Source organism: Pseudomonas sp. B21-051 (assembly GCF_024748795.1).
Taxonomy (GTDB): domain Bacteria; phylum Pseudomonadota; class Gammaproteobacteria; order Pseudomonadales; family Pseudomonadaceae; genus Aquipseudomonas; species Aquipseudomonas putida_A.
Genome location: NZ_CP087166.1, coordinates 3,529,499 through 3,585,550 on the forward strand (window position 1 = coordinate 3,529,499; position 56,052 = coordinate 3,585,550).

Genomic DNA, 56,052 nt, shown 5'->3' on the forward strand with positions numbered 1-56,052 from the left:
GGCCGGTGCCGGCAGACGCGCCGCCACGCCGACCAGTTCGCCATAACCGAGGCTGCGTTTGCTGGACAGATGAACCACCCGACCTTCTTCGGTGCTGCAACTGTCGGGGCTGACTTTCCATTGCTGCGCTGCCGCCGTGATCAACAGCGCCCGCGCCGTGGCCCCGGCCATACGCAGGCGCTCGTATTCCAGCGACACACTGGTGCTGCCGCCGGTGGAAAAGACTTTCCAGACCGGATGAATGTAGGTCTCGAAAAACGGATCTTCCGGGGTGATGACCTGCACGGTCATCGGGTTCACATCCAGCTCCTCGGCTACGCATGCGGCCAGCGCTGTTTGCGTGCCGGTGCCGGAATCATGCTTGTGCACCACCAGTTTCACCGTGCCGTCGGGGAAGATCCGCACCCAGGCGTTGGGTTCGAATTCCGTGGCCGGCGCCGAGGTTTTCGAGTCGCTGGCGGCGCTACCGGACGGCAGGTACAAGGCAATCGCCAGGCCCGAAGCGACCGTCGCCGCTTGCTTGAGAAACACCCGGCGGGAGGGTTCGAGCAAGGTGTCGTCGCGCAGCCTCATCAGGCCTCCCTCGGCGCGTTCGCCGCACGTTTGATCGCTTTGTTGATCCGCCCGTAGGTGCCGCAACGGCAGATATTGCCGCTCATCGCATTGCGGATCGAATCGTCGGTCACTGCCGCACCGGTGTTGAGCAGCGCGGCGGCGGACATGATCTGCCCGGATTGACAGTAGCCGCATTGCGGCACATCTTCGGCGACCCAGGCCAGTTGCAGCGGATGGCTTTCGTTCGGCGACAGGCCTTCGATGGTGGTGATGCTGTGGCCCGCGACGGCGGCCAGCGGCAACTGGCAGGAACGCACCGCGACACCGTCCAGATGCACGGTGCAGGCACCGCACAGGCCCATGCCGCAGCCGAATTTGGTGCCGGTGAGTTTCAGTTGATCACGCAGTACCCATAACAAGGGCATGGAGGGGGACGCTTCATCCAGCTCGCGTCGTTCGCCGTTTACCGTGAATGCGATCATTGTCAGGCTCCAAAAGAGCGGCCCGTCTTTGTGCGGGCCTGGTCATCGATTATTGGAAGCCCACGCAACACGCGGCCAGCGACGATTTCTGCCAACCGCTGTAAGCAGGACTAACAACATGTACAAGCGATACCCGTCGGTGCAGTCCATGAGCGCGTTCATCCACGCGGCGCGCAGCGGCAGTTTCTCCAGCGCGGCGCGCAAGCTCGACCTGACGCACAGCGCGATCAGCCAGCAGATCCGCGCCCTCGAAGACTTCATTGGCCAGCCGTTGTTTGTGCGTGAAGGCGGCGGCAGCAACCTGACCGATGCCGGGCAACTGTTTGCCAGCGTGCTGTCGGACGGTCTGGCGCAGATCGACCGCGCACTGTCCTCGGTGAAAAACCGCAGCGTGGCGCAACGTCTGACCCTGGACGTCGACAGTGAGCTGGCGCAGAGCTGGCTCAATCCACGCCTGCCGGAATTGCTCGACGGACTGCCGGATTACGAGGTGACGCTGCTGTCGATGCCGCGCAGTGATCGCAGCAGCTTCGAGCGGGTCGATCTGGCGTTGCGTTACGGCTATGGCGACTGGGATGACTGCGAGATGACGCAGATCTGCGGCGACCGGGTGCTGGCGGTGGCTTCACCGGCACTGCTTGAGCGCTATGGTTTGCAGTTGCCGTTGAGCCCGGCGCAGATTCTGCAGTTGCCCTTGTTGGGTTATACGCGACGCTCGTGGATTCCGTGGCTGGATGCGGCCGGGATGCCCCCGGTAGAGCCAGCGGCGCGGGTGATTTTCGATAATGCGGCGAACCTGATTGCGGCTGCCGAAGCCGGGGTTGGTGCCGGGCTGGTGCGCGGTTTGCTCGCCGCCGATGCGTTGCGCAGTGGGCGGCTGGTGGCGTTGAACGAGGCGCAGATTGCTGCGCATTACAACCTCTACGCGGTGTGGCCGCATGGGCAGGCCGAGCGGGTGGCGCCGGTGGTTGAAGCCATCAAACAGTTGGCGCTGCGTACACAGTCCTGACGCCTTCGCGAGCACCGAAGATCAAAAGATCGCAGCCTTCGGCAGCTCCTACAGAGGAATTAGGCTAGGGCACAGATCAGTCTAGGAGCTGCCGAAGGCTGCGATCTTTTGATCCTGATTTTCCCCATATCGCCCAAGTATCACCACCGCGCCCAATTAATATTGTACGAACCCCTCCCCCCTTTCCAATACTCGCCCTCAGCAACCACCCACCCGGGCCGGATGCGAACAGGCGAGGGAATGCGCGAGTACTGCGCATAGAAATGGCCGATAGCCCGGGGCGTGGATGCCGAGAGCCGCAAGGCTCCCTTCCCCGCTATCAGGAGATCGACTTCAATGATCATCGATATCAGCTGCTATCCCACGGATCTCGTGGACCTCGCCTGGAGGCATGACGGTGACCCGTTCACCGGCGAGCGTCTGCTGGAGATGATGGATGGCCCGTACATGGTCAACGGCAAACCTCGCCGGATCGACAAAGCCTTCATCCAGCCGCCGCAGGGCAACACCATTTACACCTGGACCGACGGCGAACTCTCGGGCCGCGAATCCATCGACGCCTACATGGCCTACACCCTGAAAATGGTGCAGACCTACCCCGATCGTTTCATCGGCTGCTTCGTCTACAACCCGCGCTGCGGCGTGGAAAACGGCGTCGAGGCGATCGAGCGCTACGTCAAGGAGCACGGTTTCAAGATGGTGCAGATGCAGGCCAACATGCACGCCTACCGGCCTGATCGTGCACTGGACTGGGTGCGCCCGTGCTTCGAGAAGTGCGCCGAGCTGGGCATTCCGGTCAAGCTGCACACCGGTGACGGGCCGTACAGCATTCCCTCGGAATGGGTGCCGATGATCAAGGAATTCCCCAACGTCAATTTCATCATGGCCCACTTCGGCGTGCAGACCGGCGGGGTCTACGTGTTCGAACCGATGCAATGGGCGATGGAGCTGCCCAACGTCTACTGCGAATCCGGCTGGTGCCTGCAATCGCGGATCGTCGAGTTCGCCAAAGTCTTGCCAACACACAAGATCCTCTTCGGCACCGACACCCCGCCGAACGAACCGGGCATGTGGCTGCGCCTGCTCGAAGTGCTGTGCCACGAGCCGCCGCAGGGCCTCAACCTCGACGAGGACACCCTCGAAGAGTACCTGGGCAACAACACCGGGCGGATGATCGGCCTCGAACCGACCCCGCCGCCGCGTTCCGTTTCCGAAGCAGAGGCGCAACTCAAGCGCCCCGTCACCACGCAACTGGCCAGGAGCTGAACCGATGATCATCGACACCCATCTGCACCCCACCAACCTGGTCGACGAGGCCTGGCGCCACACCGGCGAACCGTTCACCGGCGAGCGCATGCTCAAGCTGATGGACGGCCCGTACATGATCAACGGCAAACCACGCCGCATCGACATGGGTTTCATCCAGCCGCCACCGGGCAACACCGGTTATCGCGACGGCAACCGCCGGGGCCGCGAGGGCGTGCGCGACTACATGTCCTACGTCGCCGAACTCTGTGTGAAGTACCCGGACCGCTTCATCGGCAACTTCAACTTCAACCCGCGCTGGGGACCGGAAAACGGTGCGGCGGAGCTGGAATTCCACATCAAGGAATACGGCTTCAAGATGCTCAAGCTGCACGCCAACATGCACGGCTATCGCCCGGACCGGGCACTCGACTGGCTGCGCCCGGCGATGAAAGTCTGCGCCAAGTACAACATCGTCGTGCTGATCCACACCGGCGACGGCCCGTACACTATTCCGACGATGTTCTACCCGATCATCCGTGAGTTCCCGATGGTCAATTTCATCATCGGCCACTTCGGCATCCAGACCGGCGGCAACTACTCGTTCGAGGCGTTCTGGATGGCGATGGACACGCCGAACGTGTACTGCGAATCCGGCTGGTGCTTCCAGTCGCGGATCGTCGAATTCGCCAAGGAACTGCCGCGCAACAAGATCGTGTTCGGCACCGACTCGCCGCCGAACGAACCGGGCATGTGGCTGCGCGAGCTGGAGGTGTTGTGCTCACCGGCACCGCAGGGGCTGGGCATCGACGAGGATCATCTGGAGGACTACCTGGGCAATAACATCGCCCGGTTGTGCGGGATCGAACCGACGCCACCGCCGAAGGATCTGGTTGAGGCGGATATTCGCCTGACCACTACGTACCTCTGACCTGAAGAAATGCTGCACCTCTGTGGCGAGGGAGCTTGCTCCCGCTGGGTGGCGAAGCCGCCCCGCTTTTTCCCAAAGAGCTTGGGCCTGCTGCGCAGTCCAGCGGGAGCAAGCTCCCTCGCCACACGGGATCTTCAGTGTTTCAAGTGAGCAACACAGCGACTTTACAGGCACGAAGATGACCCGGCGTTCCCTCGACCGGCAGGCCAACGGCTGCTCGATCGAACGCCCTCTCACCCCTGCGTGCCTGCTTTTTACGAGGTGAAACCATGACCCGTTCGACGCTCGGCGATTCTCAGGATTTTCACGTGTTCATCGACGCCTATCGCCGTGAGTACCCGGACGATGTGCTGACCATCACCCAAACGCTTTCTGCCGATCAGGACATCACCGCCCTGGTCGATGCCCTCGCCACACAGGGCCGCGATCCGTTGCTGATCTGCGAAAACGTCGGCGGCCTCAAGGTACCGGTGGCAACTAACCTGTTCGCCTCCCGCACCCGCATTGCCCGGTTGTTCGGCGTCACCCCGGCGCAACTGCACGAAACCTTCCAGCGCCGCGCCAACCAGCCCATCGCCCCGCGCTACGTGGAAAGCGGCCCGGTGCTCGATGAAGTGTTCGAAGGCGAAGCCGTGGATCTGGCACTGCTGCCGATGCTCAAGCATTTCGACAGTGATCGCGGCCCGTACATCACCAACGCGATCATCATCGCCGAGGACCCGCTGACCGGCATCGCCAACATGAGCTACCACCGCTCGATGCGCCACGCCCGCCAGTCCCTGGCGACCAGCCTGCACTCGCGTGGACACCTGTGGCGGATGCTGCAGACTGCCCGTGAGCGCGGCGAAGAATTGCGCGTGGCAATGGTGGTCGGCGCGCATCCGTTGTTCATGCTCGCGGCGGCGGCGCGTTTACCCTACGGCAGCGATGAACGTGCCGTCGCCGGCGGCCTGTTCGGCGCGCCGCTGGAACTGGTCAAGACCCCGCGCCATGGCATCGGCGTACCGGCTTACGCGGAGTTCGTCCTCGAAGGCGCCATCGACCCGACGGCCTACGCCGAGGAAGGCCCGTTCGGCGAGTTCAGCGGTTATTCCTCGGATCGTTCGACCAACAACGTGTTGCGCGTCGACACCCTGCTGCGGCGCAAAGACGCCTGGCTGGTGGACGTGATGGGCGGCCGCTACGCCGAGCATCTGACCCTTGCGCGACTGCCGCGCGAAGCGGAAATGAGCGAGAAGCTCAAGGCACGTTTCCCTGCCGTCACCGCCGTGCATTACCCGAACTCCGGCACGCACTTTCATTGCTACGTGGCGCTGGACCAGAGCCGCGACGGCGAAGCGCGGCAGATCATGCTGGCCCTGCTCGGCTGGGACCCGTACCTGAAAAGCGTGATCGCGGTGGACAGCGATATCGACATCACCGACGACAGCCAGGTGTTGTGGGCGCTGGCCACGCACTTCCAGCCGCATCTGGATATTTTCATAATCGATGGCTTGCCCGGCAGCCCGCTGGATCCGTCGTCATCGGCCAACGGCACCACTTCGCGTATGGGCCTGGACGCCACTCGTGGCTCGGGCTTCGACGGGATCAAGGCGCAGCTTGATCAGGACGTGCTCGAACGTGCGCGGCAATTGCTCAAAGGGCTGGCATCGTGAACCGCCAGCGGATGGTGGTCGGCATCAGCGGCGCGTCCGGCTTCATCTACGGCGTGCGTCTGCTGCAATTGCTCCGCGAACTGGACATCGAAAGCCACCTGATCATCAGCCGCGCCGCGCTGCTGACCATGGCCCACGAGACCGACTACAAACTGGCCGAGGTCACTGCGCTCGCCAGCCACTACCACCGCGCCGATGACGTTGCCGCCGGGATTGCCAGCGGCTCGTTTCGCTGCCTCGGCATGGTGGTCGCGCCATGTTCGATGAGGACCCTGGCGGAGATCGCGACCGGCACTTCGTCCGGGCTGATCGGCCGCGCCGCCGACGTCACCCTCAAGGAACGCCGCACCCTGGTGCTGATGGCCCGCGAAACCCCGCTGACCCTCGCCCACCTGCGCAACATGACTGCCGTGACCGAGATGGGCGGGATCATCGCGCCCCCAGTGCCGGCGTTCTATGCCCGGCCCGAAAGCCTGGCGCAAATGGTCGATCACAGCCTCGGCAGAGTGCTCGACCTGTTCGGCCTGGATGCCGGCGTTGCCCGCCGATGGCAAGAACACCCAAATCCCTGTGGGAGCGAGCCTGCTCGCGAAAGCGCTGGACCAGTCACCATCACCGCTGAATGACACACCGCATTCGCTAGCAGGCTAGCTCCCACAGTTGATCGCACTCCGACAAAAAACACAGGTAAGGAGCTCCAGATGAACACCCCCTTCAACGCCCCAACCCCCAACACCAAAATCCCCGTGACCATCCTCACCGGCTTCCTCGGTGCCGGCAAAACCACCCTGCTCAACTACATCCTCAAGGAAAACCACGGACGCAAGATCGCCGTGATCGAAAACGAGTTCGGCGAGGTCGGCATCGACGGCGATCTGGTACTCAGTTCCGAGACCGAAGAAATCTACGAAATGGTCAACGGCTGCGTGTGCTGCACCGCCGAGGTCCGCGAGGATCTGGTGCGCATCGTCCGCGAGCTGGTGGCGCGCCCGGTGCGCCTCGATCACATCCTGATCGAGACCAGCGGGCTGGCCGATCCGTATCCGGTGGCGCAAAGCTTTTTCATCAATGACCCGATTGCCGAAGAAGTCGAACTCGATGCGATCGTGACCATGGTCGACGCCAAGCACATCGCCCAGCACCTGGAGGATCTGCAACTGGATGGCGTCGACAATCAGGCGGTGGATCAGATCGTCTGCGCTGACCGCATCGTCATCAACAAGGTCGATCTGGTCAGCAGCGACGAGGTGGACATTCTGCGCGGCAAGATCCGTGGTTTGAACGCCACCGCAGATCTGGTGACCTCGACCCACGCGCAAATCGACCTGACGAAAATCCTCGGCATCGGTGCGTTCGAGTGCACGCAGAAGCTTATGGAAATCGGCGCGGAACCTGAGCATCACGACCATGACCACCACCATGAATCAGAAGACCACGAACACGACCCGAGCGTGTCATCGGTGGGCATCGCCGTGGACGGCGCGGTCAACCTGATGGCGTTCCACCGCTGGATCAGCGAACTGCGCTCGTCCCAGGCCGACAACCTCTACCGCATGAAAGGCGTGCTCGCCGTGGCCAACGAAGACCAGCGCTACGTGCTGCAAGGCGTGCACAGTCTGGTGGAATTTCGCGCCTCGACCGCGTGGGGCACGGAGCCTCGCTCGAGCAAGATCGTGTTCATCGGCCGCGACCTGGATCGCGCGGCGCTGGACCAGGGCTTTGCCGCCTGCCTGGCAGGCTGAACAAGGCCTCGGAGCCGGTGGATGGCGGCTTCGCAGCACGAATGACTGGAACGATCACTTGGCGGTGACACGGTACCTGTGGCGAGGGAGCTTGCTCCCGCTGGGTCGCGAAGCGGCCCCTGAACAGCATGGGCCTGCTGCGCAGTCCAGCGGGAGCAAGCTCCCTCGCCACAGGTGTCTCATCACGGCGTCAATCAATTGATCGGCATCAGACGAATACCCCTCTGTACCGAATAACAACAGCTAGAGGTGATTCCCCATGTCGTCAGCCACTCCTTCCTCCACCGTGCACCCCGTCGACCGCGTCCTGCCGGTGCGACAGATGCTCACCCTCGGCCTGCAACACATGGCCGTCTCGTACATCGGCGCCATCGCCGTGCCGTTGATCGTCGCCAGTGCCCTGAAGATGTCCCACGCCGACACCGTGGTGCTGATCAGTACCACGCTGTTCTGCTCCGGCATTGCCACTCTTTTGCAAACCGTCGGCTTCTGGAAATTCGGCGTACGCCTGCCGATCCTGCAAGGCGTGGCGTTCAGCAGCGTCGGCCCGGTGATCGCCATCGGCAGCAACCCCGAAGTGGGCTTCGCCGGAGTCTGCGGCGCGGTGATCGGCGCCGGTATTTTCACCATGCTGATGGCGCCGTTCGTGGGCCGATTACGGCGGTTTTTCCCGCCGGTGGTCACCGGCTGCATCGTTACCGTGATCGGCTTGCAGCTGTTCCCGATCGCCTATGAATGGGTCGGTGGCGGGCGCAACGCGAGCAACTTCGGCGCCCCGGCATTTCTCGCGGTGGCGGTGGTGGTGCTGCTGACCATTCTGCTGGTCAATCGCTATGGCAGTCCGTTGCTGCGCAACATGGCGGTGCTGGTGGGGATGCTGGTCGGCGCCGGTCTGGCCTACGGTCTGGGCATGGGCAATTTTCACAGCGCCGAAGAGGCGCCGTGGCTGACCGTGCCCTACCCGTTCTACTTCGGCCTGCCGACGTTCAGCCTGATCCCCATCGCGACCATGGTGGTGGTGATGATCGTGCAGATGGTCGAGTCGATGGGGCTGTTCGTGGCCATCGGCGACATCGTCGACAAACCGGTGGAAGACCAGCAAGTGGTCAATGGCCTGCGCGCCAATGGCCTGGCCAGCACCATCGCCGGGATGTTCGCCGCATTCCCGTTTATCGCCTTCATGGAAAACGTCGGTCTGGTGATCCTGACCGGTGTGCGCAGCCGCTGGGTGGTCGCCGTCAGTGGCCTGCTGATGTGTTCGATTGCGCTGGTGCCCAAGGCCGGGGCGATCATCGCGTCGATGCCCACCGCGGCGCTGGGCGGTGCCGGCATTGCCATGTTCGGTGTGGTCGCGGCAGCGGGGATTCAGACCCTGGCCAAGGTCGATTACGAGCGCAATCGCTTCAACGTGCTGATCGTCGGTTTCACCATCGCCGCCGCGCTGGTGCCGGTGCTCGCGCCTTCTTTGTTCAAACAAATGCCCGAGTGGTCACAGCCGTTCCTGCACAGCAGCGTGGTCATCGCCTGCCTGGTGTCGGTGCTGCTCAACGCGGCGCTCAACGGCGTCAGCGTGCCAGACACCACACCCGGTAAATCCGCCTCGCACATTCTCTGACTGGAGCCTGCCCATGACTCAACTTCAAAACATCCTGATCAAAAACCCGCTCGCGGTGATGACCGGCCTGCGTGGCCCGCGAGTCCGGGCCGGTGCGGTGGACATTCGTGTGGTCAACGGCCGCATCGCCGAAATGGCCGCCGACCTTCAAGCGCAACCCGGCGAGCGGGTGATCGATGCACGCAACTGCGTGGTCTATCCGGGCTGGATCAACACTCACCATCACCTGTTCCAGAACCTGCTCAAAGCCGTGCCCGAAGGCTTGAATCAGGATCTGCAAGGCTGGCTGGCAAGCGTGCCCTACCCACGCCTGAACCGCTTTACCCCGCAACTGGCGCGGATCGCCGCTCGACTGGGCATGGTCGAATTGCTGTTGTCCGGGGTGACGACCTGCGCCGATCATCATTATCTCTACCACGCCCACGGCACCACCGAGACCGGGGACCTGCTATTCGACCTGGCGGACGAATTCGGCCTGCGCTTTGTTCTGTGTCGCGGTGGCGCGCTGGAATCCGCCAGCGCCCATCCGGGCTTCTCGAAAACCGCGCTGCAACCGGAAAGCCTTGAGCAAATGGTCGGCGATATCGAGCGGCTGAAATCGCTGTATCACCAGGACACCCCGGACGCCATGCGCCGGGTGGTCGTTGCCCCAACCACACCGACTTTTTCGCTGCCGCCGACTCTGCTGCGCGAACTGGCGCACACCGCGCGCGGCCTCGGTTTGCGCCTGCACACGCACCTGTCGGAAACGCAGAACTACGTGAATTTCTGCCGCGAAAAATACAACTGCCTGCCGGTGGAGTTCGTCGCCGAACACGAATGGCTCGGCCCCGACGTCTGGTTCGCCCACGCCGTGCACCTGCAACCCGGCGAAATCCGCATGCTCGCCCAGACCGGCACCGGCGTCTCGCACTGCCCGGTAAGCAACGCCCGCCTCGGCAGCGGCGTCGCGCCCGTGCCGCAAATGTACGAGGCTGGCGTGCCGATCTCCCTTGGCGTCGACGGCGTCGCGTCCAACGAATCCGGAAGCATGGTCGGCGAAGCCAACACCGCGTGGCTGATCCACCGCGCCGAACAAGGCGCGTCGGCGACCACTGCCGAAGACGTGATCCACTGGGGCACTGGGGGCGGCGCGCAGGTATTGGGACTGGGCGCGGTCGGTACGCTGGAAATCGGACAAGCGGCGGATCTGGTGATCTACAGCCTTGATCATCCACGGTTCTTTGGTTTCCACGATTGCGCGGTTGCACCGGTCGTCGCGGGGGAACCGATCACGGTGAAATACAGCCTGGTGGGCGGGCGGATCGTGGTCGATAACGGCGTGATTCCGGGGCTGGATATTGAGCGGATGCGCGCCGAGGCGTGGGAAGGTGTGCAGGCGATGATGAATATCGACGATTGACTTGCAGGCGATACGAAAACCTGTGGGAACGAGACTGCTCGCGAAAGCGGAGTGTCAGCCGCTGAACTGTTGAGCTGATCCACCGCGTTCGCGAGCAGGCTCGCTCCCACAGGGATTGCGCCACATTCGCGGATTCGGGGATTCTCGACTAAGGTTACCCCCTCATCGGATTGAGTCCCTGCCAGCTTCACCGGGCTCTTGATCAAGGAGAGACTGATGACGTCGCGTCGCAACATCGAACAGACTTATCGCACCTGGTCCAGCCCGATTCTGCTGGAGCTGAAGAAGCGCGAACACCAAATGGCGCCGGTCGAGCGTCAGGCACTGGAGAATGTTTTGGTCGAACGACGGTTGCTGGATGTTGGCAACCCCGGCGGCCCTGACAGACGCCAGGGCACTGCGGGCAAGAATGACCGGCCCGGTTGATCACACCATATCGTCCTGCAACACGAAAAGATCGCAGCCTTCGGCAGCTCCTACAGAGATGGATAAAAATCCCTGTAGGAGCTGCCGCAGGCTGCGATCTTTTGATCTTCAGGCGGCGCGCTGCCCCTCCGCCACCATCGCCGAAGCCGCCAGCATCGCCCGCAACAACACCGCACACCCGGCCGCCAGATCATCCGGCGTGGCATTCTCGATTTCGTTGTGGCTGATCCCGCCTTCGCAGGGTACGAAGATCATCCCCGCAGGACCGAGTTCGGCGAGGAAGATGGCGTCGTGTCCCGCGCCGCTGACGATGTCCATGTGCGACAGGCCCAGACCTTTTGCTGCGCCGCGTACCGCCTCGACGCAGCCCTTTTCAAAGTACAGCGGCGGAAAGTCTGCAGTCGGGGTCAGTTCATAGGTCAGGCCGTGTTCTTCGCAGGTGGCGTCGATGACTTGTTTCACCTCGGCGATCATTGAGTCCAGCCGCTCCGGTTGCAGATGGCGGAAGTCGAGGGTCATGCGCACTTCGCCGGGGATGACGTTGCGCGAGCCGGGGTAGGCTTGCAGGCAACCGACGGTGCCGCAGGCGTGGGGTTGATGGCCGAGGGCGGCGCGGTTGACCGCACCAACGATGACCGAGGCGCCGACCAGCGCGTCCTTGCGCAGGTGCATCGGCGTGGGCCCGGCGTGGGCTTCGACGCCGCGCAGTTTCAGGTCGAACCACTTCTGCCCGAGGGCGCCGAGCACCACGCCGATGGTTTTCTGCTCGTCTTCGAGGATCGGGCCTTGCTCGATGTGTGCCTCGAAATAGGCACCGACCTTATGTCCGCTGACCTTGCGCGACCCGGCGTAACCGATCGCATTCAGGGCCTCGCCAACGGTGACGCCGTCGGCATCGACCTTGGCCAGGGTTTCTTCGAGGGTGAATTTCTCGGCGAACACCCCGGAGCCCATCATGCACGGAGCAAAGCGCGAGCCTTCCTCGTTGGTCCAGACCACCACTTCCAGCGGCGCTTCGGTTTCCACGCCGAGGTCATTGAGGGTGCGCAGCACCTCGACGCCAGCGAGCACGCCGAAGCAGCCGTCGAACTTGCCGCCGGTGGGCTGGGTGTCGATGTGGCTGCCGGTCATCACCGGCGGCAAGTTCGGATTGCGCCCCGGGCGACGGGCGAAGATGTTGCCGACTTCATCCACCGTGACGCTGCACCCGGCGTCCTTGCACCACTGCACGAACAGGTCACGGGCCTGACGGTCGAGGTCGGTCAGGGCCAGGCGACAGACCCCGCCCTTGACCGTTGCACCGAGCCTGGCCAGTTCCATGAGCGAGGCCCAGAGGCGGTCGCGGTTGATGTGCTGATGGGTGGATTGCAGAACGTCTACGGCTGCGTTCATGTTGATCTCCTCAGGCAGTTTCTTATGAATTTATTCAGCTACATCTCTGGCGTTAGTCAGGCCATCTTCGCGAGCAGGCTCGCTCCCACAAGTGAACGCATTCCAATGTGGGAGCGAGCCTGCTCGCGAAGGGGCCATTCCTCACACCGAAGATTTCACAACAGACGGGCTGCTTCGCATCGAACACAACCCGTAATAAATCACCCCACCCAGCGCCGAACCGGTAAACCAGCCGTAGCTGTAAAACCAGCTGAACGCATCGCTGCCCAGCGACAGCAAGGTCAGCACCACCGGCACGCCAAACGCGGTGAACCCGGCCCAGTTCCACGCCGGATAGACGTCGTCGCGATAAAGCCCGGCCAGGTCCAGTTGCTGTTTCTTGATCAGGAAATAGTCCACCACCATGATCCCGGCAATCGGTCCGAGCAGGCTCGAATAGCCCAGCAGCCAGTTGGAATACACGGTTTCCAGGCTGACATCGGAAACGATCAGCCCGAGTTTTTTCAGCAGCTCGTGGGCCATCAACGCCAGCCCGACGAAACCAGTGAGCAACACCGCTTTGGTGCGGTTGATCACCTTGGGTGCGATGTTCTGGAAGTCGTTGGTCGGCGAGACAATGTTCGCTGCGGTATTGGTCGACAGCGTGGCGATGATGATCAACGCCATGGCCACCGCGACCCACAGCGGGCTCTGGATATGGCCGATCAGGCTCACCGGGTCGGACACCGTCACGCCGACCAGTTTCACCGACGCAGCGGTCATCACCACACCCAGCGAAGCGAACAGGAACATGGTCAGCGGCAGACCGAAAATCTGCCCGAGTATCTGGTCCTTCTGGCTCTTGGCGTAGCGGCTGAAGTCGGGAATGTTCAGCGACAGCGTGGCCCAGAAGCCGACCATCGCCGTCAGCCCGGCGGCAAAGTAACTGACCACACTGGCGCCTTCCGGGCGTTTCGGTGGAATCGCCAGCAACTCGGTCATCGACACATTGGGCATCGCCCACACCAGCAGGCCAATGCCGACCGCCACCAGCAGCGGCGCGGACAGGGTTTCCAGCCATTTGATCGACTCGGCGCCACGGATCACCACCCACAGGTTCAGCGACCAGAAGATCATGAAGCCGATCACCTCCCCCGTGCCGCCGAGGGACTTCCAGCCCTCGAAGATCGAGCCGAGAAACAGGTGAATCGCCAATCCGCCAAACATCGTTTGAATCCCGAACCAGCCGCACGCCACCAGCGCACGAATCAGGCACGGCACGTTCGAGCCAAGCACGCCGAACGACGAGCGCAGCAGCACCGGGAACGGAATGCCGTACTTGGTGCCGGGGAACGCATTGAGCGTCAGCGGGATCAGCACGATGACATTGGCCAGCAGAATCGCCATCAGCGCTTCGCCGACGGTCAGTCCGAAATACGCGGTGAGCACGCCGCCGAGAGTGTAGGTCGGCACGCACACCGACATGCCGACCCACAGCGCGGTGATGTGCCATTTGTTCCAGGTTCGCTCGCGCACCTTGGTCGGTGCCATGTCGTGGTTGTAACGGGGACTGTCGAGGACGTCGCTGCCGGCTTCGAGTTCGAACAAGCCGTCGCGCTCGGTCACTTGCGATCTGTTCTGGTGCATGGCCGCTCCACTGTTCTTCTGATTATTTTTTTGCTCATCAGGCGGCTGCACACGGGGTGCGAGCCGGACGATGGCCGGAGGAACTGACAACTTTCGTGTACCGGCCATGGTGTCAGCGGCGGCATCAATAAACGTGCCGGGTACTTCGTCTGACGCTCAGGCGGTGCTACAAACGCATTGCAACTTTCTGATATTTCTCGGTTTTAATTATTCACCGAAAGAGCCCGCGAAAACTTGTCTGCACGCTCAGGCTAAACGTTTGCCAAGTTGTTCGAACTGTCAGGACTCAATCTGGTGCACTGCACTTTTTTTCATCATGAGCAATCAGCCGCAGCTCAACTTCAAGCGGCTGATTTCACATAGGAAATCTTGCTCATATTTCCATCCTGTCAAGTGCGTCAAAATGGTGAACAGCCTCACCATTTTGGTGATTTATGTTTTTTATCGTTATTTTTCATACACTTAAAACAGACATAAGCTTATAAAAAATAATCTTGATCAATTGAAGAACTGCGACTAGCTTCTATTCCTGACAGCACTGACAGGAATAAGCCGATCAGCGTTGTACATCAATAAAACATTTAGAACCGGCACAAGTCGGTCATGCCTGCGAGGAACTCGGAATGTCTCTGTTGATCCGTGGCGCCACCGTTGTTACCCATGATGAAAGTTATCGCGCCGACGTCTATTGCGCCGACGGCGTGATCAAAGCCATTGGTCAGAATCTGGATATTCCCGCCGGTGCCGAAGTGCTCGACGGCAGCGGCCAATACCTGATGCCCGGCGGCATCGATCCACACACCCACATGCAACTCCCGTTCATGGGCACCGTGGCCAGTGAAGACTTCTACAGTGGCACCGCCGCAGGTCTGGCCGGCGGCACTACCTCAATCATCGACTTCGTGATTCCCAATCCGCAGCAGTCGTTGATGGAAGCGTTTCACCAGTGGCGCGGCTGGGCCGAGAAGTCGGCATCGGACTACGGCTTCCACGTCGCGATCACCTGGTGGAGCGAGCAAGTGCGTGAGGAAATGGCCGAGCTGGTCAGCCATCACGGGATCAACAGCTTCAAACATTTCATGGCCTACAAGAACGCGATCATGGCCGCCGACGACACGCTGGTGGCAAGTTTTGAACGCTGCCTGGAACTCGGCGCCGTGCCGACCGTGCACGCGGAAAACGGCGAACTGGTCTATCACCTGCAACGCAAGCTGATGGCCCAGGGCATTACCGGGCCGGAAGCGCATCCGCTGTCGCGGCCGTCGCAGGTGGAAGGCGAAGCGGCGAGCCGGGCGATTCGCATTGCCGAAACCATCGGCACGCCGTTGTACCTGGTGCACGTGTCAACCAAGGAAGCCCTCGACGAAATCACCTATGCCCGCAGCAAGGGCCAGCCGGTGTACGGCGAAGTGCTCGCCGGGCATCTGCTGCTCGACGACAGCGTCTACCAGCACCCGGACTGGCAGACCGCCGCCGGCTACGTGATGAGCCCGCCGTTTCGCCCGCGCGGCCATCAGGAAGCGCTGTGGCACGGTCTGCAAAGCGGCAATCTGCACACCACCGCCACTGACCACTGCTGTTTCTGCGCCGAGCAAAAAGCCGCCGGACGCGACGACTTCAGTAAGATCCCCAACGGCACCGCCGGCATTGAAGACCGCATGGCGTTGCTGTGGGATGAAGGGGTCAACAGCGGACGTTTGTCGATGCAGGATTTCGTTGCCCTCACTTCCACCAACACCGCGAAAATCTTCAACCTCTACCCGCGCAAAGGCGCGATCCGCGTCGGTGCCGATGCCGACCTGGTGCTGTGGGACCCGCACGGCACCCGCACCATTTCCGCCAAGACCCACCATCAGCAGGTGGACTTCAACATCTTCGAAGGCAAGACCGTGCGCGGCGTGCCGAGCCATACCGTCAGCCAGGGCAAAGTGGTCTGGGCCGACGGCGACCTGCGCGCCGAACGCGGGGCCGGGCGGTACATCGAACGGCCGGCGTATCCGGCGGTGTTTGATTTGCTGAGCAAGCGGGCTGAGAGGCACAAGCCGACGGCTGTGAAACGCTGAAATCCAGGCCTTCGGCCTTCGCGAGCAAGCTCGCTCCCACATTTGAAATGCATTCCCCTGTAGGAGCTGCCGAAGGCTGCGATCTTTTGATCTTGATCTTTAACACCAAGATCAAAAGATCGCAGCCTTCGGCAGCTCCTACACGGGAAATTGACCAATGCCCGATAGAGGCAGTTACCGTGAGGCACAAAACCGTGATCGAGACCCTGAACCATCTCCCGCACCCGCACGAAAGCGCGGCCGCCCTCGCCGGCCATTTCACCGATCTGGCGCCACCGCTCAACGCCCGGCAGGCGCATCTGGAAGCCTCGCGCTGCCTGTATTGCTACGACGCGCCATGCGTCAACGCGTGCCCGAGCGAGATCGACATTCCGTCGTTCATCCGCAACATCCATCAGGACAACGTGCCCGGCGCAGCGCAGAAAATTCTTTCGGCGAACATCCTCGGCGGCAGTTGCGCCCGGGTCTGCCCGACAGAAATCCTCTGCCAGCAAGCCTGCGTGCGCAACAACGCCCAGGAATGCGCACCAGTGCTGATCGGCCTGTTGCAACGCTACGCCGTGGACAACGCGCACTTCACCGAGCACCCGTTCCAGCGTGCGGCCAGCACCGGCAAGCGCATCGCCGTGGTCGGCGCAGGGCCAGCGGGTTTGTCCTGCGCCCACCGCAGTGCGATGCACGGGCATGACGTGGTGATTTTCGAAGCACGGGAGAAGGCTGGCGGCCTTAATGAATACGGGATCGCCAAGTACAAACTGGTCGACGACTACGCGCAGAAGGAGCTGGATTTCCTCCTGCAGATCGGCGGCATCGAAATCCGTCACGGGCAGAAACTTGGCGAGAATCTGACCCTCAGCGAGCTGCATCAGCAGTTCGACGCGGTGTTCCTCGGCCTCGGCCTCAACGCCAGCAAACAGCTCGGCCTGGCTCACGAGGACGCCCCCGGCCTGCTCGCCGCCACCGATTACATCCGTGAACTGCGCCAGGCCGATGATCTGACGCAACTGCCACTGGCCGAACGCTGCATCGTCCTCGGCGCCGGCAACACCGCGATCGACATGGCCGTGCAGATGGCCCGCCTCGGAGCGCGTGACGTGAATCTGGTGTATCGCCGGGGCGCGGCGGACATGGGCGCCACCGGTCACGAACAAGACATCGCCAAAGCCAATCAGGTGCGCCTGCTGACCTGGGCGCAACCGGAGGAAGTGCTGCTCGACGCGCAAGGCAAGGTGCGCGGCATGCGTTTCGCCCGCACTGATCTGGTCGACGGTCGCCTGCAAACCACTGGCGAAACTTTCGAGCTGGCCGCTGACGCGATTTTCAAAGCCATCGGCCAGGCCTTCGACAGCAGCGCCCTCGCCGACCCGCTGGCCCGTGAACTCAAGCGTCAGGGCGAACGGATTCAGGTCGACGACAACCTGCGCACCAGCATTCCCGGCGTGTATGCCGGTGGCGACTGCACCAGCCTCGATCAGGACCTCACCGTGCAAGCCGTACAGCACGGCAAACTCGCCGCCGAGGCGATCAACGCGCAACTGATGCTCAACGTGGAGGCTGCGTAAATGGCCGATCTCTCGATAGTCTTCGCCGGTATCAAAGCGCCCAATCCGTTCTGGCTGGCCTCCGCGCCACCAACCGACAAGGCCTACAACGTCGTGCGCGCCTTCGAGGCCGGCTGGGGGGGCGTGGTCTGGAAAACCCTCGGCGAGGATCCGGCAGCGGTCAACGTCTCGTCGCGCTACTCGGCACACTACGGCAACAACCGTGAAGTGCTGGGCATCAACAACATCGAACTGATCACCGACCGCTCGCTGGAGATCAACCTGCGCGAAATCACCCAGGTCAAGAAGGACTGGCCGGATCGTGCGCTGATCGTCTCGCTGATGGTGCCGTGCGTCGAGGAATCGTGGAAACACATCCTGCCGCTGGTGGAGGCCACCGGCGCCGATGGCATCGAGCTGAATTTCGGTTGCCCGCACGGCATGCCCGAGCGCGGCATGGGCGCGGCGGTCGGTCAGGTGCCGGAGTACGTCGAGCAGGTCACTCGGTGGTGCAAGACCTATTGCTCGCTGCCGGTGATCGTCAAGCTGACACCGAACATCACCGACATCCGCGTCGCCGCCCGTGCTGCCCATCGCGGTGGCGCCGATGCGGTGTCGCTGATCAACACCATCAACTCGATCACCAGCGTCGATCTGGAGCATATGGTCGCCCTGCCCACCGTCGGCAGCAAAAGCACCCACGGCGGTTACTGTGGTTCGGCCGTCAAACCGATCGCGCTGAACATGGTCGCCGAAATCGCCCGTGATCCACAGACCCAGGGCCTGCCGATCTGCGGCATTGGTGGCATTGGCAGTTGGCGTGACGCGGCGGAGTTCATGGCGCTGGGCAGCGGCGCGGTGCAGGTTTGCACCGCGGCGATGCTCCATGGCTTCCGCATTGTCGAGGAGATGAAGGACGGGCTGTCGCGCTGGATGGACAGCCAAGGCTACGCCAACATCGCCGAGTTCTCCGGGCGCGCAGTGGGAAATACCACGGACTGGAAGTACCTCGACATCAACTATCAGGTCATCGCGAAGATCGACCAGGACGCGTGCATTGGTTGCGGGCGTTGCCACATTGCTTGCGAAGACACTTCACACCAGGCGATCAGCAGCCTGAAACAGGCCGACGGCACGCATAAATATGAAGTGATCGATGATGAGTGCGTGGGCTGCAATCTGTGCCAGATCACCTGTCCGGTGGCGGACTGCATCGAGATGGTGCCGATGGAGACCGGCAAGCCGTTTCTGGACTGGAATCATGATCCGAGGAATCCGTACCATGTCTCAGCATAGGGCAGGTAGCGTCTGAACTGGCGCCTTCGCGAGCAGGCTCGCTCCCACATTTGAAATGCATTCCCTTGTGGGAGCGAGCCTGCTCGCGAATGAGCCATCGGTTTCAACCCATCAATCAGGGTTCCAACCCGATCCCGCGCAATATCACACTGGTCACCGTCTGCACCGCCCGCTCGAACTGCATGTCCGACAGCGGCTGATGCTCGTTGAGAATATTCACCTGATGATCGAAGTCGGCGTAATGCTGGGTCGAGGCCCAGATCATGTACAGCAGGCTCGATGGCTCCACCGGCAGAATCCGCTTGTCCTCGACCCACTGGCGGATCTTCGCTTCCTTCATTTTTGCCCAGTCGTACAGGCTCAGATCCAACGCCTCACCTAACGTTGGCGCGCCGTGGATGATTTCGTTGGCCCAGACTTTCGAACCATACGGCCGGCTGCGCGAGTGGTTCATCTTGGCGCGGATGTAGCTGCTGAGCACCACCCGCGGGTCATCGAACATCTCGAAGCACAGTGCGTCCTGCTTCCACACTTCCAGCAGGTCGAACAGCACCGCGCTGTACAGTTCGCTCTTGGTGGAAAAGTAGTAATGCAGGTTGGAGCGCGGCAGTTGCACTTCGGCGGCGATGTCGGCCATGGCGGTGCCGCCGAAGCCTTTTTCGGCGAAGACTTTTTCCGCCGCCAACAGGATTTTCTCGACGTTACTGCGGCGGATCTCGATCTTGTGATTGCCCATGAGGGCTCCCTGACAACGACGTTGCTGAAGACTAGCATCCGCTCTGGCCTCGGGGCGACCGCCGCAAACAAAACTTCGTATGAAGGTCGGCGCATGGCTAAACTGGCGTTTCTTTGTCCTGCCTCAGAGGTATCCGCGATGCTGTTCAAGAACGTCCTGACCACCACTGCCCTACTCGCTTCGCTGTTCGCCGCATCTTCGGTTTTCGCCCACGCCCACTTGAAAAGCGCCACCCCGGCCGCCGACAGCACCGTAGCCGCGCCGGCCGATCTGCGCCTGACCTTTTCTGAAGGCGTCGAAGCCAGTTTCACCAAAGTCAGCCTGACCCACGACGGCGCCCCGGTCGCAATCAAACCTTTGAGCACCGAAGGCGACAAGAAAACCCTGATCGTCACCCCCGCCGCACCGCTCGGCGCCGGTGAATACAAAGTCGAATGGCACGCGGTGTCAGTCGACACACACAAGAGCGAAGGCGCCTACCAGTTCAAGGTTGGCCAGTAATTCATGAGTGAAGCGCTGGTGCTGTGCCGCTTTGTGCATTTCAGCGCGGTGTTGATGCTGTTCGGCGCCTGGCTGTTCCGGCCGTTGCTGCTCAAGACGCCAGTGCCGACACTGGATCGGCATCTGGCGCAAATGGCGCGCTGGCTGACCGCGATTGCGCTGCTCAGCGGTGTCACCTGGGCACTGTTGATCACCGCGAGCATGGCCGGTTCGGCGGCGGCCGCGTTCGACCCGACGACCATTGGCGTGGTGCTCGGCAACACGTTTTTCGGCCAGGTCTGGCGTTGGCATCTGCTGATCAACGCGCTGTTGCTAGCGTTGCTGTTCACGCCGTGGCGCTCGAGCGTGCCGCTGCGCCTGGGCTTGAGCGCGCTGTTGTTGGCGACGCTGGCGCCGGTCGGTCACGGCGCGATGCTCGATGGGCTCAGCGGGCAGCTGCTGATTCTCAATCAGATCGTTCATCTGGCATGCGTGGCGGCGTGGCTCGGCGGGCTGTTGCTGCTGGTTTTGATCCTGCGTCAACCGAGTGAAGCGATGAGCCGGATCCTGCAGCGCTTCAGCGGCGTCGGTTATGCCATCGTCGGCGGGCTGCTGATCACCGGGTTGATCAACGTGCGCGTACTGACCGGGCAATGGTGGCCGACGCCGCTGTTCAGTGGGTTTGCCTTGATTCTGCTGATCAAGGCGTTGCTGGTGCTGGGCATGCTCGCGCTGGCGCTCTTCAATCGCTTGCGGATTGACGATTGCGAGCAACGAATGGGCGCGCTCAAGCGCAGTGTGGTGCTGGAGTGGTTGTTGGGGATGGGTGCCGTTGCTGCGGTCTCCCTGCTCGGTACTTTGCCGCCGATGATTGCAGCCTGAAAAGCAAAAGATCGCAGCCTTCGGCAGCTCCTGCATTGGAATGCGATTCCCTGTAGGAGCTGCCGAAGGCTGCGATCTTTTTGCTCTTAATGCGGTTGTGTGTCGCCCGCTGCGGTGTCGATGCTGACCACCACCGACATCCCCGGGCGCAAGCGTTCCTCTTCCTGCTGCCCCTCATCAATGGTGATCCGCACCGGTACGCGCTGGGCGATTTTCACAAAGTTGCCGGTGGCGTTGTCGGCCTGCAACAGGGCGAATTCCGAGCCGGTACCGGGTGAAATGTGCTGCACATGGCCGGTGAACTTGCGATGGTTCAGCGCATCGACGGTGAAGCGCACCGGCTGCCCGACGCGCACGTTGTTCATCTGGGTTTCCTTCATGTTGGCGATCACCCATTTCTGGTTCGGCACCAACGCCATCAGTTGCGCCCCGGAGTTGACGTAAGCGCCCAGGCGCACGCCAATCTGTCCGAGCTGGCCGTCGCGCGGGGCGACGATGCGCGTATTCGACAAGTCGATCCGCGCCAGTTGCACCGCTGCTTCAGCACTGGCCACCGAGGCTTCCAGCGAACCGCGATTGACGATCACCGTCTGCAGATCCTGACGAGCGATTTCGAGGTTGGCCTTGGCCTGCGCCACGGCGGCGATACCTTGTGCGTTGGCCGCGAGCGTCACGTCCATCTCGCGTTTCGAGACCGAGCCGTCACCCACCAGCTCCTTGTTACGCCGCAGATCCGCCTCGCTTTTACGCAACTGCGCCTCGCTGTCGGCCACCACGGCCTGACGCAGTTTGATCGTCGCTTCGGCGCTGTTGCGTTGCTGCACCACGTTGGCCAGCGCGGCTTTCTGCACCGCCAGTTGCGCCAGCGACTGGTCGAGGCGCTGCTGATAAATCCGGTCGTCCAGGCGCACCAGCAGATCGCCGGCCTTCACGTACTGGAAATCCTGCACCGGCACCTCGAACACGTAACCGCTGAGCTGCGGACCGATGATCGTCACCTGGCCACGCACCAGGGCGTTTTCGGTGGTTTCGACCGCACTGCTGAACGGCGGCAACTGCCAGGCGTAGAGCACGATCAGCACACCGACGATGGCAATCGCGGCAAAGCCCAGTGACGAGATGATCCGCACCCGCAACGAGCGCGGCTCGGTGTTCGGCGAGGACGGCGGCGCCACGCCTTCCGGGGTGGCGGCGATGGCATTGGTGGTTGTGGTGGTCGGTTCGGTCATGAATTGGAAGCACCGTCAGGAGGTACGGAAGGCGCGGGGTCGACGGCTTTGGTGGTGCTCATCAGCCACAGCGCACGAATGGACAGCCAGATCATGGTCAGCACCGCAATCACGGCGATCAGCATGAATACATCGTTATAGGCCAGCACGTTGGCTTCGCGAGTGGCCGCGTTGGACAGGCTGCGAATCCCGGCCAGATTGCGCAGGCTCGGGTCGGCCAGCAAGGAACCGTAAGCCGACCCACCGCTCTGCACACGGGCGGCCACCAGCGGATCGGACAGCGTCAGGTGCTCGACCAGATGACTGGAATGAAATTTCTCGCGCACGATCTGGAACGTGCCCAGCAATGCCGCGCCAAGCAGGCCGCCAAGGTTGTTGCAGATCCCGAACAACACCGAAAAACTCACCAGATTGCGCGGATTGGTCAGCACGTTGCGGGTGCCAAAAACCATGGTCGGTCCCAGAAAAAACGTGCTGCCGAAGGCCAGCAGGAACTGGCTGAAATACAGGTTTTGCGGGCGGGTCAGGTTGTTGGAAAAACTGTCCATCACCGAACCTGTGGCCATCAGCGCCAGCGAGATGATCAGCGGCATCAGCAGGTGCTTGGGGTCGATGGTCAGTGCGCTGGTCGCCAGCCCGGCGACGCTGCCGATCAGCATCACCACATACAGGCTGTGCAACTGCTCATAACCCATGTTGAGGTTCTGCATGAAACCGACGGCGCCGGTGGACTGTTCCGAAGTGACCATGCGAATCAGGGTCACCGCCAGCGCCAGGCGGATCATCGTGCCGCTGCCGAGCCAACGGGTCATCAGCATCGGGTTACTGCGATTGTGCTCGATCGCCAGGCCCGCGAGGATCAGGGCAATCGAGGCCGCCAGCGCATAGCCGATCCAGTTGGCTTCCAGCCACCAGTCGATCCGCCCCAGCGACAGCACCGCGCAAAGCAGTGCCACGCCGCTGGCGAGAATGGCGAAGGTCAGAAAGTCCAGCGGCTCGAAGGTTTTGAAGCGATCACCGGGCGGCAACTTGAGCAGCAGCACGCAGCCCAGCGACAGCAAGGCCATGCCCAATTCGAACAGGTACAAGCCGCGCCATTCGGCAATCTGCAGCAAGTCTTCGGAGAACAGGCGCGCCAGCGGCAGGGCCAGTTGCGAGGCACCGAGGCCCAGCACCAGCGCCTTCAACCGCCACTTGGCCGGAAATGCCTGGATCATGTAATACAGGCCCAACGAACTCAGCGCCGCACCGACCATGCCGTGCGCCGCCCGCACCGCGATGGCCGAGCTCAGGTCGTTGACGAACAGATGACCGAACGTCACTAGCGCATACAGCACCAGAAACACTTCGGTGAACGCGCGCAGGCCGAACTGCTGGCGAAACTTCACCAGCAGCAGGTTCATCGACACGTTGGTCATCACGTACGCAGCCGGCAGCCAGGCCATCTCCGCCGTGGTCGCGCCCAGCGCGCCTTGCAGGTAAGGCAGGTTGGCGACAACCAGCGAGTTGCCCAAACCACCGGTCACCGCCACCAGCAACCCGACCAGCGCATAGGCCAGGCGCTTGGGGTTGGAGTGCAGCGGCGTCGAGGGGGAACCGGGCAGGCTGGGCTTCTCGTGAGGCTGCCAGTCGCGCGGGGCGTATCGATCCATTGAAAGGCCTTGTGCTTGTGTTGCCGGGAGTTTGCCGCAAATCCTGCGGCAAACCCACAATCCTGTGGGAGCTGGCTTGCCGGCGATGACGGCAGTCGGCTCGGCAACAGGCTGACTGGCAGACCGTTATCGCGGGCACGCCCGCTCCCACGGGTTTGCGGTGGATTCGTAAATTCTGTTTAAAGGTCCTCTCGCCCGCAACGGATTTTTCCCGCGCCGGGCAACTGCCACCCTTGCAGCCCTTCTCAACCTGCAAGGTGCCCGTTATGACCACGCCCCACTGGCAACGCTCCCCACGCCTGCTGAAAAACCTTCTGGCTGCCGCACTGTTGCTGCCCGCCCTCGCCTTCGCCCAGGAACGACCGTGGCCGGACGGTTCGCAACTGGTGATTTCAGTGTCGATGCAGTTCGAAACCGGCGGCCAGCCCGAGGGGGCAGAAAGTCCGTTCTCCGGCAGCCCATTGCCCAAGGGCTACCCTGATCTGCCGGCGCAGACCTGGTTTGATTATGGCTACAAGGAAGGCTTGTGGCGGATGCTCGACCTGTGGGATCGCACCGGGATCAAGGTCACCTCGCATGTGGTCGGCGAAGCGGCGCTCAAGCACCCGGAACTGGCGAAAGCGATTGCCGAGCGCGGCCACGAAGTGGCAGCCCACGGCATGCGCTGGGCCGATTCCTACAACATGAGTTACGACCAGGAAAAACAGTTCATCGGCGACGGTGTCAACGCGCTGGAAAAACTCACCGGCCAGCGCTCGCTGGGCTACAACGCCAACTGGCTGCGGCGCAGCCCCAACACGCTGAAGGTCCTGCAAGACCTGAACTTCAGCTACCACATCGATGATGTCAGCCGCGACGAACCGTTCGTGACCATGGTCCGTGGGCGCAAATTTGCCGTGGTGCCGTATACCTTGCGCAACAACGACATCGTGTTGATCGAGGGTCGGCACTTCTCCGCCGAGCAGTTCTATCAGCAATTGGTGCTGGAGTTTGATCGCCTGTACGCCGAAGGCGCGAGCAAGCGGCGGATGATGTCAGTGAGTCTGCACGACCGCATCGGCGGCACTCCGGCGATGGTCGAGGCGATGGAACGCTTTATCCGCTATGCGCAGGCGTATCCGAAGGTGAGTTTCATGCGCAAGGACCAGATCGCCCGGATCGTCCTGACCGAGAAAAATCCGCTGATCGACAACACAGAGGCGCTCTATAACCGGTAAACCCGTCGAAACCAGCCCTCTTTGCAGCATTTGGAGGGCTGCCACCTCGCGCAAAATCATCGTAAAAAGCCCTGTTGACTTTTACGGAAAACCTCGCAACTATCCGCAACCATGTTGTACGACGACGTATAACAAATAATAAAAACAACAAATGTAACAGGGAGCGTCACAGTGAGCACACTCGTCTGCAATTCCGTTCGCACGTCCCGTATTTCCATCCCCCGCCCGCGTTCCACCGTGAGTTTGATCGGCTGCAGCAGCCTCGCCCTGGTTTTGCCGATGAGCGCCGACGCCGAAGGCTTCCTCGAAGACAGCAAAGCCACGCTGAACCTGCGCAACGCCTACTTCAATCGCAACTTCGTCAACCCGAACTACCCGCAGGGCAAGGCTGAAGAGTGGACACAAAACTTCATCCTCGATGCCAAATCCGGCTTCACCCAAGGCACGGTCGGTTTCGGTCTCGATGTGCTCGGGATGTATTCGCAAAAACTCGATGGCGGCAAGGGCACGGGCGGTACGCAACTGTTGCCGATCCACGATGACGGTCGCCCGGCGGACAACTTCGGGCGACTGGGTGTAGCACTCAAAGCCAAGGTGTCGAAGACAGAATTGAAGGTTGGCGAATGGATGCCGGTGCTGCCGATCCTGCGCTCGGACGATGGCCGCTCGTTGCCGCAGACCTTTCGCGGTGGCCAGATCACCTCCACCGAAATCAACGGCCTGACCCTCTACGGTGGGCAGTTCCGTGGCAACAGCCCGCGCAACGACGCCAGCATGGAAGACATGTCGATGAACGGCCGCGGCGCCTTCACCTCCGACCGTTTCAACTTCGGCGGCGGCGAGTACACCTTCAACGACAAGCGCACCCTGGTCGGCGTGTGGTACGCCGAACTCAGCGACATCTACCAGCAGCAGTATTTCAACCTCAGCCACAGCCAGTCGCTGGGCGACTGGACGCTGGGCGCCAACCTCGGTTTCTTCACCGGCAAGGAAGACGGCAGCGCCCAGGCCGGCGACCTCGATAACAAGACTGCATTTGCCATGCTGTCGGCCCGCTACGGCGGCAACACCTTCTATCTCGGCCTGCAAAAACTCAGCGGCGATGATGCGTGGATGCGGGTCAACGGCACCAGCGGCGGCACCCTGGCCAACGACAGCTACAACGCCAGTTATGACAACGCCAAAGAGCGTTCCTGGCAGTTGCGTCATGACTACAACTTCGTCGCCCTCGGCATTCCCGGCCTGACTCTGATGAACCGCTACATCAGCGGCGACAACGTGCACACCGGGACGATAACCGACGGCAAGGAATGGGGTCGCGAGTCGGAACTGGGATACACCGTGCAGAGCGGGCCGCTGAAAAACCTCAATGTGAGATGGCGCAACGCGACGATACGCCGGGACTTCAGCACCAATGAGTTCGACGAGAACCGGGTCTTTATCAGCTATCCGATTTCGTTGTTGTAAAGCCAGTCCTCACACCGGGTTTCCCTGTGGGAGCGAGCTTGCTCGCGAAGGCGGCGTGTCAGTCGATACAAGAGTTGCCTGGACCGGCCTCATCGCTGGCAAGCCACTCCCACAGGATTTTGTGGTGAATGCGGTCATTGAAAACAACGCTGATACCGGTGGGAGCTGGCTTGCCAGCGATGGCCGCGGAAGATTCACCTTTGATGTTCATTGCCACAGCGCTTTCGCGAGCAGGCTCGCTCCCACAAGGGGATTGCATTGCAGCGAAGGCGCCGCGGTGATTGAAAAGTGAATGAGCCCCTTCCGTCATTTACCCCGAAAGTCGCGTTGACAAGTTCCGGAAACCCTACCGATACTTCAGCGCAGTCATACGACAACCTACAACAAACCTAATAACAACGTGTAAGGGATTGCCATGACGTCTACCTCTACTCCCCGCGCCCGGTTCAACCGTCTGCTGCTGACCGGCGCCGCCGGTGGCCTGGGCAAAGTCCTGCGCGAACGTATGCGCCCTTATGCCCATGTCCTGCGCCTGTCGGACATCGCGGCTCTCGCCCCGGCCGTTGATGATCGCGAAGAAATCGTCCTCTGCGATCTGGCCGATAAACAGGCGGTGCACCAACTGGTCGAAGGCGTCGACGCGATCCTGCATTTCGGCGGTGTCTCCGTGGAGCGGCCGTTCGAAGAGATCCTCGGCGCCAACATCTGCGGCGTGTTTCACATCTACGAAGCTGCACGCCGCCATGGTGTGAAGCGCGTGATCTTCGCCAGTTCCAACCACGTCATCGGCTTCTACAAACAGGACGAGCCGCTCGACGCCAGCTGCGCCCGCCGCCCCGACGGCTACTACGGCTTGTCCAAGTCCTACGGCGAAGACATGGCCAGTTTCTACTTCGATCGCTACGGCATCGAGACCGTCAGCATCCGCATCGGCTCCTCGTTCCCCGAGCCACAGAACCGCCGAATGATGCACACCTGGCTGAGCTTCGACGACCTCACGCAATTGCTCGAACGCGCACTGTACACGCCAAACGTTGGCCATACCGTGGTCTACGGCATGTCCGCCAACAAGGAGGTCTGGTGGGACAACCGCTTCGCCAGTCACCTCGGTTTTGAGGCCAGGGACAGCTCCGAAGTGTTCCGCGAAAAAGTCGAAGCGCAGCCTATGCCCGCCGCCGATGACCCGGCACGGATCTATCAGGGCGGCGCGTTTGTCGCGGCCGGCCCCTTCGGCGACTGAACACTCTGCCAACGACGCAAAGGAATGAGTATGCAAGCCGAATTGATCGTCGATGCGCGCAACGCCGTGGGCGAAAGCCCGGTCTGGGTGCCGCAGGAAAACGCGCTGTATTGGGTCGATATTGCCAACGGCGGGCTGCAACGCTGGAGCGCTGACACCGGCCAGGTGCAGGCTTGGAAAACCCCGCAAATGCTCGCCTGCATCGCCCGTCACAGCGGTGGCGGCTGGGTTGCCGGCATGGAGAACGGCTTTTTTCATCTGCACCCGCACAGCGACGGCAGCCTCGACAGCGAATGGCTCGCCACCGTTGAGCACAGCCGAGCAGACATGCGCCTCAACGATGGTCGCTGCGACTGCCAGGGCCGTTTCTGGGCTGGCAGCATGGTGCTGAATATGGGCCTGAACGCATCCGAAGGCCGGCTCTACCGCTACGGCGCCGGGCAGTCTGGTGTGATCGAAGCGCAACTCGACGGCTTCATCGTGCCCAACGGCCTCGGCTTCAGCCCTGACGGCAAGACGATGTACCTGTCGGATTCACATCCGCACGTGCAGTTGATCTGGGCCTTCGATTACGACACCGAGACCGGCACCCCGTCGAATCGGCGGATCTTCGTTGACATGCACCATTTCCCCGGCCGACCGGATGGCGCTGCCGTGGATGCCGAAGGCTGCTACTGGATCTGCGCCAACGACGCCGGACTGATTCACCGTTTTGCCCCGGACGGACGCCTCGATTTCTCGCTGGAAGTGCCGGTGAAAAAACCGACGATGTGTGCCTTCGGCGGCAGCCGCCTGGACACCCTCTTCGTGACCTCGATTCGTCCCGGCGACGACCACGATCCGCAATCCCTGGCCGGCGGCGTGTTCGCCCTCAACCCCGGGGTCAAAGGCCTGGAAGAACCGCTGTTCGACGATTCCCTGTAACACCCGCCTCTGCTGCACCGCTGCGCCTTGAACACAACAATAACAAGACTGGAGACTCACCCCCATGAACTTCAAACGCACCTTGCTGGCCGCTGCAATCCCGCTGATGTTCACCTTCACTGGCGCCGCCCAGGCCCTGCAACTCAAATTCGCTGACATCCATCCCGCCGGTTATCCCACCGTGGTGGCCGAAGAAAACATGGGCAAGACCCTGACCCGGGAAACCAACGGCGAGCTGACCTTCCAATACTTCCCCGGCGGCGTGCTGGGTTCGGAAAAGGAAGTCATCGAGCAGATGCAAGTCGGCGCGGTACAGCTGTCTCGCGTCAGCCTGGGTATCGTCGGCCCGGTAGTGCCGGACGTGAACGTGTTCAACATGCCGTTCATCTTCCGCGACCATCAACACATGCGTAACGTCATCGACGGTGCAGTGGGCGACGAGATCCTCGACAAAATCACCAACTCCGAATTCGGCCTCGTGGCCCTGGCCTGGATGGACGGCGGCACGCGCAACGTCTACACCAAGAAACCGGTACGCAAGCTCGAAGACCTCAAGGGCATGAAGATTCGCGTGCAAGGCAACCCGATGTTCATCGACATGATGAACGCCATGGGCGGTAACGGTATCGCCATGGACACCGGGGAAATCTTCAGCGCCTTGCAGACCGGCGTGATCGACGGCGCGGAAAACAACCCGCCGACCCTGCTCGAACACAACCACTTCCAGAACGCCAAGTTCTACAGCCTGACCGGACACCTGATCCTGCCAGAGCCGATTGTGATGTCGAAAATCACCTGGGAAAAACTCACCCCGCAACAACAGGCGCTGGTCAAGACCGCCGCCAAGGCTGCCCAGGCTGAAGAGCGCGTGCTGTGGGACAAGAAGTCCGCTGCCAGCGAAGAAAAACTCAAGGCCGCTGGCGTCGAGTTCATCGAGGTCGACAAGAAACCCTTCTACGACGCCACCGCTCCGGTGCGGGAAAAGTACGGCGCGAAGTACGCCGACCTGATCAGGAAAATCGAAGCCGTTCAGTAATGCCTCCCGCTCCGTACTCATTAACCAGGCCCGGCGCACCTGATGACTCAGGCGCGCCCGGTTACGGTGGAACCCGATGAAGAATCTGCTGCTGCGTATCAACGACAAGATCTACATGACGTGCATCTGGGTCGCCGGTCTTTCCGTCCTGGCGATTTCCCTGATGATTCCCTGGGGCGTGTTCGCCCGCTACGTGCTGGGCACCGGTTCGAGCTGGCCCGAGCCCACGGCGATCCTGCTGATGATGGTGTTCACCTTCATCGGTGCCGCCGCCAGTTACCGCGCCGGCGCGCACATGGCCGTGGCCATGCTCACCGACCGCATGCCACCACAACTGAGAGCTGCGGCGGCGATATTCTCGCAACTGCTCATGGCGTCGATCTGCATTTTCATGACCATCTGGGGCGCCAAGTTGTGCATGTCCACCTGGAACCAGTTCATGGCGGCCCTGCCCGATCTGCGGGTTGGCGTGACCTATCTGCCGATTCCCGTGGGCGGCTTGCTGACACTGGTTTTCGTCCTGGAAAAACTCTTGCTCGGTGACCAGAGCAAACGGCGGGTCGTGCAGTTCGATCTGGTTGAAGAAAGTGAAGGTGGCGCTTAATGGACGCTCTGATTCTGCTGGGCAGTTTTATCCTGTTGATCCTCATCGGCATGCCAGTCGCCTATGCGCTGGGGGCCGCCGCGCTGATCGGTGCATGGTGGATCGACATACCGTTCCAGGCAGTGATGATCCAGGTCGCGTCGGGGGTGAACAAATTCTCGCTGCTGGCCATTCCGTTCTTCGTCCTGGCCGGCGCGATCATGGCCGAGGGCGGCATGTCCCGGCGTTTGGTGGCATGTGCCGGGGTGCTGGTGGGTTTCGTGCGCGGTGGCCTGTCGCTGGTCAACATTGTCGCCTCGACCTTCTTCGGCGCGATCTCCGGTTCCTCGGTGGCCGACACCGCGTCGGTGGGCTCGGTGCTGATTCCGGAAATGGAACGCAAGGGCTATCCACGGGATTTCTCCACCGCGGTGACCGTCAGCGGCTCGGTGCAAGCCCTGCTCACGCCACCCAGCCATAACTCGGTGCTCTACTCCCTGGCCGCCGGTGGTACGGTTTCGATTGCCTCGCTGTTCATGGCGGGCATCGTGCCGGGGTTGCTGATGAGCGCCTGCCTGATGGTGCTGTGCCTGATTTTCGCGAAAAAACGCGACTACCCCAAGGGTGAAGTCATCCCGATGCGCCAGGCGTTGAAAATCGTCGGTGAAGCCCTCTGGGGCCTGATGGCGATGGTGATCATCCTTGGCGGCATCCTCTCGGGGATTTTCACCGCCACGGAATCGGCGGCCATCGCCGTGCTGTGGTCGTTCTTTGTGACCATGTTCATCTACCGCGACTACAAGTGGCGTGAACTGCCGAAGCTGATGCACCGCACGGTACGCACCATTTCCATCGTGATGATCCTGATCGGTTTCGCCGCGAGCTTCGGCTACATCATGACCCTGATGCAGATTCCGGCGAAAATCACCACGCTGTTCCTGACCCTGTCGGACAACCGCTACGTGATCCTGATGTGCATCAACGTCATGCTGCTGTTGCTCGGCACGGTGATGGACATGGCGCCGCTGATCCTGATCCTGACGCCGATCCTGATGCCGGTGATTCTCGGCATCGGTGTCGATCCAGTGCAGTTCGGCATGATCATGCTGGTCAACCTCGGGATCGGGCTGATAACACCGCCGGTGGGTGCGGTGCTGTTTGTCGGTTCGGCGGTGGGCAAGGTCAGTATCGAGAGCACCGTGAAGGCGCTGCTGCCGTTTTATGCCGTGCTGTTTCTGGTGCTGATGCTGGTCACTTACATCCCCGCCATTTCCCTTTGGCTACCGCACTTGGTGTTGTAACAGCCTGAAAGATCGCAGCCTCGTTCCACTCGACAGCTCCTACATGGGAATGCCATTTCCCTGTGGCTACCGCACTTGGTGTTGTAACAGCCTGAAAGATCGCAGCCTCGTTTCACTCGACAGCTCCTGCATGGGAATGCGATTCCTGTAGGAGCTGCCGAAGGCTGCGATCTTTTGATCTGCCAACATTCAGGCACGCAACAACATATACCCCGCCACCACCAGACACACGCTGGCAAACCCCACATGCAACGTCCGCGCCGGCACCCGCGCACAAAGCTTGCGGCCGATGATCATGCCGACAATGCTGGCCACGATAAACGCCGCGCCCTGAGCGTCAATCCGCACGCCCGCGTGAAACGAGCCGATCACGCCAATCGCCGAAATCAGGCTGATCACCATCAGCGACGTGGCGACGATCCCGCGCATCTGCACATCGGTCAGTTGCTTGAACGCCGGCACGATCAGGAAGCCACCGCCGACACCGAGCAAGCCCGAAACCACACCGGTCACCGCGCCCAAAGCAGCGAGTGTCGCGGTGCATTTGGCGGTCCAGTCGAAACGCCCGGTCTGCTCGTTGAGCATGCAGTTTTTCTGCCCCCAGCTCGCGTGGCCGTGGTCGCTCGGCCCCTCTTGCGCACGCTCGCGGCGCAGCATGCGCCAGGCCACCATGACCATCAGCAGACTGAAGAGGATCATCAGGATCTTCTCCGGCAACTGGTGCGCAAAATAGATGCCCAGTGGCGAAAACAGCGCGCCGAGCGCGGCAATCAGCAGCGCCGCGCGATAACGCACCAGGCCATGACGCAAGCCGTCGATCGCCCCGACTGCCGCCGCACTACCGACGGCGAACAACGCCACGGGCGCGGCCTGGGTCATGCTCCAACCCAAACCGAGCACCAACGCCGGCACCGCGAGAATCCCGCCGCCCGCCCCGGTCAGCCCGAGAATCAGCCCCATCAACACGCCAAACAGACTTGCCAGCAACATAGGGAGTTCTCAGTCGACTTTGGACAAACCGGTCAGCCATTCGCGGCCCTTGAGCATGCCGTTCCAGTAGAACCATGGCAGCAGCGTCGCCTTGAGGAACCACGCCGAGCGGCGCGGCACGGTCGCATCGAGGGCGAAAGTCGGCAGCAACTTCCCGCCGTAACCGAACTCGGCGAGGATCACCTTGCCTTTCTCCACCGTCAGCGGGCACGAACCGTAGCCGTCGTACTTCAGTGGCAGCGGTTGTTGTTTGCGCAGGGCCAGCAGATTTTCCGCGACTACGACGACCTGTTTGCGCACGGCGGCAGCGGTTTTCGCATTGCTGGTGCCGCAGATATCACCAAGGCCGAACACTTCCGGGTAACGCGGATGTTGCAGGCTGTGTGGATTGACTTCGCACCAGCCAGCAGCGTCGCCCAGCGGGCTCTGGGCGATGAAATCCGGCGCGACTTGCGGCGGCACCACATGCAGCAGATCGAAAGTTTTCGCCTGTGTGGTGAGGTTGCCGTCAGCATCCTTGACCTCGAACCAGGCGGTTTTCGCCGGGCCGTCGACCTTGACCAGATTGCTGTTGAAGGCCAGTTGCGCGTTGTACTTTTCGATGTACTTCATCAGTGGCGGCACGAAAGTCGCGACACCGAACAGCGCGGCGCCGGCCAGGTTGAACTCGACGGTGATGTTGTTCAGCACGCCGGTTTTGCGCCAGTGATCGCACGACAGGTACAACGCCTTCTGCGGCGCGCCGGCGCATTTGATCGGCATCGCCGGCTGGGTGAACAACGCCTTGCCGCCACGCAGTTTCTGCACCTGATCCCAGGTGTACTGCGAGTGCTGATAGCTGTAGTTGGAGGTTACGCCGTGCTGACCGAGGCTTTCCTGCAGGCCTTCGATCTTCTCCCAGGCCAGCCGCAAGCCAGGGCAAACGATCAGATTCTGGTAGCTGACGCGGCGTTGATCGTTGAGCGTGAGCTGACGTGCGTCAGGATCAACCGCAGTCACCGCCGCCTGAATCCAGGTGGCCTGACGCGGCATCACTTTGCTCATCGGGCGCACGGTGTCCTTGACGTCGTAGGCGCCACCGCCGACCAGCGTCCACGCCGGTTGGTAGTAGTGCTGGGCGCTTGGCTCGATCACAGTGACTTTAAGAGTGGGATCACGCTTGAGCAGACTGGCGACGAAGCCGATGCCGGCGGTGCCGCCGCCGATGACCACGATATCGGCACTGATGGATGGGCCCCAGTGTTGATCGTTCATTGCTTGTTCCTTATTGCTGCATGCAAGGATTTTCGGCCAATCTACAAATGCCCTGTGGGAGCGAGCCTGCTCGCGAAGGCGATGTGTCAGTAGGTCAAAGTATTGACTGATACACCGCTTTCGCGAGCAGGCTCGCTCCCTCAGGGGATGGAGGTGTTGGCTGACATTTATGGGTGACCCCAGCTCTTGAGCACCGCCCCGCAATACAACCCGGACAGCGTCTTCATCACCTGAATCACTTCAGGACTGGCCAGACCGTAAAAGATGTACTTGCCTTCACGACGGGTCGCCACCAGCCCTTCATCGCGCAGGATGCCCAGTTGCTGGGACAGCGTCGGCTGGCGCACGCCGGTCATTTTTTCCAGCTCGCCGACGTTGCGCTCGCCCTGGGTCAGCTGGCACAGGATCAACAGGCGATCCTCATTGGCCAGCGCCTTGAGCAGCGCGCAGGCCTTGGAGGCGGACGCCCGCAACTGGGCGACTTCACATTCGGTCAGACTGGATTGCATTTGCACGATGCCTTCAAGGTCACTTAAGCTGCGAACATTATGTTTTTAGATAAAGTGTTGCAACCCATTTTCCTCGTTCAGGTTGGTGTCCATGCCCGCGCAGATTGAAGCTTTCCTCGACCCCGCCTCCTCGACCTACAGCTACGTGGTCTATGAAGCCGATGGCGGGCAGTGTGCAATCGTCGATCCGGTACTCGATTACGACGGCGCCGCCGGGCGCACCTGCACCGCGCAGGCCGACAAAATCATCACCTTCGTCCGAGAACACCACTTGCAGGTGCAATGGCTGCTGGAAACCCACGCCCACGCCGACCACCTGTCCGCCGCGCCGTACCTGCGCCGCGAACTGGGCGGCAAGATTGCGATCGGCCAGTCGATCAGCAAGGTACAGAACGTGTTCAAGGCGCTGTTCAATCTGGAACCGGAATTCTGCGTTGACGGCTCGCAGTTTGATCACCTGTTCGCGCCGAACGAGTCGTTCAAGATCGGCAACCTCAAGGCCACGGCCCTGCACGTCCCCGGCCACACTCCGGCAGACATGGCTTACCTGATCGACGGCGAACAGATTCTGGTCGGCGACACGCTGTTCATGCCCGATGTCGGCACCGCCCGCTGCGACTTCCCCGGCGGCAACGCCCATCAACTGTTCAACTCGATCCACAAACTGCTGGCCTTCCCCGCCAGCGTCAAACTCTACGTCTGCCACGACTACCCGCCGGAAGGCCGCGAGTCGCAGTGCCAGACCACCGTCGGTGAGCAGCGTCTGAGCAATATTCATGTGCATGACGGGATTGATGAGGCAGCGTTTGTCGAGATGCGCATCAAACGTGACGCCGGGCTGGGCATGCCGACGCTGTTGCTGCCGGCGATTCAGGTGAATGTGCGGGCGGGGAATCTGCCGCCAGCGGAAGACAATGGCGTGACCTATCTGAAGATTCCGATCAACTCACTATGAGAATAAGTTATACGGGCCAGAAACGCCTTATTCGTTGCTGGCCTGTCAAACACATCAAACCAAGCACACCCGCGAACACTTACTTATAACGTTATTTACACCAAGAAACACGAATCAAATCCAACCAACTATAAACACTGTTAACCTTCCTCTTGCTCCAGATTTTTAATTAGAGGAAGTTAAAATGAACACCATTGCAAACCCCAAAAAAACAATCACAACAGACATGCCACCAAAGGTGGCATACAAAAACAACGACACAAATATACTTGCCGACAACTTTGAAAAGCCTGAACTTTCAGACGCATCAAAAGTTGAATCCATCAACACTCAAGTCATCTTTGACTCTGCGCCGGAGTTGACTGCAGTGGACGACATGCCTGAGCTGTACGGCGGATTTTGTCCGGGAGGAAGCTGGAGTGGTGGTATCTGCCAACCCTTCAACAACAATCGTACGCACTGGATGAGCAACTCTGGCAGTTTACAGAATTTGCCTATCCACATGGCAATCCTCCCCGGCACTCACAACTCCGGCTTTGATTACGAAGCCAAACAGACTCCCAGTATGGAAGTCTGCCAGGATGTCTCGCCGCATAAACAATTGAATGCCGGTATTCGAGTACTGGATATCAGGGTACAGCACTACTCCGGTTATCCGGCCGGAGATCCACGTCGATTCATGATTTTCCACTCGACAAACAATGGCCGCACAATCAAGAACGATATTATCGATGGGGTTCGATCGTTTCACCATGGTCAAGGATGGGATCGTCGCAGGGAAATAGTCATTCTGGACTTTCATCAATTCAAGAACTTCACCGCCGACGCTCATGCAGAACTTTCAGCCTTGCTCAAGTCAAACTTCGGGAATTCGATTATTTCCCCAACTTATAAAGAGTTGAGCATCGCGCAAATTTGGGCTCTGCCAGGATTCAAGAATGTAGTTATTGCCTATAACTCAGGTAACAGGGACTCCAGTTTCTGGCCAGGGGTAAATCAGCGCTGGATCGGCACGAATACGCCTTCTGATTCCGAACTTAAAGCATTCGTCGAGCGCGTCGGCAATGAGGTCAAACCGACCGGTGAGCTCAGATCGATTCAAGCGGCACGTATGGTATTGCCGACTTTTGTGCCGAAGGACATTTCGAGTTCGATCATGACCTGGTTCGCAGCGGGTTCTGCCACTCATCCCATAATGAAATATTTCATTATCAATTCGGACTTCTCGCTGCGGCACCGGCTGGTCGACAACATCATCTATTCGAATCAGTTCCGCGCCCGCGTCTTGGGGCTCTCTGACATCACGGAGGCGACTCCCGCCAGCATCGGGGCGTTTGACACTCAGGCGGCACGCCACCTGGTATTACGGATCAATGATAAACACTGGGCACCGACTGTCGAACTGCCGCTCATCGTTGATGAGCAGCCTCATCGCTTGCTGGTGTGTTCGGACGCGAGCCGTGAATGCGAACTCGTTCTGCAAGGCAGCGATGTTCCGTTTGAACGCGTAACGCTGATCAAGGGAGATACCCTGGCCTTTGTGTGTCTGGATGGCAGTCAGCGCTGGCAGTTACAGGTGCAGGATTATCAGTCTGATGCAGACAACCCGCACATTCCCTTGCCCGCCAACGGTGAAAAATTCGTTCGCTTTACCGCCAAGGCTGACTCGGAAACGTCCGTGGCTTTCCTGCCTGATTCGGCACCTGACGGGAGCGTGATCTGGGTAGTTGGCCAATCGGATGTACGAATTCGCAATTCAAATGAACAGTGCGAATCTGAGTACGAGGTGACGGCAGGCTCATCCAGAGCCTTTATCTACCATTGCTCTACCCAGTGCTGGGAAGTACGAGACCTCCAAGCGTAACCGATTGGATCTTCGCCAAGACCTTCCATCGACGTTGACCGATGACAGGTTGCCGCCCGCCAATGGCAGCGGGCGGTACGTGTCTGGACAGAATCTGCTTCACGACGAGGTTTTTCCTACACTGCGCGTCGACATTGGTGAACTGGCGAGATTCCAGCCTGCGATCAAGAATTCGCTGGGCAATCAACCCATGGAGATTTTCGCAATATGGATATTCGTCGTAACCACAGGGATTTGTCCCGCGAAGAAAAGCCACCTTTATCGAAGCGATCCTGAGGCTGAAAAACAATGTCGACAGCGTGCTGCGGGCCGGCCAGCAGAGCCGCTGCGATGACTTGGTTTTCCACCCGGAGAATGAACCCGCCCCCTGGGCACAGACATTCACGGTCGGGCAGGCGATCCATACGACAGAGTTGAATTATCGATATGACCGCCTGTAACCCGGACGGCGATCAGTTGCCGAGGGTCAAACCGTTCGCCGGCAACGGCAGCGCCGTCTTGTAGCGCACCTGCTTCAAGGCAAAACTCGAACGGATGTTCGCCACCCCCGGGACCTTGGTCAGAAAGTCCATCATGAACCGCTCCAGCGACTGAATCGTCGGCACCAGCACCCGGATCAGATAGTCCGGGTCGCCGGCCATCAGGTAGCACTCCATCACCTCGGGGCGGTCGGAGATCGCCTCTTCGAAATGCTGCAACGCCTCCTCCACCTGCTTCTCCAGGCTGACATGAATGAACACATTCACATGCAGGCCCAGCAGATCGGCATCCAGCAGCGTCACCTGCTCGCGAATCAGGCCTAATTCCTCCATCGCCTTGACCCGGTTGAAACACGGCGTCGGCGACAGATTCACCGAGCGCGCGAGGTCGGCGTTGGTGATGCGCGCGTTCTCCTGAAGGCTGTTGAGAATGCCGATGTCGGTACGGTCCAGTTTGCGCATGAGACAAAACCACCTGTTTTTTATGTTTATGCAGAATTTCTATCTGCAAATCGTCTCCAGCGCAACGAAACAGAGATAAATATTCTTCTGGCCCGGGCCTATGATTGTTGTAGGACAAGATTTCTTTCACCCAAGAATGATTGCCAGCTCACTACAAGAAATTCACAAGATCGAGCGTAGAAGCCATGACCCAAGCGTATGAACCGCTGCGTCTGCACGTCCCTGAACCCTCGGGCCGCCCAGGCTGCAAAACCGACTTCTCCTACCTGCATCTGACCGATGCCGGCACGGTGCGCAAACCTTCCATCGACGTCGAACCTGCCGACACCGCCGACCTGGCGCGTGGGCTGATTCGTGTACTCGACGATCAGGGCAACGCCCTCGGCCCCTGGGCTGAAAACGTGCCGGTCGAAATCCTGCGCAAGGGCATGCGCGCCATGCTCAAGACGCGGATCTACGACAACCGCATGGTGGTCGCCCAGCGCCAGAAAAAAATGTCGTTCTACATGCAGAGCCTTGGCGAAGAAGCCATCGGCAGCGCCCAGGCCCTGGCCTTGAACATCGACGACATGTGTTTCCCGACCTACCGCCAGCAAAGCATCCTGATGGCCCGCGAAGTGCCGATGGTCGACCTGATCTGCCAACTGCTGTCCAACGAACGCGATCCGCTCAAGGGCCGGCAACTGCCGATCATGTACTCGGTCAAGGACGCCGGTTTCTTCACCATCTCCGGCAACCTCGCCACCCAGTTCATTCAGGCAGTCGGCTGGGGCATGGCCTCGGCGATCAAGGGCGACACGAAAATCGCCTCGGCCTGGATCGGTGACGGTGCGACCGCCGAATCGGACTTCCACACCGCCCTCACCTTCGCTCACGTTTACCGCGCGCCGGTAATCCTCAACGTGGTCAACAACCAGTGGGCGATCTCGACCTTCCAGGCCATCGCCGGGGGTGAAGCCACCACTTTCGCCGGACGCGGCGTTGGTTGCGGCATCGCCTCGCTGCGGGTCGATGGCAACGATTTCTATGCGGTCTACGCCGCTTCCGCCTGGGCTGCCGAACGCGCCCGGCGCAACCTCGGCCCGACCATGATCGAATGGGTCACCTACCGCGCCGGCCCGCACTCGACCTCCGACGATCCATCCAAATACCGGCCTGCCGACGACTGGAGCCACTTCCCGCTGGGCGACCCGATTGCCCGCCTGAAGCAGCACCTGATCAAGGTCGGCCACTGGTCGGAAGAAGAGCACGCCGCCGTCAGCGCCGAGCTCGAAGCCGAAGTGATTGCCGCGCAGAAACAGGCCGAACAGTACGGCACCCTCGCCGGCGGCCAGATTCCAAGCGCCGCAACCATGTTCGAAGACGTCTACAAAGAGATGCCGGAGCACTTGAAGCGCCAGCGTCAGCAGTTGGGGATCTGACATGAACGATCACAACAACAATATTCAGTTGGAAACCGCCATGACCACGACCACCATGACCATGATCCAGGCCCTGCGCTCGGCCATGGATGTGATGCTTGAGCGTGACGACAATGTGGTGGTGTTCGGTCAGGACGTCGGCTACTTCGGCGGCGTGTTCCGTTGCACCGAAGGCCTGCAGACCAAGTACGGCACCTCGCGGGTATTCGACGCGCCGATCTCCGAAAGCGGCATCGTCGGTGTGGCGGTGGGCATGGGTGCTTACGGCCTGCGCCCGGTGGCCGAGATTCAGTTCGCCGACTACGTCTACCCGGCTTCCGACCAGATCATTTCCGAAGCCGCGCGCCTGCGTTATCGCTCGGCCGGCGAGTTCACCGCGCCGATGACCCTGCGCATGCCCTGCGGCGGCGGCATCTACGGCGGCCAGACCCACAGCCAGAGCATCGAGGCGATGTTCACTCAGGTCTGCGGCCTGCGCACCGTGATGCCCTCCAACCCGTACGACGCCAAGGGCCTGCTGATCGCCTCCATCGAAAACGATGACCCGGTGATCTTCCTCGAGCCGAAACGCCTGTACAACGGCCCGTTCGACGGCCACCACGACCGCCCCGTAACCCCGTGGTCGAAACACCCGCAGGCCCAAGTGCCTGATGGTTACTACACCGTGCCGCTGGACGTCGCCGCGATCACCCGTCCGGGCAAGGACGTGACCGTGCTGACCTACGGCACCACCGTGTACGTCTCGCAAGTTGCCGCTGAAGAAAGTGGCGTTGACGCCGAAGTCATCGACCTGCGCAGCCTGTGGCCGCTGGACCTGGAAACCATCGTCAAGTCGGTGAAGAAAACCGGCCGCTGCGTGGTGGTGCACGAAGCCACCCGTACCTGCGGTTTCGGCGCCGAGCTGGTGTCGCTGGTGCAAGAGCATTGCTTCCATCACCTGGAAGCGCCGATCGAGCGCGTCACCGGTTGGGACACCCCCTACCCGCACGCGCAAGAGTGGGCGTATTTCCCAGGGCCGTCCCGAGTGGGCGCGGCGTTGAAACGGGTCATGGAGGTCTGAATGGGCACGCACGTTATCAAGATGCCGGACATCGGCGAAGGCATCGCAGAAGTAGAACTGTCGCAGTGGCACGTCAAGGTCGGCGACCTGGTGGTTGAAGACCAGGTGCTGGCGGACGTGATGACCGACAAGGCAATGGTCGATATTCCATCGCCGGTGCACGGCAAGGTGATTGCGCTCGGCGGTCAGCCGGGTGAAGTGATGGCGGTCGGCAGTGTGCTGATCAGCATCGAAGTTGAAGGCGCCGGAAACCTGAAGGAATCCGCCGCACCAGCACCGGTTGCTACGAAAGAGGCACCTGCTGCGTCGAAAGTTGAAGCCGCAGTCGAGAGCAAACCTGCCGCCGCTGCTGCACCGCGTTCCGCACCGGTTTGCCAGGGCCCGATGGTTGCCCGCGAGGCTGATGAACGTCCGCTGGCCTCGCCGGCCGTGCGCAAACATGCGCTGGATCTGGGCATTCAATTGCGTCTGGTACGCGGCACCGGCCCGGCCGGTCGTGTGCTGCACGAAGACCTCGAAGCCTATCTGGCGCAAGGTCAGTCGAACGCTTCGGCGCCGGCAGCTGCCGCGTACGCCCAGCGTCACGATGAAGAACAGATTCAGGTTATCGGCATGCGCCGCAAGATTGCCCAGCGCATGCAGGACGCCACCCAGCGTGCCGCGCACTTCAGCTACGTCGAGGAAATCGACGTCACCGCCATCGAAGAACTGCGCGCGCATCTGAATGAAAAACACGGTGCCAGCCGGGGCAAGTTGACCTTGCTGCCATTCCTGGTTCGCGCTCTGGTCGTGGCCCTGCGCGATTTCCCGCAGATGAACGCCCGTTACGACGACGACGCCCAGGTCATCACCCGCCTCGGCGCGGTGCATGTCGGTGTCGCCACGCAAAGCGATGTCGGCCTGATGGTGCCGGTGGTGCGTCACGCCGAGGCGCGCAGCCTGTGGGACAGCGCCGCGGAAATCTCGCGTCTGGCTAACGCCGCACGCAATGGCAAGGCCAGCCGCGACGAATTGTCCGGCTCGACCATCACCCTGACCAGCCTCGGTGCGTTGGGCGGCATCGTCAGCACGCCGGTGCTGAACCTGCCGGAAGTGGCAATCGTCGGCGTGAACAAAATCGTCGAACGGCCAATGGTCGTCAAAGGCCAGGTGGTGATCCGCAAGATGATGAACCTCTCCAGCTCCTTCGATCACCGCGTGGTCGACGGCATGGACGCGGCGCTCTTCATCCAGGCCATCCGTGGCTTGATCGAACAACCTGCCACTTTGTTTGTGGAGTAAGGCTCGCATGCAATCTCTGAACACTACGCTGCTGATCATCGGCGGCGGCCCTGGCGGTTACGTCACGGCGATTCGCGCCGGGCAACTGGGCATTTCGACGATTCTGGTCGAAGGCCAATCGCTCGGTGGCACTTGCCTGAACATCGGCTGCATTCCGTCCAAAGCGTTGATTCACGTGGCCGAGCAGTTCCACCAGACCCGCCATCACAGCCAGCATTCGTCGCTGGGCATCAGCGTCTCTGCGCCGACCCTCGACATCAGTAAAAGCGTCGAGTGGAAGGACGGCATCGTTGATCGCCTGACCACCGGCGTCGCCGCACTGCTGAAAAAGAACAAGGTCCAGGTCATCAATGGCTGGGCCAAAGTCATCGACGGCAAAACCGTGGAAGTCGGCGATACGCGGATCCAGTGCGAACATCTGGTGCTGGCCACCGGTTCGACCAGCGTCAACCTGCCGATCCTGCCAATCGGCGGGCCGATCATCTCCTCCACCGAAGCGCTGGCACCGAAGTCCGTGCCCAAACGTCTGGTGGTGGTCGGCGGCGGTTACATCGGACTGGAGCTGGGCATCGCTTACCGCAAGCTCGGCGCCGAGGTCAGCGTGGTCGAGGCGCAGGATCGTATCCTGCCAGCCTACGACGCCGAGCTGACGCAACCGGTGCACGAAGCACTGAAGCAACTGGGCGTGAAGCTCTATCTCAAGCACAGCGTGCTGGGTTTCGACGGCACCTTGCAGGTGCGTGACCCGAACGGCGACACCCTCAATCTGGAAACCGATCAGGTGCTGGTGGCGGTCGGTCGCAAGCCGAATACGCAGGGCTGGAACCTCGAAGCACTGAATCTGGACATGAACGGCTCGGCGATCAAGATCGACAGCCGCTGCCAGACCAGCATGCGCAACGTCTACGCCATCGGCGACCTCAGCGGCGAACCGATGCTCGCCCATCGCGCCATGGCTCAAGGCGAAATGGTCGCCGAACTGATCAGCGGCAAATCCCGCGAATTCAACCCGACCGCCATCGCCGCCGTATGCTTCACCGACCCGGAACTGGTGGTGGTCGGCCAGACCCCGGACGAAGCCAAGGCTGCCGGGCTGGACTGCATCGTGTCGAGCTTCCCGTTCGCCGCCAATGGCCGGGCGATGACCCTGGAATCAAAAAGCGGCTTCGTGCGCGTGGTCGCGCGTCGCGACAATCATCTGATAGTCGGCTGGCAAGCGGTCGGGGCAGGCGTTTCCGAGTTGTCGACCGCGTTCGCGCAAAGCCTGGAAATGGGCGCGCGTCTGGAAGACATCGGCGGCACCATCCATGCGCATCCGACCCTGGGTGAAGCGGTGCAGGAAGCGGCGTTGCGTGCTTTGGGGCATGCGCTGCACCTGTGATGGTGGGTGGCTGTAATGGCCCCTTCGCGAGCAGGCTCGCTCCCACAATGGGAATGCATTTCAAATGTGGGAGCGAGCCTGCTCGCGAATTCTCAGGCGCAACCGGAATTATCTGTCTGTCATCCGATAGTCCGGGCTGCGAAACCGCGCAAGAATGAAGTATTGTTGTGCCCATCCAAAAAAACGTCAGAAGCCTTGAACCGTTTCGACGGTTGTTCAGTGATAGAGGGTGTCATGGGTAACGAAAGCATCAATTGGGACAAGCTGGGTTTTGACTACATCAAGACCGACAAACGCTATCTGTCGTACTTTCGCAATGGCGAGTGGGACAAAGGCACCCTGACCGAAGACAACGTGCTGCACATCAGCGAAGGCTCGACGGCCCTTCACTATGGCCAGCAGTGCTTCGAAGGCCTGAAGGCTTATCGTTGCAAGGATGGCTCGATCAACCTGTTCCGTCCCGACCAGAACGCCGCGCGCATGCAGCGCAGCTGCGCCCGCCTGCTGATGCCGCACGTGTCGACCGAGCAGTTCATCGAAGCGTGCAAGGAAGTGGTTCGCGCCAACGAGCGCTTCATCCCGCCATACGGCACCGGCGGCGCGCTGTACCTGCGTCCGTTCGTGATCGGTGTGGGTGACAACATCGGCGTGCGTACCGCGCCGGAGTTCATCTTCTCGGTGTTCGCGATCCCGGTCGGCGCCTACTTCAAGGGCGGCCTGACGCCGCACAACTTCCAGATCTCCAGCTTCGACCGCGCCGCCCCACAAGGCACTGGTGCGGCCAAGGTCGGTGGCAACTATGCCGCCAGCCTGATGCCGGGCTCCCAGGCCAAGAAAGCGCACTTCGCTGACGCCATCTACCTGGATCCGCTGACTCACAAGAAGATCGAAGAGGTCGGTTCGGCCAACTTCTTCGGTATCACCCACGACAACAAGTTCATCACTCCGAACTCGCCGTCGGTCCTGCCAGGCATCACCCGTCTGTCGCTGATCGAACTGGCGAAAACCCGTCTGGGTCTGGAAGTGATTGAAGGCGACGTGCTGATCGACAAGCTGTCGGACTTCAAGGAAGCCGGCGCTTGCGGTACCGCTGCAGTGATTACCCCGATCGGCGGGATCAGCTACAACGACCACCTGCACGTGTTCCACAGCGAAACCGAAGTCGGCCCGGTCACCCAGAGGCTCTACAAAGAGCTGACGGGTGTGCAGACCGGCGACATCGAAGCGCCAGCAGGCTGGATCGTCAAGGTTTGATCTGACGGTTAGATGTACAAAAGCCCTCCATCAAGTGATTGATGGGGGGCTTTTTGGTTGTGTGGATCAAAATCAAAAGATCGCAGCCTGCGGCAGCTCCTACACAGATATCCTGTAGGAGCTGCCGCAGGCTGCGATCCTTTGATTTCTATTTCAGCGCAATCCGCTTCCCGCCTCGCGCGGCTATCCCGCTCGCCTGCCCGTTCTGCTGCTTGCCCATCCGCGCTTGGGTGATCAATCCGGGAATCAACTCGCCCTCTGGCAGATTCTTCCAGAAACGTACCGGCAAGTGCCCTTGCATGACCTTCTCGTTCAACCGCGCCGGGTTGAAAATGTGGCTGTAGTACGTCAGCCACAACTCGCCATGCGGATCATCGACGTTCTGCGCCAGTTGCTGCCACTCCACCGGGCACTGGCGCTGATGAATCAACTGTTCGCCATCGTAATAAACCCCGTCACGCGGCGTGGCGATCAACCAGCAGTGACGGCCCATGCGCCCGATGAAATGTTCGCTGGCGCTGTGCAGGATGTCGTGGGCCGGTTCGTGCCACGCGACGTATTGCGGGCCTGGCTGATCCTGCGGGCGTTCGATGAAACGCACGAACGCATGCAAATGGTGGGCTTCGCGCTGCACCTGCTTGATCCGCCGCTGCAACTCGCTGCCGAGTTTGTCGCCGGCCATCATCGCCGTGCGATCGCCATGGCTGACTCGCCACAGCACTTCATACAACAGACTCCAGCGCTGGTCGCCCCGGTAGCGCGCGGCTTGCTCCAGGGTATCGAGCAGTGCACGGGGGATGCGTGCCTGAAACGGCCCCTGCCCCTCGGGTACCGAGACGTCACTGGCAAACAGATCGCTCACGCCTTCCGACGCCCAGCTCACCAGACTCGGGTCGACTTCATGACTGAGCAGCCAGCGTGCCTGCTGGCGCCAGGTGTCGAACAGGTCGTCGCAATCGAGATTGATCATCCCCACAACCCCATCTGCTGCGGCTGCGGCCGATCGCGCAGTTGCTGATAGAGCATATGACTGGTGACTTCGGCCTGCTGCGGGTGGTAGTCGCTGGTGATGATGAACGGCTTGGCCTTGGCCAGCACACAGCGCATGCGTGCCACGTCTTCGTAGCGGATGCGCCGTTGCTGGCGCAATTGCACCAGACGCTCGGTAGTGCGCAGGCCGATGCCCGGAATACGCGCGATCAACGACGGCTCGGCACGATTCAGGTCCAGCGGAAACACTTCGCGATTCTGCAGTGCCCAAGCCAGTTTCGGGTCGATGTCCAGCGCCAGATTACCCGGGCCCTTGAGCAATTCATCAGCGTTGTAGCCGTAGCTGCGCAAGAGGAAATCGGCTTGATACAGACGGTGTTCGCGCATCAGCGGTGGCGCGGCCAGTGGCACACTTTTCGGGCTGTCGGGGATCGGGCTGAAGGCCGAATAGTAGACGCGCCGCAAGCGGTAGTTGCCATACAGCGACTGGGCGCTGTGCAAAATCGTGCTGTCGTCGGTGTCATCGGCGCCGACGATCATCTGCGTACTCTGCCCGGCAGGGGCGAACTTCGCCGAACGCGGTTCGTTGAGCACCGTTTGCACGCCGGTGTAGATGGTGTTCATCGCCTGCTTGATCGAACCGATCTGTTTCTCCGGGGCCAGGGTTTGCAGGCTGGCGTCGGTGGGCAGTTCGATGTTGACGCTGAGGCGATCGGCGTAGCGCCCGGCCTCCTCGATCAATGCCGGATCGGCCTCGGGAATGGTCTTGAGGTGAATGTAGCCGCGAAACTCGTGCTGCTCGCGCAACAGCTTCGCCACGCGCACCAGTTGTTCCATGGTGTAGTCCGCCGAGCGGATGATCCCGGAGCTGAGAAACAGCCCGCTGACGCAGTTGCGCCGGTAGAAATCCAGGGTCAGCGTCACCACTTCCTCGGGGGTGAAGCGTGCGCGCGGCACATCGCTGGAGCGGCGGTTGACGCAGTACTGGCAGTCGTAGAGACAAAAATTGGTCAGGAGGATTTTCAGCAGCGACACGCAACGACCGTCCGGCGTGTAGCTGTGGCAGATGCCCATGCCGTCGGTCGAGCCCAACCCGCTCTTACCCTCGGAGCTGCGCTTGGGCGCACCGCTGCTGGCGCAGGAGGCGTCGTACTTGGCGGCGTCGGCGAGAATGCTGAGCTTGTCGATGATTTGCATGGCGCGGGCTCTTTACTGTGTGGATATACAGTATAGATCCGAGCTCGGGGTTACAAGGTGGTAGAAGCGCACCTCGTCGGGCAGAAGCTTAAGATCAAAGGATCGCAGCCTTCGGCAGCTCCTACAGGGATTGGGCAGGGTCGAGAATTATCGGGTGTACGCGATTACTGTAGGAACTGCCGCAGGCTGCGATCTTTTGACCTTCGCGTCTAACGACAACTCAAGACCAAACCGCATACCCATTTCCTTGCGCCCCGCCACGGTCAGTGCCAACGCCCGACTATCAAGATCCTGCGTCACCCACTTGCGCTTCAACGCCATCTGCAACAACGCCGCGCCCAACGAACCGCCCACATGCGGCCGACGCATGCTCCAGTCCAGGCACGGGCAGGCGAACTTGCGGCGCAAGGCACTCAAGTCCTGCACCTCAATCCCCAAGCTCGCAAACAACGCCTCGCCACTGTCGCTCAAGCGATAAGCGCGCTCGTCGGTTTCCACCAGCCACCCCGCCTCGAGCAAACGGTCGTGGAGCAACACCGCCAGCGTCCCGGCCATGTGGTCGTAGCAGGTACGAGCGAATTGCAGGCGATCCGGGGTGTGCGGTTTGAAGCTCGGCGCGGCGTTCTGGCCGATCACCATCAACGCTTCCAGCGCCTGGGCCACGCGCTGATCGGCGAGGCTGTAATAACGATGGCGGCCCTGCACGTGCAGGCGCACCAGCGACAGCTCCTTGAGTTTGGCCAGGTGCGCGCTGGCAGTGGAGGCGCTGACCTCGGCAACGGCGGCCAATTCAGTGCTGGTGCGGGCGTGACCGTCCATCAGCGAGCAGAGGATTTTCGTGCGTGCCGGTTCGGCGATGGCGGCCGCCACCTGCGAAACGCCGATGTCTTGATGTTCTGCGTGCATATTTCGCTCCCCGACGAATCGTCGTCGCTGCGAACTGAAGATACTCGCATCACTTTCCCGACGACAAGGCTGTGAACCATGGACCCGATCATCGCTGCGACGCATGCCGATCCCTACCCCTACTACGCCAAACAGCGCGCCGAGCGCGGACTGACCTTTGATCATGGCTTGAAACTGTGGGTCGCCAGCAGCGCTCGCGCCGTGCGTGCGGTTTTGGCGCATGCCGATTGCCGGGTGCGACCGCTGCAGGAACCGGTGCCCAAGGCGATTGCCTCGGGGCTGGCTGGCAGGGTGTTCGGGCAGTTGATGCGGATGAATGATGGCGAACGTCAGCGCTGCCCACGCTCTGCGGTGGAACCGGCACTGCAGTTGATCGATGACGATCAGGTACGCGCATTGGTGGCAGCACGGCTGATGACAGCGGACGCCGACGGCTTATATAAGGCGATGTTTCGCGGCCCGGTGTGCGTGGTCGCGGCGCTGCTCGGCTTCACCCCGGCGCAAGGCCGGGCAATCAGTGAGCTGACCGCGGATTTCGTCGCCTGCCTGTCGCCGCTGAGCAATGACCTGCAACTGGCGGCGGCGCAGGCGGCGGCGGAGCAATTGCGCGGTTATTTCGTCGAGTTGCTGGCCGAAGCCGATAGCGAGTTGCTCAAGGCTATCGAGCAGCGATTTGCAGGAGACGAAGAAACCCTGATCGCCAACCTGATCGGTCTCTGTTCGCAGACGTTCGAGGCCAGTGCGGGACTGATCGGCAATGCACTGATAGCGCTGCAACGTCAGCCCGAGTTGCGTGACGCCTCTGTGGACGCACTGTTGGCCGAGGTTCAGCGCTTTGATCCGCCGGTGCAGAACACTCGGCGCTTTGTCGCACAGACTTGCGAGATCGATGGCGTGCGACTCGAGGCTGGCGAGGTGATTCTGGTGCTGCTGGCCTCGGCCAACCGCGATCCTTTGTTAAATGCAGAGCCCGAGCGGTTTCTGCTGGAGCGTCCTGACCGGCGCAGTTTCAGCTTTGGCAGCGGGCGGCATCAGTGTCCGGGACAGACGCTGGCGCTGAGCATTGCCGCTGCGACTGTCAGAAAAATCCTTGATCAGGGTATGAATTTGCAACAACTGACGTGGCATTACCGCCCATCGCTCAATGGGCGGATTCCACTGTTCAGCGCGGTGCAGCCTTAAGCGTTGCGCAGCTCGATGGTCAGATGCGACAGCTCATGCACCGGCGCCAGCCGCTCGCGGATCGCCTCCGCTGTCACGCCCGCCGCCGCGACCACACTGACAATCGCCGCCCGCGCCTGCGGGCCGACCTGCCAGACATGCAGATCGCTGATGCGCACATCCTCGGAGGTTTCCAGCAACTCGCGGATCTCCGCCGCCACCGGCTCGTCGGTGGTGTCGAGCAGAACCGCAGCGCTATCGCGCATCAGGTTACAGGCCCATTTCGCGATGACAATCGAGCCGACAATCCCCATCGCCGGGTCCAGCCATATCCAGCCGAGATAGCGCCCGGCCAGCAACGCGGCAATCGCCAGCACCGAGGTCAGGGCGTCGGCCAGCACATGGACGTAGGCCGAACGCAGGTTGTTGTCGTGATGGTGATGATGATCATGACCGTGGTCATGATGATGGCCGTGGTCATGGCCGTGATGGCCCATCAACAGGAAGGCGCTGAGGACGTTCACGCCCAGCCCGACAATCGCGATCACGGTCGCTTCGCCAAACGCCACGGTGGTCGGTTCGAACAAACGAAAAATCGACTCGCCGGCAATGCCCAGCGACACCAGCCCCAGCACCATGGCTGAAGCAAAACCGGCCAGATCGCCGACCTTGCCGGTGCCGAAACTGTAGCGGCGGTTGTTGGCGTTGCGCCGGGCGAAACCATAGGCCGCAGCAGCAATGCCCAACGCCCCGGCATGGGTCGCCATGTGGAAACCGTCGGCCAGCAGGGCCATGGAGCCGGTGAGGTAACCGGCGGCGATCTCGCCGATCATCATCACGAAGGTCAGCGCCACCACCCACAGGATGCGGCGGGCGTTTTCGTCGTGGGACGCACCGAGGAACTGGTGATCGTGGCTGAAACGCTCAGCGTTTGGGCTCTGGCTCATGATGCGCGTGCTCTACTTGGAATAACGGCGGATGGCTTGCAGCAGATCTTCGGCGCCCTGGGCGCGTTGTTCGTCAGTGAGATCGGAACGGGCCACGTGCTCGCGGGTGTGGGCCTCGATGAACTGCTCCATCAACCCGTTGACCGCCCCGCGAATCGCCGACACCAGATGCAAGGTCTTGGCGCAATCGGCATCGCCCTCGAGCGCTTTCTCAACGGCCTGTACCTGGCCGGCAATGCGCCGTACGCGGTTGAGCAGCTCGTCTTTGTGTTCATGAATGTGCGACATACCTATACCCCCTACCCCTATATGGCGCGCATAGTCGCCGAAGGCTTGGGCAATCGCAAGCTTGGCGACCATTCAAAGGATTAACGGGATGCTGAAAGCGATTTCACTTCCACTGTGGGAGCGAGCCTGCTCGCGAAGGCGGTGGACCTGCCAGTGAAGATGCCGGATGTGCCGGCCCCTTCGCGAGCAGGCTCACTCCTACATTTTTCCGGTGGATTGCTCGGGTTCCGCTCCGAACGCAGATTCCCCTGTAGGAGTCAGCCTGTTGGCGATGTCAGGCTGAAAAATGCAGCATCATTTCGGCATCATCCACAAGGCTACATCGCCTTGCGCCTTTGCCTACAACTACGCCAGAATCCGCCGGCTTGTGCGGTTTGGGGGGCATCGGTAACTTGGTTCGCGTCACTGAATGGTCAGTGATCGGGTTTAGTCGCTCGGTTTTATCTCAAACACGCAAGCTGTTATCAGTCAGGCACTTTCACGCCTGCACTCAATGGCAGCTGTGCGCAGGGCGCCTTCGGGTGCGCCGGTAATGTTTGGGTACTGGTCGACTAACCTGCGTACAGCTGCCACCTATTGTTTAGTCGCAAAAGCGTGTCAGCCTCATTGAGGTTGCCCAACAAATGTTCAAAGTAACGCCAAATCCGCCTGAAGCGGATGATCTTCCCGAATCAGATTCGACATCCCCCTACTCCGACCCAAATTCCCGAAAACTCCACGAAGCCGCCGAACGCGCCCTCGATCACTACCTGAAACCGCAGGCTACACCCGAGCGCAAACCCAGTCACATGTTCGTCGTCGCCCCGAACATGCACAACGAAGAGCTTCTGGCCCACGCCTGCGAATCCATGGCCTCAGCCAGCATCATGCTCAGCGACTTCGCCAGCCTGCTCGACACGCCCTACCGCAACACCCTGCTCGGCATCCAGCAAGTAGTCATGCTCGGCGAACTCGCCGTCAACCGCGCCCTCGACAACCTCGAGTCCCCTATCAGCAATTAAAAAAAGCGTTCCTGTGGCGAGGGAGCTTGCTCCCGCTCGACTGCATCGCAGTCGAAAATCCGGATCCGAACCGGATCGATGGGTCTTGGGGTCGCTTCGCAACCCAGCGGGAGCAAGCTCCCTCGCCACAAGGAAAACGGCGCATAGGAGAATTTCACATGACCAATAAAACAGATGCCCACGTCGTCGCCGCATTAGTCGCCATGGGCCTCAACGAACGGGATCGGCACTGGGCGCAGAACGCATGCCTGGTGTTGTTTGAAAGCGAGCGGGAAACAATTGTGGCCTCGGCCGTGAACGCTCTAGGGAAACTTGATGGGCTTGAAATGGAGGCTGTGCTGCCAGCGCTGCAGCGGGTGAAACGCCGTTTTCCTGCACTGGAACGGACGGTGGCAGAAACGTTGGGCGAGATTGCGATGGTTGCCTGATTAACCGTGTCATCGTTCTTCGCGAGCAGGCGCGCTCCTGCATTGGATCGGCGGTGTACTCGAATTCCAAAAGCCTGCAATCATCTGTCGGAGTGAGCCTGTTCGCGAAGGCGCCCTTTCTGCTAACGAATTTCTAATAACAAAGCCAAGGAAGAGAAACTAATCATGAAACATCACCCACCCGAATCCAGGCGCTTTACAAGCGTCTGGGACGCACTGGAAGACTCGCCGCAGGACGCGTCCAACATGCGCCTGCGGGCCAAACTCATGCGCACGCTTTGCGAGACGGTTCGTGCCTGGGAGCTTCCTCAGAAGGATGCCGCCAAGCGCTTGGGGATTACTCAGCCACGCCTCAATGACGTGCTCAACGGGAAAATCGACAAGTTTTCTCTGGATGCGCTGGTCAATCTGTCGGCCGCAGCGAAACTGGAAGTAGACATCTGCTTCCCCCAGGCCGCACCGCTGCACTGGGCTTGAAGGCAGCTCGGATTCTTAGGCCAAGAGGCGATGTCGTAACTACATCCGCCTCAATCCTCCCGCGTCAAAACCTCCAATAACTCAATCTCGAACACCAGATTCGAATTCGGCGGAATCTTGCCCATCGTCCGCTCGCCGTACCCCAAGTGCGCCGGCACCAGCAGTTTGCGCTTGCCGCCCACTTGCATGCCCATCAGCCCCTGGTCCCAGCCCTTGATCACCCGGCCCGTGCCAATCACGCACTGGAAAGGTTTGCCACGGCTGTGAGAAGAATCGAACTCGCTGCCGTCTTCCAGCCAGCCGGTGTAATGGGTGGTGATCAGCGCGCCTTTGACGGCGACTTTGCCCTCGCCCACCTGGAGATCGATTACCTGCAGTTCATCATTCATGACATTCACTCAATCGCTTAACTGGCGGCCGTTTTCCCAGAATTGTCGGTGATTGGCAAGCCGATTGCGCAGGAGCAACGCTGTTACTCCGCGGATTGTGGATCTGGCGATGCAAGAGGTCAGACACAGCAGGATTTTGAGGTGGGAAGCCCTGCACGAGTGCATGTGCAGGGCTTTGAGTCGGGGACTTAACGCTCGACAGGCTGCATCTCGACAATGGTGCCGTTGGTAATCATGACCATCACGTACTTGTCATTGATCTGCACCCACTGCGCCTGATCGACCGGCGCTTTCAAGCCTTTCTGTTTCCAGTTTTTCAACGCTTTGTCGCTGCGCTGATAAATGTCTGGAGCGCGGTCGTTGACCTTCAATTCACGGTCGCTGGTCGGCGACTGGACAGTGGGTTCGCTTGAGGTTTGCGCCGCTTGAACAAGTGGGCTGATCCCGGCAATGCCGGCGACGAGGGCCAGGCTGGCGATTAGGGTTTTGCTGTTCATCGGTGAACCTCCTTCAGATGGGTTTTGCCTGTACTCCGACTGCTGAGTCAGGAAATCATTCCTTGTTTTTTGCCTGGGCTGGCGATGGATTTTATTGAACAGATACTCCGCCATCGCTGGCAAGCCAGCTTCCACAAGGTTTTTTGGTGGTGCAGGAAAAGTGGGCACACCGCAAAAACTGTGGGAGCTGGCTTGCCAGCGATGGCGTCGGCACATGCAGCATCTTCATTACCTGACACACCGCTTTCGCGAGCAGGCTCGCTCCCACAAGGAGTGGTGTTTCAGAGCATTGATCCGCTTTGCACATCAATCCATGCCAACAATGCAATTAACATCCTGTTACAGCTGCGCGACCATCCGCCGCAATAACAACCGTGCGCCGCTTCCACGCCGCGCACGTCATAAAAGCGGTGGAGATTTTTCTATGACAGCCTCAATCCCACACGGCGGCTCGCGGGCCGGCGCCATTTTCCGGGTCACCTCGGGCAACTTCCTCGAACAGTTCGACTTCTTTCTGTTCGGCTTCTACGCCACGCAGATCGCGGCGGTGTTCTTCCCGGCGAGCAGTGAGTTCGCTTCCCTGATGATGACCTTTGCCGTATTCGGCGCAGGCTTTCTGATGCGTCCGCTGGGCGCCATCGTGCTGGGTGCGTACATCGATGACGTCGGTCGGCGCAAAGGGTTGATCGTCACCCTGTCGATCATGGCCAGCGGCACGATCCTGATTGTGCTGGTGCCCGGATACGAGACCATCGGTCTGTTTGCGCCAGCGCTGGTGTTGATCGGACGGCTGTTGCAGGGCTTCTCTGCCGGTGCGGAACTGGGCGGTGTTTCGGTGTACCTGTCCGAAATCGCCACGCCGGGCCGCAAGGGCTTTTTCACCGCTTGGCAGTCCGCCAGTCAGCAAGTGGCGATCATCGTCGCCGCTGCGCTGGGCTATGCGCTGAACGCGTGGATGGCGCCGAGCGTAGTGGCCGATTGGGGCTGGCGCATTCCGTTTTTCGTCGGTTGCATGATCGTGCCTTTCATCTTTTTCCTGCGCCGTAACCTGGCAGAAACCGAAGAGTTCGCCGCACGCAAACACCGCCCGAGCATGAAAGAAGTGTTCCGCACGCTTGGCCAGAACTGGGGCGTGGTGCTCGGCGGCATGCTGATGGTCGCGCTGACCACCACCGCGTTCTACCTGATCACCGTGTACGCGCCGACCTTCGGTAAAACCGTGCTGCACCTGAGCACTTCCGATGCATTGCTGGTGACCTTGCTGGTCGGCGTGTCGAACTTCTTCTGGTTGCCGATTGGCGGCATGTTGTCCGACCGTGTCGGCCGGCGTCCGGTGCTGATCGCCATGGCGCTGCTGGCGCTGGCCACCACCTATCCGGCGCTGTCGTACCTGGTGCAGGCGCCGAGCTTCAGTCACATGTTGCTGTCGCTGCTGTGGCTGTCGTTCATCTACGGCATGTACAACGGCGCGATGATTCCGGCGCTGACCGAGATCATGCCGGTGGAAGTGCGGGTGGCCGGTTTCTCCCTCGCCTACAGCCTGGCGACCGCGCTTTTCGGCGGTTTCACCCCGGCGATGTCGACCTTCCTGATCCAGTACACCGGCGACAAAGCGGCGCCGGGTTACTGGATGAGCGTCGGCGCACTGTGCGCGTTGTGCGCCACGTTGTACCTCTATCGCCGCGCAGGCGGCCGTTTGCAACCGGTTGCCGCATAAGGAGCAATCACCTTGAAAAAACTGATCAATCTCAGCGCCATCGCCCTCTTCGCTTTCAGCGCCCTGGCCCATGCTGAACAGCTGAACGTGATGACGTCGGGCGGCTTCACCGCCGCCTACAAAATCCTCGGCCCGAAATTCGCGGCCGCCACCGGCAACACCCTCGACACCCAACTCGGCCCGTCGATGGGCAAAGCCCCGGAAGCGATCCCCAACCGCCTCGCCCGCGGTGAGCACGCCGACGTGGTGATCATGGTCGGCTACGCCCTCGATGACCTGATCAAGCAAGGCAAGGTCGATCCGGCCTCGCGGGTCGAACTGGCGGATTCGCGGATCGGTCTGGTGGTGCGTGAAGGCGCGCCGAAGCCGGACATCAGCAGCGTCGAAAGCCTGAAGAAAACCCTGCTCGACGCAAAATCGGTGGCCTACTCCGACAGCGCCAGCGGCGTGTACATCGAGAAGGAGTTGTTCAACAAACTCGGTGTCGAGGATCAACTGAAACCGAAAGCGAAAATGGTCCCGAAAGTCCCGGTCGGCTCGGTGGTTGCCACCGGCGATTACCAACTGGGCTTCCAGCAGGTCAGCGAATTGCTGCCGGTGCCGGGGGTGACGTTTGTCGGCAAGATTCCGGAGTCGGTGCAGTCGGTGACGCGCTTCGCCGCCGGCATCCCGGTCGGCGCACAGCATCCAAAAGAGGCCAAGGCCCTGCTCGACTATCTTGCCGCGCCTGCCGCCCAGGCTGACGTGCAAGCCACCGGGCTGGATTCGGTCAAGCGCTAAGCGTTGGCGGCTGGACTTTCATTTCCACTACCAGCCGCTCCAGTTCCAATGCCGCCGGGGTCAACGTGCGACCCCGGCGCTTGAGGATGCCGACACTGCGCATCACTTGCGGATCGGTCAACGGCACCCGCGTCAGGATCGGATGATCCGGCCCGGGCATCGCCATCAGCGGCACCGCCGCCACCCCCAGCCCCGCCTCCACCAGACCAATCATGGTCGTCACATGCCGCGTCTCGCAGATGCTCGGACGCTGTGGCACCACGCTGCTCAAGGCCTGATCGAGCAGAAAACGGTTGCCGGACGTCTTGTCCAGCGAGATGTAATCCTGCTGATAGAACTCGTCCCAGGTCACGCTGCCGCGTCCGGCCAACGGGTGATCGCGCCGGCAAGCAACGACGTAGCACTCCTGCACAAGCGGTTCGAAATCGACTTTGGCATCCTGCGTGCCGAGAAAACTCAAACCGAAATCCGCCTCGCCGTTGACCACTGCGCTGAGCACATCGTGGGCGCTGGAATCGAGGACTTTGACCTTGATCCGCGGAAACTGCTGGTGATAGCGAGCGACCACCCGCGGCATGAAGTAGTACGCCGCCGAGGGTACGCAAGCCACGGTGACATGACCGAGTCGGGTCGATGC

At 61.0% G+C, this 56,052-nt stretch carries 54 protein-coding genes (2 of these 54 only partly in view); 34 read left to right on the forward strand and 20 right to left on the reverse strand.

From position 1 onward, the window contains the following. A protein-coding gene (locus LOY52_RS15585) for a xanthine dehydrogenase family protein molybdopterin-binding subunit (RefSeq protein ID WP_258674873.1) crosses the window boundary here: on the reverse strand, positions 1 to 573 show its 5' portion. The gene continues 1,641 nt to the left of window position 1, outside the view; 573 of the gene's 2,214 nt are visible here — the first part of the coding sequence; the start codon lies at positions 571 to 573; its stop codon lies off the left edge, out of view. Then, on the reverse strand, positions 573 to 1,037 hold the full coding sequence (locus LOY52_RS15590; RefSeq protein WP_258674875.1) for a (2Fe-2S)-binding protein: 465 nt from the start codon (positions 1,035 to 1,037) through the stop codon (positions 573 to 575). Before LOY52_RS15590 ends, LOY52_RS15585 begins: the two co-directional genes overlap by 1 nt. A 118-nt stretch (positions 1,038 to 1,155) precedes the next feature. Here LOY52_RS15590 and LOY52_RS15595 point away from each other — a divergent pair, with 118 nt between their 5' ends. From LOY52_RS15595 to LOY52_RS15635, 9 genes are all read left to right on the forward strand, one after another. After that, a complete protein-coding gene (locus tag LOY52_RS15595; RefSeq protein WP_258674877.1) occupies positions 1,156 to 2,046 on the forward strand; it encodes a LysR substrate-binding domain-containing protein in 891 nt (296 codons plus the stop codon). Between the two features lie 336 nt (positions 2,047 to 2,382). Further along, positions 2,383 to 3,312, forward strand: a complete 930-nt coding sequence (locus LOY52_RS15600) for an amidohydrolase family protein (protein ID WP_258674879.1) — start codon at positions 2,383 to 2,385, stop codon at positions 3,310 to 3,312. Positions 3,313 to 3,316: 4 nt separating this feature from the next. Next, a complete protein-coding gene (locus LOY52_RS15605; RefSeq protein ID WP_003224037.1) occupies positions 3,317 to 4,222 on the forward strand; it encodes an amidohydrolase family protein in 906 nt (301 codons plus the stop codon). 269 nt (positions 4,223 to 4,491) lie between these two features. Continuing rightward, positions 4,492 to 5,877: a UbiD family decarboxylase gene (locus tag LOY52_RS15610; RefSeq protein ID WP_258674881.1), complete on the forward strand. Its 1,386-nt coding sequence runs from the start codon at positions 4,492 to 4,494 to the stop codon at positions 5,875 to 5,877. Positions 5,878 to 5,888: 11 nt separating this feature from the next. After that, positions 5,889 to 6,503, forward strand: a complete 615-nt coding sequence (locus LOY52_RS15615; RefSeq protein ID WP_258679881.1) for a UbiX family flavin prenyltransferase — start codon at positions 5,889 to 5,891, stop codon at positions 6,501 to 6,503. Positions 6,504 to 6,578: 75 nt separating this feature from the next. Beyond that, a complete protein-coding gene (locus tag LOY52_RS15620) occupies positions 6,579 to 7,619 on the forward strand; it encodes a GTP-binding protein (RefSeq protein ID WP_258674883.1) in 1,041 nt (346 codons plus the stop codon). Between the two features lie 259 nt (positions 7,620 to 7,878). Next, positions 7,879 to 9,234, forward strand: a complete 1,356-nt coding sequence (locus LOY52_RS15625; RefSeq protein ID WP_258674885.1) for a nucleobase:cation symporter-2 family protein — start codon at positions 7,879 to 7,881, stop codon at positions 9,232 to 9,234. A 13-nt stretch (positions 9,235 to 9,247) separates the two neighbouring features. Beyond that, entirely contained in the window at positions 9,248 to 10,636 is a 1,389-nt protein-coding gene (locus tag LOY52_RS15630; protein WP_258674887.1) for an amidohydrolase family protein, read from the forward strand. A gap of 216 nt (positions 10,637 to 10,852) precedes the next feature. Next, positions 10,853 to 11,062: a hypothetical protein gene (locus LOY52_RS15635; protein ID WP_258674889.1), complete on the forward strand. Its 210-nt coding sequence runs from the start codon at positions 10,853 to 10,855 to the stop codon at positions 11,060 to 11,062. Between the two features lie 108 nt (positions 11,063 to 11,170). Here LOY52_RS15635 and LOY52_RS15640 read toward each other — a convergent pair whose 3' ends face one another. Then, a complete protein-coding gene (locus tag LOY52_RS15640; RefSeq protein ID WP_258674891.1) occupies positions 11,171 to 12,454 on the reverse strand; it encodes a Zn-dependent hydrolase in 1,284 nt (427 codons plus the stop codon). Between the two features lie 141 nt (positions 12,455 to 12,595). Beyond that, the gene (locus LOY52_RS15645; protein WP_258674893.1) at positions 12,596 to 14,080 is read right to left on the reverse strand and encodes an NCS1 family nucleobase:cation symporter-1; all 1,485 of its coding nucleotides are present in this window, start codon (positions 14,078 to 14,080) and stop codon (positions 12,596 to 12,598) included. Between the two features lie 623 nt (positions 14,081 to 14,703). Between LOY52_RS15645 and hydA the strand changes: the two genes are divergently transcribed. The 3 genes from hydA to preA all read left to right on the forward strand — a co-directional run bounded on the left by hydA (position 14,704) and on the right by preA (position 18,980). Next, positions 14,704 to 16,143, forward strand: coding sequence for a dihydropyrimidinase (gene hydA, locus LOY52_RS15650; protein WP_258674894.1), 1,440 nt, complete (start codon positions 14,704 to 14,706; stop codon positions 16,141 to 16,143). 194 nt (positions 16,144 to 16,337) lie between these two features. Continuing rightward, positions 16,338 to 17,705 (forward strand): NAD(P)-dependent oxidoreductase, encoded by a 1,368-nt coding sequence (locus tag LOY52_RS15655; RefSeq protein ID WP_258679882.1) that lies wholly within the window; start codon positions 16,338 to 16,340, stop codon positions 17,703 to 17,705. Then, complete coding sequence (gene preA / locus LOY52_RS15660; RefSeq protein WP_258674896.1) at positions 17,706 to 18,980, forward strand: NAD-dependent dihydropyrimidine dehydrogenase subunit PreA; 1,275 nt, start codon at positions 17,706 to 17,708, stop codon at positions 18,978 to 18,980. Between the two features lie 115 nt (positions 18,981 to 19,095). Here preA and LOY52_RS15665 read toward each other — a convergent pair whose 3' ends face one another. Then, positions 19,096 to 19,716 (reverse strand): TetR/AcrR family transcriptional regulator, encoded by a 621-nt coding sequence (locus LOY52_RS15665; protein WP_027613201.1) that lies wholly within the window; start codon positions 19,714 to 19,716, stop codon positions 19,096 to 19,098. Positions 19,717 to 19,854: 138 nt separating this feature from the next. Between LOY52_RS15665 and copC the strand changes: the two genes are divergently transcribed. Both copC and copD read left to right on the forward strand, forming a co-directional pair. Beyond that, the gene (gene copC / locus LOY52_RS15670; RefSeq protein ID WP_258674899.1) at positions 19,855 to 20,217 is read left to right on the forward strand and encodes a copper homeostasis periplasmic binding protein CopC; all 363 of its coding nucleotides are present in this window, start codon (positions 19,855 to 19,857) and stop codon (positions 20,215 to 20,217) included. 3 nt (positions 20,218 to 20,220) lie between these two features. Further along, entirely contained in the window at positions 20,221 to 21,078 is an 858-nt protein-coding gene (gene copD, locus LOY52_RS15675; protein WP_258674901.1) for a copper homeostasis membrane protein CopD, read from the forward strand. A gap of 86 nt (positions 21,079 to 21,164) precedes the next feature. Here the strand turns inward: copD and LOY52_RS15680 are convergent, their stop codons facing one another. Together LOY52_RS15680 and LOY52_RS15685 are read right to left on the reverse strand one after the other, a co-directional pair. Next, complete coding sequence (locus LOY52_RS15680) at positions 21,165 to 22,307, reverse strand: HlyD family secretion protein (RefSeq protein WP_258674903.1); 1,143 nt, start codon at positions 22,305 to 22,307, stop codon at positions 21,165 to 21,167. After that, complete coding sequence (locus LOY52_RS15685) at positions 22,304 to 23,959, reverse strand: MFS transporter (RefSeq protein WP_258674905.1); 1,656 nt, start codon at positions 23,957 to 23,959, stop codon at positions 22,304 to 22,306. Before LOY52_RS15685 ends, LOY52_RS15680 begins: the two co-directional genes overlap by 4 nt. Before the next feature lie 266 nt (positions 23,960 to 24,225). Here LOY52_RS15685 and LOY52_RS15690 point away from each other — a divergent pair, with 266 nt between their 5' ends. Then, positions 24,226 to 25,176, forward strand: a complete 951-nt coding sequence (locus tag LOY52_RS15690) for a polysaccharide deacetylase family protein (protein ID WP_258674907.1) — start codon at positions 24,226 to 24,228, stop codon at positions 25,174 to 25,176. Positions 25,177 to 25,347: 171 nt separating this feature from the next. Further along, complete coding sequence (locus LOY52_RS15695; RefSeq protein ID WP_258674908.1) at positions 25,348 to 26,643, forward strand: OprD family porin; 1,296 nt, start codon at positions 25,348 to 25,350, stop codon at positions 26,641 to 26,643. A 58-nt stretch (positions 26,644 to 26,701) separates the two neighbouring features. Here LOY52_RS15695 and LOY52_RS15700 read toward each other — a convergent pair whose 3' ends face one another. Continuing rightward, complete coding sequence (locus tag LOY52_RS15700) at positions 26,702 to 26,854, reverse strand: hypothetical protein (protein WP_258674909.1); 153 nt, start codon at positions 26,852 to 26,854, stop codon at positions 26,702 to 26,704. Positions 26,855 to 27,058: 204 nt separating this feature from the next. Between LOY52_RS15700 and LOY52_RS15705 the strand changes: the two genes are divergently transcribed. From LOY52_RS15705 to LOY52_RS15725, 5 genes are all read left to right on the forward strand, one after another. Next, positions 27,059 to 27,883: an NAD(P)-dependent oxidoreductase gene (locus tag LOY52_RS15705; RefSeq protein WP_258674911.1), complete on the forward strand. Its 825-nt coding sequence runs from the start codon at positions 27,059 to 27,061 to the stop codon at positions 27,881 to 27,883. A 30-nt stretch (positions 27,884 to 27,913) separates the two neighbouring features. After that, positions 27,914 to 28,807: an SMP-30/gluconolactonase/LRE family protein gene (locus LOY52_RS15710; RefSeq protein WP_258674913.1), complete on the forward strand. Its 894-nt coding sequence runs from the start codon at positions 27,914 to 27,916 to the stop codon at positions 28,805 to 28,807. A 64-nt stretch (positions 28,808 to 28,871) separates the two neighbouring features. Next, positions 28,872 to 29,843 (forward strand): TRAP transporter substrate-binding protein, encoded by a 972-nt coding sequence (locus LOY52_RS15715; RefSeq protein ID WP_258674915.1) that lies wholly within the window; start codon positions 28,872 to 28,874, stop codon positions 29,841 to 29,843. 76 nt (positions 29,844 to 29,919) lie between these two features. Then, positions 29,920 to 30,447: a TRAP transporter small permease gene (locus tag LOY52_RS15720; RefSeq protein WP_258674917.1), complete on the forward strand. Its 528-nt coding sequence runs from the start codon at positions 29,920 to 29,922 to the stop codon at positions 30,445 to 30,447. Then, the gene (locus LOY52_RS15725; RefSeq protein ID WP_027613212.1) at positions 30,447 to 31,727 is read left to right on the forward strand and encodes a TRAP transporter large permease; all 1,281 of its coding nucleotides are present in this window, start codon (positions 30,447 to 30,449) and stop codon (positions 31,725 to 31,727) included. Before LOY52_RS15720 ends, LOY52_RS15725 begins: the two co-directional genes overlap by 1 nt. Before the next feature lie 189 nt (positions 31,728 to 31,916). Here the strand turns inward: LOY52_RS15725 and LOY52_RS15730 are convergent, their stop codons facing one another. The 3 genes from LOY52_RS15730 to LOY52_RS15740 form a co-directional block, all read right to left on the reverse strand. After that, positions 31,917 to 32,717 carry a sulfite exporter TauE/SafE family protein gene (locus tag LOY52_RS15730; RefSeq protein WP_258674920.1) on the reverse strand — a complete coding sequence of 267 codons (801 nt, stop codon included), beginning with the start codon at positions 32,715 to 32,717 and terminating at the stop codon, positions 31,917 to 31,919. A gap of 9 nt (positions 32,718 to 32,726) precedes the next feature. Beyond that, positions 32,727 to 33,971: an FAD/NAD(P)-binding oxidoreductase gene (locus LOY52_RS15735; protein WP_258674922.1), complete on the reverse strand. Its 1,245-nt coding sequence runs from the start codon at positions 33,969 to 33,971 to the stop codon at positions 32,727 to 32,729. A 167-nt stretch (positions 33,972 to 34,138) separates the two neighbouring features. Next, entirely contained in the window at positions 34,139 to 34,480 is a 342-nt protein-coding gene (locus tag LOY52_RS15740) for a helix-turn-helix transcriptional regulator (protein WP_003224002.1), read from the reverse strand. Positions 34,481 to 34,571: 91 nt separating this feature from the next. Here LOY52_RS15740 and LOY52_RS15745 point away from each other — a divergent pair, with 91 nt between their 5' ends. Next, positions 34,572 to 35,435 carry an MBL fold metallo-hydrolase gene (locus LOY52_RS15745; RefSeq protein WP_258674925.1) on the forward strand — a complete coding sequence of 288 codons (864 nt, stop codon included), beginning with the start codon at positions 34,572 to 34,574 and terminating at the stop codon, positions 35,433 to 35,435. A gap of 184 nt (positions 35,436 to 35,619) precedes the next feature. After that, positions 35,620 to 37,299 (forward strand): hypothetical protein, encoded by a 1,680-nt coding sequence (locus LOY52_RS15750; protein ID WP_258674926.1) that lies wholly within the window; start codon positions 35,620 to 35,622, stop codon positions 37,297 to 37,299. A 452-nt stretch (positions 37,300 to 37,751) separates the two neighbouring features. On the opposite strand, the gene bkdR is transcribed toward LOY52_RS15750, so the two are convergent. Then, positions 37,752 to 38,240 carry a Bkd operon transcriptional regulator BkdR gene (gene bkdR / locus LOY52_RS15755; RefSeq protein WP_007915088.1) on the reverse strand — a complete coding sequence of 163 codons (489 nt, stop codon included), beginning with the start codon at positions 38,238 to 38,240 and terminating at the stop codon, positions 37,752 to 37,754. A gap of 185 nt (positions 38,241 to 38,425) precedes the next feature. Here bkdR and LOY52_RS15760 point away from each other — a divergent pair, with 185 nt between their 5' ends. The 5 genes from LOY52_RS15760 (at position 38,426) to LOY52_RS15780 (ending at position 44,637) form a co-directional block, all read left to right on the forward strand. After that, positions 38,426 to 39,661 (forward strand): 3-methyl-2-oxobutanoate dehydrogenase (2-methylpropanoyl-transferring) subunit alpha, encoded by a 1,236-nt coding sequence (locus LOY52_RS15760; protein ID WP_258674928.1) that lies wholly within the window; start codon positions 38,426 to 38,428, stop codon positions 39,659 to 39,661. Position 39,662: 1 nt separating this feature from the next. Further along, on the forward strand, positions 39,663 to 40,721 hold the full coding sequence (locus tag LOY52_RS15765; RefSeq protein WP_003224000.1) for an alpha-ketoacid dehydrogenase subunit beta: 1,059 nt from the start codon (positions 39,663 to 39,665) through the stop codon (positions 40,719 to 40,721). Beyond that, on the forward strand, positions 40,722 to 42,002 hold the full coding sequence (locus LOY52_RS15770) for a dihydrolipoamide acetyltransferase family protein (protein ID WP_258674930.1): 1,281 nt from the start codon (positions 40,722 to 40,724) through the stop codon (positions 42,000 to 42,002). 7 nt (positions 42,003 to 42,009) lie between these two features. Then, the gene (gene lpdA / locus LOY52_RS15775) at positions 42,010 to 43,383 is read left to right on the forward strand and encodes a dihydrolipoyl dehydrogenase (RefSeq protein WP_258674931.1); all 1,374 of its coding nucleotides are present in this window, start codon (positions 42,010 to 42,012) and stop codon (positions 43,381 to 43,383) included. Positions 43,384 to 43,617: 234 nt separating this feature from the next. After that, positions 43,618 to 44,637, forward strand: coding sequence for a branched-chain amino acid aminotransferase (locus tag LOY52_RS15780; RefSeq protein WP_258674932.1), 1,020 nt, complete (start codon positions 43,618 to 43,620; stop codon positions 44,635 to 44,637). A 148-nt stretch (positions 44,638 to 44,785) separates the two neighbouring features. On the opposite strand, the gene LOY52_RS15785 is transcribed toward LOY52_RS15780, so the two are convergent. The 3 genes from LOY52_RS15785 to LOY52_RS15795 all read right to left on the reverse strand — a co-directional run bounded on the left by LOY52_RS15785 (position 44,786) and on the right by LOY52_RS15795 (position 47,730). Next, on the reverse strand, positions 44,786 to 45,607 hold the full coding sequence (locus LOY52_RS15785; protein WP_258674933.1) for a TIGR03915 family putative DNA repair protein: 822 nt from the start codon (positions 45,605 to 45,607) through the stop codon (positions 44,786 to 44,788). Continuing rightward, positions 45,604 to 46,824 carry a putative DNA modification/repair radical SAM protein gene (locus LOY52_RS15790; protein ID WP_145595444.1) on the reverse strand — a complete coding sequence of 407 codons (1,221 nt, stop codon included), beginning with the start codon at positions 46,822 to 46,824 and terminating at the stop codon, positions 45,604 to 45,606. The genes LOY52_RS15785 and LOY52_RS15790 overlap by 4 nt, the downstream gene beginning before the upstream one ends. A gap of 147 nt (positions 46,825 to 46,971) precedes the next feature. Next, complete coding sequence (locus tag LOY52_RS15795; protein ID WP_258674934.1) at positions 46,972 to 47,730, reverse strand: helix-turn-helix transcriptional regulator; 759 nt, start codon at positions 47,728 to 47,730, stop codon at positions 46,972 to 46,974. Positions 47,731 to 47,808: 78 nt separating this feature from the next. Between LOY52_RS15795 and LOY52_RS15800 the strand changes: the two genes are divergently transcribed. Beyond that, a complete protein-coding gene (locus LOY52_RS15800) occupies positions 47,809 to 48,912 on the forward strand; it encodes a cytochrome P450 (RefSeq protein ID WP_258674936.1) in 1,104 nt (367 codons plus the stop codon). Here LOY52_RS15800 and dmeF read toward each other — a convergent pair. Both dmeF and LOY52_RS15810 read right to left on the reverse strand, forming a co-directional pair. Beyond that, positions 48,909 to 49,838, reverse strand: a complete 930-nt coding sequence (gene dmeF / locus LOY52_RS15805; protein WP_258674938.1) for a CDF family Co(II)/Ni(II) efflux transporter DmeF — start codon at positions 49,836 to 49,838, stop codon at positions 48,909 to 48,911. The two genes, LOY52_RS15800 and dmeF, sit on opposite strands and share 4 nt — an antisense overlap. A gap of 12 nt (positions 49,839 to 49,850) precedes the next feature. Next, positions 49,851 to 50,126 (reverse strand): metal/formaldehyde-sensitive transcriptional repressor, encoded by a 276-nt coding sequence (locus LOY52_RS15810; RefSeq protein ID WP_258674939.1) that lies wholly within the window; start codon positions 50,124 to 50,126, stop codon positions 49,851 to 49,853. Between the two features lie 623 nt (positions 50,127 to 50,749). On the opposite strand from LOY52_RS15810, the gene LOY52_RS15815 reads away from it, so the two are divergent. The 3 genes from LOY52_RS15815 to LOY52_RS15825 all read left to right on the forward strand — a co-directional run bounded on the left by LOY52_RS15815 (position 50,750) and on the right by LOY52_RS15825 (position 52,032). Beyond that, positions 50,750 to 51,127, forward strand: a complete 378-nt coding sequence (locus LOY52_RS15815; RefSeq protein WP_258674941.1) for a DUF6124 family protein — start codon at positions 50,750 to 50,752, stop codon at positions 51,125 to 51,127. A gap of 158 nt (positions 51,128 to 51,285) precedes the next feature. Further along, positions 51,286 to 51,555, forward strand: a complete 270-nt coding sequence (locus tag LOY52_RS15820; protein ID WP_258674943.1) for a hypothetical protein — start codon at positions 51,286 to 51,288, stop codon at positions 51,553 to 51,555. Between the two features lie 165 nt (positions 51,556 to 51,720). After that, entirely contained in the window at positions 51,721 to 52,032 is a 312-nt protein-coding gene (locus LOY52_RS15825; protein ID WP_258674945.1) for a helix-turn-helix domain-containing protein, read from the forward strand. A 50-nt stretch (positions 52,033 to 52,082) separates the two neighbouring features. Here the strand turns inward: LOY52_RS15825 and LOY52_RS15830 are convergent, their stop codons facing one another. Then, entirely contained in the window at positions 52,083 to 52,421 is a 339-nt protein-coding gene (locus LOY52_RS15830; protein WP_258674946.1) for an FKBP-type peptidyl-prolyl cis-trans isomerase, read from the reverse strand. A gap of 188 nt (positions 52,422 to 52,609) precedes the next feature. After that, the gene (locus LOY52_RS15835; protein ID WP_027613230.1) at positions 52,610 to 52,918 is read right to left on the reverse strand and encodes an RcnB family protein; all 309 of its coding nucleotides are present in this window, start codon (positions 52,916 to 52,918) and stop codon (positions 52,610 to 52,612) included. Between the two features lie 424 nt (positions 52,919 to 53,342). Between LOY52_RS15835 and LOY52_RS15840 the strand changes: the two genes are divergently transcribed. Together LOY52_RS15840 and LOY52_RS15845 are read left to right on the forward strand one after the other, a co-directional pair. Beyond that, on the forward strand, positions 53,343 to 54,635 hold the full coding sequence (locus tag LOY52_RS15840; protein WP_258674948.1) for an MFS transporter: 1,293 nt from the start codon (positions 53,343 to 53,345) through the stop codon (positions 54,633 to 54,635). A 12-nt stretch (positions 54,636 to 54,647) separates the two neighbouring features. After that, complete coding sequence (locus LOY52_RS15845) at positions 54,648 to 55,415, forward strand: substrate-binding domain-containing protein (RefSeq protein ID WP_098968203.1); 768 nt, start codon at positions 54,648 to 54,650, stop codon at positions 55,413 to 55,415. Here LOY52_RS15845 and LOY52_RS15850 read toward each other — a convergent pair. Beyond that, positions 55,405 to 56,052, reverse strand: partial view of a LysR family transcriptional regulator gene (locus tag LOY52_RS15850; RefSeq protein ID WP_027613233.1) — the 3' portion only. The gene runs 267 nt beyond the window's last position; only the last 648 of its 915 coding nucleotides appear in the window; the start codon falls outside the window, past its right edge — the gene reads right to left on this strand; its stop codon occupies positions 55,405 to 55,407. The genes LOY52_RS15845 and LOY52_RS15850 overlap by 11 nt on opposite strands.

What these genes read in the sequence shown, in the direction of transcription:
- LOY52_RS15625 (WP_258674885.1), top strand. Translation starts at nt 7,879, where the DNA reads ATGTCGTCAGCCACTCCTTCCTCCACCGTGCACCCCGTCGACCGCGTC.
- LOY52_RS15795 (WP_258674934.1), bottom strand. Translation starts at nt 47,730, where the DNA reads ATGCACGCAGAACATCAAGACATCGGCGTTTCGCAGGTGGCGGCCGCC.
- LOY52_RS15725 (WP_027613212.1), top strand. Translation starts at nt 30,447, where the DNA reads ATGGACGCTCTGATTCTGCTGGGCAGTTTTATCCTGTTGATCCTCATC.
- copC (WP_258674899.1), top strand. Translation starts at nt 19,855, where the DNA reads ATGCTGTTCAAGAACGTCCTGACCACCACTGCCCTACTCGCTTCGCTG.
- LOY52_RS15635 (WP_258674889.1), top strand. Translation starts at nt 10,853, where the DNA reads ATGACGTCGCGTCGCAACATCGAACAGACTTATCGCACCTGGTCCAGC.
- LOY52_RS15840 (WP_258674948.1), top strand. Translation starts at nt 53,343, where the DNA reads ATGACAGCCTCAATCCCACACGGCGGCTCGCGGGCCGGCGCCATTTTC.
- LOY52_RS15680 (WP_258674903.1), bottom strand. Translation starts at nt 22,307, where the DNA reads ATGACCGAACCGACCACCACAACCACCAATGCCATCGCCGCCACCCCG.
- hydA (WP_258674894.1), top strand. Translation starts at nt 14,704, where the DNA reads ATGTCTCTGTTGATCCGTGGCGCCACCGTTGTTACCCATGATGAAAGT.
- LOY52_RS15735 (WP_258674922.1), bottom strand. Translation starts at nt 33,971, where the DNA reads ATGAACGATCAACACTGGGGCCCATCCATCAGTGCCGATATCGTGGTC.
- LOY52_RS15830 (WP_258674946.1), bottom strand. Translation starts at nt 52,421, where the DNA reads ATGAATGATGAACTGCAGGTAATCGATCTCCAGGTGGGCGAGGGCAAA.
- LOY52_RS15750 (WP_258674926.1), top strand. Translation starts at nt 35,620, where the DNA reads ATGAACACCATTGCAAACCCCAAAAAAACAATCACAACAGACATGCCA.
- LOY52_RS15705 (WP_258674911.1), top strand. Translation starts at nt 27,059, where the DNA reads ATGACGTCTACCTCTACTCCCCGCGCCCGGTTCAACCGTCTGCTGCTG.
- LOY52_RS15800 (WP_258674936.1), top strand. Translation starts at nt 47,809, where the DNA reads ATGGACCCGATCATCGCTGCGACGCATGCCGATCCCTACCCCTACTAC.
- LOY52_RS15835 (WP_027613230.1), bottom strand. Translation starts at nt 52,918, where the DNA reads ATGAACAGCAAAACCCTAATCGCCAGCCTGGCCCTCGTCGCCGGCATT.
- LOY52_RS15600 (WP_258674879.1), top strand. Translation starts at nt 2,383, where the DNA reads ATGATCATCGATATCAGCTGCTATCCCACGGATCTCGTGGACCTCGCC.
- LOY52_RS15760 (WP_258674928.1), top strand. Translation starts at nt 38,426, where the DNA reads ATGACCCAAGCGTATGAACCGCTGCGTCTGCACGTCCCTGAACCCTCG.
- LOY52_RS15610 (WP_258674881.1), top strand. Translation starts at nt 4,492, where the DNA reads ATGACCCGTTCGACGCTCGGCGATTCTCAGGATTTTCACGTGTTCATC.
- LOY52_RS15590 (WP_258674875.1), bottom strand. Translation starts at nt 1,037, where the DNA reads ATGATCGCATTCACGGTAAACGGCGAACGACGCGAGCTGGATGAAGCG.
- lpdA (WP_258674931.1), top strand. Translation starts at nt 42,010, where the DNA reads ATGCAATCTCTGAACACTACGCTGCTGATCATCGGCGGCGGCCCTGGC.
- LOY52_RS15765 (WP_003224000.1), top strand. Translation starts at nt 39,663, where the DNA reads ATGAACGATCACAACAACAATATTCAGTTGGAAACCGCCATGACCACG.
- LOY52_RS15690 (WP_258674907.1), top strand. Translation starts at nt 24,226, where the DNA reads ATGACCACGCCCCACTGGCAACGCTCCCCACGCCTGCTGAAAAACCTT.
- LOY52_RS15820 (WP_258674943.1), top strand. Translation starts at nt 51,286, where the DNA reads ATGACCAATAAAACAGATGCCCACGTCGTCGCCGCATTAGTCGCCATG.
- LOY52_RS15645 (WP_258674893.1), bottom strand. Translation starts at nt 14,080, where the DNA reads ATGCACCAGAACAGATCGCAAGTGACCGAGCGCGACGGCTTGTTCGAA.
- LOY52_RS15615 (WP_258679881.1), top strand. Translation starts at nt 5,889, where the DNA reads ATGGTGGTCGGCATCAGCGGCGCGTCCGGCTTCATCTACGGCGTGCGT.
- LOY52_RS15730 (WP_258674920.1), bottom strand. Translation starts at nt 32,717, where the DNA reads ATGTTGCTGGCAAGTCTGTTTGGCGTGTTGATGGGGCTGATTCTCGGG.
- LOY52_RS15815 (WP_258674941.1), top strand. Translation starts at nt 50,750, where the DNA reads ATGTTCAAAGTAACGCCAAATCCGCCTGAAGCGGATGATCTTCCCGAA.
- LOY52_RS15640 (WP_258674891.1), bottom strand. Translation starts at nt 12,454, where the DNA reads ATGAACGCAGCCGTAGACGTTCTGCAATCCACCCATCAGCACATCAAC.
- LOY52_RS15745 (WP_258674925.1), top strand. Translation starts at nt 34,572, where the DNA reads ATGCCCGCGCAGATTGAAGCTTTCCTCGACCCCGCCTCCTCGACCTAC.
- preA (WP_258674896.1), top strand. Translation starts at nt 17,706, where the DNA reads ATGGCCGATCTCTCGATAGTCTTCGCCGGTATCAAAGCGCCCAATCCG.
- LOY52_RS15630 (WP_258674887.1), top strand. Translation starts at nt 9,248, where the DNA reads ATGACTCAACTTCAAAACATCCTGATCAAAAACCCGCTCGCGGTGATG.
- LOY52_RS15715 (WP_258674915.1), top strand. Translation starts at nt 28,872, where the DNA reads ATGAACTTCAAACGCACCTTGCTGGCCGCTGCAATCCCGCTGATGTTC.
- LOY52_RS15595 (WP_258674877.1), top strand. Translation starts at nt 1,156, where the DNA reads ATGTACAAGCGATACCCGTCGGTGCAGTCCATGAGCGCGTTCATCCAC.
- LOY52_RS15790 (WP_145595444.1), bottom strand. Translation starts at nt 46,824, where the DNA reads ATGCAAATCATCGACAAGCTCAGCATTCTCGCCGACGCCGCCAAGTAC.
- LOY52_RS15770 (WP_258674930.1), top strand. Translation starts at nt 40,722, where the DNA reads ATGGGCACGCACGTTATCAAGATGCCGGACATCGGCGAAGGCATCGCA.
- LOY52_RS15780 (WP_258674932.1), top strand. Translation starts at nt 43,618, where the DNA reads ATGGGTAACGAAAGCATCAATTGGGACAAGCTGGGTTTTGACTACATC.
- LOY52_RS15740 (WP_003224002.1), bottom strand. Translation starts at nt 34,480, where the DNA reads ATGCAATCCAGTCTGACCGAATGTGAAGTCGCCCAGTTGCGGGCGTCC.
- dmeF (WP_258674938.1), bottom strand. Translation starts at nt 49,838, where the DNA reads ATGAGCCAGAGCCCAAACGCTGAGCGTTTCAGCCACGATCACCAGTTC.
- bkdR (WP_007915088.1), bottom strand. Translation starts at nt 38,240, where the DNA reads ATGCGCAAACTGGACCGTACCGACATCGGCATTCTCAACAGCCTTCAG.
- LOY52_RS15785 (WP_258674933.1), bottom strand. Translation starts at nt 45,607, where the DNA reads ATGATCAATCTCGATTGCGACGACCTGTTCGACACCTGGCGCCAGCAG.
- LOY52_RS15810 (WP_258674939.1), bottom strand. Translation starts at nt 50,126, where the DNA reads ATGTCGCACATTCATGAACACAAAGACGAGCTGCTCAACCGCGTACGG.
- LOY52_RS15825 (WP_258674945.1), top strand. Translation starts at nt 51,721, where the DNA reads ATGAAACATCACCCACCCGAATCCAGGCGCTTTACAAGCGTCTGGGAC.
- LOY52_RS15605 (WP_003224037.1), top strand. Translation starts at nt 3,317, where the DNA reads ATGATCATCGACACCCATCTGCACCCCACCAACCTGGTCGACGAGGCC.
- LOY52_RS15620 (WP_258674883.1), top strand. Translation starts at nt 6,579, where the DNA reads ATGAACACCCCCTTCAACGCCCCAACCCCCAACACCAAAATCCCCGTG.
- LOY52_RS15700 (WP_258674909.1), bottom strand. Translation starts at nt 26,854, where the DNA reads ATGAACATCAAAGGTGAATCTTCCGCGGCCATCGCTGGCAAGCCAGCT.
- LOY52_RS15685 (WP_258674905.1), bottom strand. Translation starts at nt 23,959, where the DNA reads ATGGATCGATACGCCCCGCGCGACTGGCAGCCTCACGAGAAGCCCAGC.
- copD (WP_258674901.1), top strand. Translation starts at nt 20,221, where the DNA reads ATGAGTGAAGCGCTGGTGCTGTGCCGCTTTGTGCATTTCAGCGCGGTG.
- LOY52_RS15720 (WP_258674917.1), top strand. Translation starts at nt 29,920, where the DNA reads ATGAAGAATCTGCTGCTGCGTATCAACGACAAGATCTACATGACGTGC.
- LOY52_RS15665 (WP_027613201.1), bottom strand. Translation starts at nt 19,716, where the DNA reads ATGGGCAATCACAAGATCGAGATCCGCCGCAGTAACGTCGAGAAAATC.
- LOY52_RS15710 (WP_258674913.1), top strand. Translation starts at nt 27,914, where the DNA reads ATGCAAGCCGAATTGATCGTCGATGCGCGCAACGCCGTGGGCGAAAGC.